The sequence below is a fragment of the Streptomyces sp. NBC_00090 genome (assembly GCF_045160815.1).
GTDB lineage: Bacteria > Actinomycetota > Actinomycetes > Streptomycetales > Streptomycetaceae > Streptomyces.
On record NZ_CP108224.1, the window covers coordinates 2341768 to 2399438 of the forward strand.

At 73.3% G+C, this 57671-nt stretch carries 47 protein-coding genes and 1 pseudogene (2 of these 48 only partly in view); 22 read left to right on the forward strand and 26 right to left on the reverse strand.

Translation table 11 applies throughout. The annotated features are described in order from the left end of the window. A protein-coding gene (gene pyk, locus OG361_RS10335; RefSeq protein WP_405853050.1) for a pyruvate kinase crosses the window boundary here: on the reverse strand, positions 1-783 show its 5' portion. The gene continues 645 nt to the left of window position 1, outside the view; the window shows 783 of its 1428 coding nt (coding positions 1-783); the start codon lies at positions 781-783; its stop codon lies off the left edge, out of view. Between the two features lie 146 nt (positions 784-929). After that, a complete protein-coding gene (locus OG361_RS10340; protein WP_405853051.1) occupies positions 930-1616 on the reverse strand; it encodes an SIMPL domain-containing protein in 687 nt (228 codons plus the stop codon). Positions 1617-1810: 194 nt separating this feature from the next. Between OG361_RS10340 and OG361_RS10345 the strand changes: the two genes are divergently transcribed. Next, a complete protein-coding gene (locus OG361_RS10345) occupies positions 1811-3607 on the forward strand; it encodes a bifunctional metallophosphatase/5'-nucleotidase (protein WP_405853052.1) in 1797 nt (598 codons plus the stop codon). A gap of 13 nt (positions 3608-3620) precedes the next feature. Here the strand turns inward: OG361_RS10345 and OG361_RS10350 are convergent, their stop codons facing one another. From OG361_RS10350 to OG361_RS10375, 6 genes are all read right to left on the reverse strand, one after another. After that, positions 3621-5054, reverse strand: coding sequence for a lysine N(6)-hydroxylase/L-ornithine N(5)-oxygenase family protein (locus OG361_RS10350; RefSeq protein WP_405853053.1), 1434 nt, complete (start codon positions 5052-5054; stop codon positions 3621-3623). Continuing rightward, a complete protein-coding gene (locus tag OG361_RS10355) occupies positions 5051-6427 on the reverse strand; it encodes a pyridoxal phosphate-dependent decarboxylase family protein (RefSeq protein WP_405853054.1) in 1377 nt (458 codons plus the stop codon). The genes OG361_RS10350 and OG361_RS10355 overlap by 4 nt, the downstream gene beginning before the upstream one ends. A gap of 114 nt (positions 6428-6541) precedes the next feature. Next, positions 6542-9028, reverse strand: coding sequence for an aminopeptidase N (gene pepN, locus OG361_RS10360; protein WP_405853055.1), 2487 nt, complete (start codon positions 9026-9028; stop codon positions 6542-6544). 61 nt (positions 9029-9089) lie between these two features. Beyond that, entirely contained in the window at positions 9090-10076 is a 987-nt protein-coding gene (locus OG361_RS10365; RefSeq protein ID WP_405853056.1) for an asparaginase, read from the reverse strand. Further along, complete coding sequence (locus tag OG361_RS10370; protein WP_405853057.1) at positions 10076-10399, reverse strand: chorismate mutase; 324 nt, start codon at positions 10397-10399, stop codon at positions 10076-10078. The genes OG361_RS10365 and OG361_RS10370 overlap by 1 nt, the downstream gene beginning before the upstream one ends. 182 nt (positions 10400-10581) lie before the next feature. Then, the gene (locus OG361_RS10375; protein WP_405853058.1) at positions 10582-11469 is read right to left on the reverse strand and encodes a helix-turn-helix domain-containing protein; all 888 of its coding nucleotides are present in this window, start codon (positions 11467-11469) and stop codon (positions 10582-10584) included. A 161-nt stretch (positions 11470-11630) separates the two neighbouring features. Between OG361_RS10375 and OG361_RS10380 the strand changes: the two genes are divergently transcribed. Continuing rightward, entirely contained in the window at positions 11631-13391 is a 1761-nt protein-coding gene (locus tag OG361_RS10380) for a glycoside hydrolase family 35 protein (RefSeq protein ID WP_405853059.1), read from the forward strand. Between the two features lie 109 nt (positions 13392-13500). On the opposite strand, the gene OG361_RS10385 is transcribed toward OG361_RS10380, so the two are convergent. Beyond that, entirely contained in the window at positions 13501-14301 is an 801-nt protein-coding gene (locus OG361_RS10385; RefSeq protein WP_405853060.1) for a S1 family peptidase, read from the reverse strand. 142 nt (positions 14302-14443) lie between these two features. On the opposite strand from OG361_RS10385, the gene OG361_RS10390 reads away from it, so the two are divergent. Then, complete coding sequence (locus OG361_RS10390; protein ID WP_405853061.1) at positions 14444-15328, forward strand: hypothetical protein; 885 nt, start codon at positions 14444-14446, stop codon at positions 15326-15328. A gap of 19 nt (positions 15329-15347) precedes the next feature. On the opposite strand, the gene OG361_RS10395 is transcribed toward OG361_RS10390, so the two are convergent. Next, entirely contained in the window at positions 15348-15566 is a 219-nt protein-coding gene (locus OG361_RS10395; protein ID WP_384565663.1) for a hypothetical protein, read from the reverse strand. Positions 15567-15812: 246 nt separating this feature from the next. Between OG361_RS10395 and OG361_RS10400 the strand changes: the two genes are divergently transcribed. Beyond that, positions 15813-19481 carry an NACHT domain-containing protein gene (locus tag OG361_RS10400; protein ID WP_405853062.1) on the forward strand — a complete coding sequence of 1223 codons (3669 nt, stop codon included), beginning with the start codon at positions 15813-15815 and terminating at the stop codon, positions 19479-19481. A 76-nt stretch (positions 19482-19557) separates the two neighbouring features. After that, positions 19558-21027, forward strand: a complete 1470-nt coding sequence (locus OG361_RS10405; protein WP_405853063.1) for an ankyrin repeat domain-containing protein — start codon at positions 19558-19560, stop codon at positions 21025-21027. Positions 21028-21043: 16 nt separating this feature from the next. Here OG361_RS10405 and OG361_RS10410 read toward each other — a convergent pair whose 3' ends face one another. The 3 genes from OG361_RS10410 to OG361_RS10420 all read right to left on the reverse strand — a co-directional run bounded on the left by OG361_RS10410 (position 21044) and on the right by OG361_RS10420 (position 23376). Beyond that, complete coding sequence (locus OG361_RS10410) at positions 21044-21484, reverse strand: ribonuclease domain-containing protein (protein WP_405853064.1); 441 nt, start codon at positions 21482-21484, stop codon at positions 21044-21046. A 154-nt stretch (positions 21485-21638) separates the two neighbouring features. Next, positions 21639-22514 (reverse strand): SDR family oxidoreductase, encoded by an 876-nt coding sequence (locus OG361_RS10415; RefSeq protein WP_405853065.1) that lies wholly within the window; start codon positions 22512-22514, stop codon positions 21639-21641. Continuing rightward, positions 22501-23376, reverse strand: a complete 876-nt coding sequence (locus tag OG361_RS10420; RefSeq protein WP_405853066.1) for an SDR family oxidoreductase — start codon at positions 23374-23376, stop codon at positions 22501-22503. The genes OG361_RS10415 and OG361_RS10420 overlap by 14 nt, the downstream gene beginning before the upstream one ends. A gap of 67 nt (positions 23377-23443) precedes the next feature. Here OG361_RS10420 and OG361_RS10425 point away from each other — a divergent pair, with 67 nt between their 5' ends. The 5 genes from OG361_RS10425 to OG361_RS10445 all read left to right on the forward strand — a co-directional run bounded on the left by OG361_RS10425 (position 23444) and on the right by OG361_RS10445 (position 27903). Then, positions 23444-24193: an enoyl-CoA hydratase family protein gene (locus tag OG361_RS10425; RefSeq protein ID WP_405853067.1), complete on the forward strand. Its 750-nt coding sequence runs from the start codon at positions 23444-23446 to the stop codon at positions 24191-24193. A 65-nt stretch (positions 24194-24258) separates the two neighbouring features. Further along, positions 24259-25101 (forward strand): CoA transferase subunit A, encoded by an 843-nt coding sequence (locus OG361_RS10430; protein ID WP_405862180.1) that lies wholly within the window; start codon positions 24259-24261, stop codon positions 25099-25101. Then, on the forward strand, positions 25098-25835 hold the full coding sequence (locus OG361_RS10435) for a CoA-transferase subunit beta (protein ID WP_405853068.1): 738 nt from the start codon (positions 25098-25100) through the stop codon (positions 25833-25835). The genes OG361_RS10430 and OG361_RS10435 overlap by 4 nt, the downstream gene beginning before the upstream one ends. Then, on the forward strand, positions 25832-26893 hold the full coding sequence (locus OG361_RS10440; RefSeq protein WP_405853069.1) for an NAD(P)H-dependent flavin oxidoreductase: 1062 nt from the start codon (positions 25832-25834) through the stop codon (positions 26891-26893). Before OG361_RS10435 ends, OG361_RS10440 begins: the two co-directional genes overlap by 4 nt. 80 nt (positions 26894-26973) lie before the next feature. Beyond that, complete coding sequence (locus OG361_RS10445) at positions 26974-27903, forward strand: tyrosine-protein phosphatase (protein WP_405853070.1); 930 nt, start codon at positions 26974-26976, stop codon at positions 27901-27903. Here OG361_RS10445 and OG361_RS10450 read toward each other — a convergent pair. The 5 genes from OG361_RS10450 to OG361_RS10470 all read right to left on the reverse strand — a co-directional run bounded on the left by OG361_RS10450 (position 27828) and on the right by OG361_RS10470 (position 33747). Next, positions 27828-29585: a DEAD/DEAH box helicase gene (locus OG361_RS10450; protein ID WP_405853071.1), complete on the reverse strand. Its 1758-nt coding sequence runs from the start codon at positions 29583-29585 to the stop codon at positions 27828-27830. The genes OG361_RS10445 and OG361_RS10450 overlap by 76 nt on opposite strands. A 330-nt stretch (positions 29586-29915) precedes the next feature. Beyond that, positions 29916-31073 carry an acetyl-CoA C-acetyltransferase gene (locus OG361_RS10455; RefSeq protein WP_405853072.1) on the reverse strand — a complete coding sequence of 386 codons (1158 nt, stop codon included), beginning with the start codon at positions 31071-31073 and terminating at the stop codon, positions 29916-29918. Positions 31074-31112: 39 nt separating this feature from the next. Next, entirely contained in the window at positions 31113-31751 is a 639-nt protein-coding gene (locus OG361_RS10460; RefSeq protein WP_405853073.1) for a TetR/AcrR family transcriptional regulator, read from the reverse strand. Between the two features lie 26 nt (positions 31752-31777). Beyond that, a complete protein-coding gene (locus OG361_RS10465) occupies positions 31778-32614 on the reverse strand; it encodes an SDR family oxidoreductase (protein WP_405853074.1) in 837 nt (278 codons plus the stop codon). Continuing rightward, positions 32611-33747 (reverse strand): acyl-CoA dehydrogenase family protein, encoded by a 1137-nt coding sequence (locus OG361_RS10470; RefSeq protein ID WP_405853075.1) that lies wholly within the window; start codon positions 33745-33747, stop codon positions 32611-32613. Before OG361_RS10470 ends, OG361_RS10465 begins: the two co-directional genes overlap by 4 nt. A gap of 57 nt (positions 33748-33804) precedes the next feature. Between OG361_RS10470 and OG361_RS10475 the strand changes: the two genes are divergently transcribed. Both OG361_RS10475 and OG361_RS10480 read left to right on the forward strand, forming a co-directional pair. Continuing rightward, positions 33805-35034 (forward strand): acyl-CoA dehydrogenase family protein, encoded by a 1230-nt coding sequence (locus OG361_RS10475; protein ID WP_405853076.1) that lies wholly within the window; start codon positions 33805-33807, stop codon positions 35032-35034. After that, positions 35034-36053: an acyl-CoA dehydrogenase family protein gene (locus OG361_RS10480; protein WP_405853077.1), complete on the forward strand. Its 1020-nt coding sequence runs from the start codon at positions 35034-35036 to the stop codon at positions 36051-36053. The genes OG361_RS10475 and OG361_RS10480 overlap by 1 nt, the downstream gene beginning before the upstream one ends. Positions 36054-36072: 19 nt before the next feature. Here the strand turns inward: OG361_RS10480 and OG361_RS10485 are convergent, their stop codons facing one another. From OG361_RS10485 to OG361_RS10505, 5 genes and pseudogenes are all read right to left on the reverse strand, one after another. Beyond that, positions 36073-36837 carry a hypothetical protein gene (locus OG361_RS10485; RefSeq protein ID WP_405853078.1) on the reverse strand — a complete coding sequence of 255 codons (765 nt, stop codon included), beginning with the start codon at positions 36835-36837 and terminating at the stop codon, positions 36073-36075. An 86-nt stretch (positions 36838-36923) separates the two neighbouring features. Continuing rightward, positions 36924-37433: a pyridoxamine 5'-phosphate oxidase family protein gene (locus OG361_RS10490; RefSeq protein WP_405853079.1), complete on the reverse strand. Its 510-nt coding sequence runs from the start codon at positions 37431-37433 to the stop codon at positions 36924-36926. A gap of 76 nt (positions 37434-37509) precedes the next feature. Further along, positions 37510-37881: pseudogene (locus OG361_RS10495) on the reverse strand (VOC family protein); the annotation flags it as partial. Between the two features lie 116 nt (positions 37882-37997). After that, positions 37998-38717 (reverse strand): vWA domain-containing protein, encoded by a 720-nt coding sequence (locus OG361_RS10500; protein WP_405853080.1) that lies wholly within the window; start codon positions 38715-38717, stop codon positions 37998-38000. Beyond that, the gene (locus OG361_RS10505) at positions 38708-39307 is read right to left on the reverse strand and encodes a helix-turn-helix transcriptional regulator (RefSeq protein ID WP_405853081.1); all 600 of its coding nucleotides are present in this window, start codon (positions 39305-39307) and stop codon (positions 38708-38710) included. Before OG361_RS10505 ends, OG361_RS10500 begins: the two co-directional genes overlap by 10 nt. Before the next feature lie 100 nt (positions 39308-39407). On the opposite strand from OG361_RS10505, the gene OG361_RS10510 reads away from it, so the two are divergent. The 3 genes from OG361_RS10510 to OG361_RS10520 all read left to right on the forward strand — a co-directional run bounded on the left by OG361_RS10510 (position 39408) and on the right by OG361_RS10520 (position 42005). Further along, a complete protein-coding gene (locus OG361_RS10510; protein ID WP_405853082.1) occupies positions 39408-40535 on the forward strand; it encodes an LLM class flavin-dependent oxidoreductase in 1128 nt (375 codons plus the stop codon). Continuing rightward, the gene (locus tag OG361_RS10515) at positions 40532-41674 is read left to right on the forward strand and encodes an SDR family NAD(P)-dependent oxidoreductase (protein WP_405853083.1); all 1143 of its coding nucleotides are present in this window, start codon (positions 40532-40534) and stop codon (positions 41672-41674) included. The genes OG361_RS10510 and OG361_RS10515 overlap by 4 nt, the downstream gene beginning before the upstream one ends. A 139-nt stretch (positions 41675-41813) precedes the next feature. After that, the gene (locus OG361_RS10520) at positions 41814-42005 is read left to right on the forward strand and encodes a hypothetical protein (protein ID WP_405853084.1); all 192 of its coding nucleotides are present in this window, start codon (positions 41814-41816) and stop codon (positions 42003-42005) included. Between the two features lie 224 nt (positions 42006-42229). Here the strand turns inward: OG361_RS10520 and OG361_RS10525 are convergent, their stop codons facing one another. From OG361_RS10525 to OG361_RS10535, 3 genes are all read right to left on the reverse strand, one after another. After that, on the reverse strand, positions 42230-43690 hold the full coding sequence (locus OG361_RS10525) for a glutamate synthase subunit beta (protein WP_384565730.1): 1461 nt from the start codon (positions 43688-43690) through the stop codon (positions 42230-42232). Next, positions 43683-48245: a glutamate synthase large subunit gene (gltB, locus tag OG361_RS10530; RefSeq protein WP_405853085.1), complete on the reverse strand. Its 4563-nt coding sequence runs from the start codon at positions 48243-48245 to the stop codon at positions 43683-43685. The genes OG361_RS10525 and gltB overlap by 8 nt, the downstream gene beginning before the upstream one ends. A gap of 498 nt (positions 48246-48743) precedes the next feature. Beyond that, positions 48744-49472, reverse strand: a complete 729-nt coding sequence (locus OG361_RS10535) for a VIT1/CCC1 transporter family protein (protein WP_405853086.1) — start codon at positions 49470-49472, stop codon at positions 48744-48746. 255 nt (positions 49473-49727) lie between these two features. Here OG361_RS10535 and OG361_RS10540 point away from each other — a divergent pair, with 255 nt between their 5' ends. From OG361_RS10540 to OG361_RS10570, 7 genes are all read left to right on the forward strand, one after another. Beyond that, complete coding sequence (locus OG361_RS10540; protein ID WP_405853087.1) at positions 49728-50723, forward strand: ADP-ribosylglycohydrolase family protein; 996 nt, start codon at positions 49728-49730, stop codon at positions 50721-50723. Between the two features lie 578 nt (positions 50724-51301). Further along, complete coding sequence (locus OG361_RS10545; protein ID WP_405862182.1) at positions 51302-52582, forward strand: ADP-ribosylglycohydrolase family protein; 1281 nt, start codon at positions 51302-51304, stop codon at positions 52580-52582. Next, positions 52548-53714 carry an ADP-ribosylglycohydrolase family protein gene (locus OG361_RS10550; protein ID WP_405853088.1) on the forward strand — a complete coding sequence of 389 codons (1167 nt, stop codon included), beginning with the start codon at positions 52548-52550 and terminating at the stop codon, positions 53712-53714. Before OG361_RS10545 ends, OG361_RS10550 begins: the two co-directional genes overlap by 35 nt. After that, the gene (locus OG361_RS10555; RefSeq protein ID WP_405853089.1) at positions 53711-55096 is read left to right on the forward strand and encodes an ADP-ribosylglycohydrolase family protein; all 1386 of its coding nucleotides are present in this window, start codon (positions 53711-53713) and stop codon (positions 55094-55096) included. Before OG361_RS10550 ends, OG361_RS10555 begins: the two co-directional genes overlap by 4 nt. Beyond that, positions 55093-56013, forward strand: coding sequence for a ribokinase (rbsK, locus tag OG361_RS10560; protein WP_405853090.1), 921 nt, complete (start codon positions 55093-55095; stop codon positions 56011-56013). Before OG361_RS10555 ends, rbsK begins: the two co-directional genes overlap by 4 nt. Positions 56014-56194: 181 nt before the next feature. Further along, a complete protein-coding gene (locus OG361_RS10565; protein WP_405853091.1) occupies positions 56195-57310 on the forward strand; it encodes a CaiB/BaiF CoA transferase family protein in 1116 nt (371 codons plus the stop codon). Continuing rightward, a protein-coding gene (locus tag OG361_RS10570) for an HpcH/HpaI aldolase/citrate lyase family protein (RefSeq protein WP_405853092.1) crosses the window boundary here: on the forward strand, positions 57307-57671 show its beginning. It continues 451 nt past the right edge of the window; 365 of the gene's 816 nt are visible here — the first part of the coding sequence; it begins with the start codon at positions 57307-57309; its stop codon lies off the right edge, out of view. Before OG361_RS10565 ends, OG361_RS10570 begins: the two co-directional genes overlap by 4 nt.

Below are 57671 nucleotides of genomic sequence, written 5' to 3' on the forward strand. Positions count from 1 at the left end.
GACCGCTCGCTTCTGGACGATCGGCACCTGCTCCAGGGGCATCTCGACGCCCAGGTCGCCACGGGCGACCATGATGCCGTCGAAGGCCGCGACGATCTCCTCGATGTTCTCGACGGCCTGCGGCTTCTCGATCTTGGCGATGACGGGCAGCCGACGCCCCTCCTCGTCCATGATCCGGTGGACGTCCACGATGTCCCGGGCGCTGCGGACGAAGGAGAGGGCGATGACGTCGGCGCCGATGCGCAGGGCCCAGCGCAGGTCCTCGATGTCCTTCTCGGACAGGGCGGGCACGGAGACGGCGACGCCGGGCAGGTTGAGGCCCTTGTTGTCGGAGACCATGCCGCCCTCGACGACCCGGGTGTGGACGCGGGGGCCGTCGACGGAGGTGACCTCGAGGGTGACGCGGCCGTCGTCGACGAGGATGCGCTCGCCGGAGGTCACGTCGTCGGCGAGTCCGGAGTAGGTCGTCCCGCAGCTGTGGCGGTCGCCCTCCACCGGCTCGACGGTGATGGTGAAGTCGTCGCCGCGTTCAAGGAGTACCGGACCTTCACGGAAGCGGCCGAGGCGGATCTTCGGGCCTTGAAGGTCGGCGAGCACACCGATGCTGCGACCGGTCTCGTCGGAGGCTTTGCGGACGCGCTGGTAGCGCTCCTCGTGCTCGGTGTACGAGCCGTGGCTGAGATTGAAGCGGGCCACGTCCATTCCGGCCTCGATCAACGCCTTGATCTGGTCGTATGTTTCGGTGGCGGGCCCAAGGGTACAAACGATTTTCGCTCGGCGCATGGGTCGAGCCTAGGCCTTACCCATCAGTAGGAAATTGGCGCGGCATGACTACTCAACAACCTTTCCATGAAAGGTTGTTGACAAGTCTTGAATATGTGCACCGGGGTGCTCCGATGAGCGATTTTCGCGCCCCCGCGCCTCCTGTCTCAGAGTGCGGGCGGCGCCATCGTGAAGCGCGCCACGACCTCGGCCGTGACCGTCTGCCGCTGCGGTTCGAGGTCCAGCGGAGGCGCCTCACCGGCCTGCTCCGCGACGTAGGCCACCCGCCGGGCACCGGCGAAGACCGGAGGCATCGACATCTCGGACCCCCCGAGACCGGCGTCCGCGAGTTCGAGGAGTGAGGCGAGCGAGGTGCCGAGGGCCGACGCGTACGCGCGCGCCCGCTGCACCGCCTCCGTCACCGCGAGCCGCCGGGCCTCCGCGTACGCCGGGGAGTCCGGCCGCAGCTCCCACCACGGGCCGTCGACGCTCGTCAGCTCCAGATCGGCGAGCCGGGTCACCAGCTCCCCCAGCACGGTGAAGTCGGTCAGCTCGGCCGTCATCCGCACCCGGCCCACGAAGGCGTGCACCCGCTCGCCGCGACCGCGCCTGCCGAGCTCCGGGGAGATGGAGAACCGGCCGGTCTCCAGCTTCTCGACCGTCTCCCCCTGCGCCTTGACGAGGTCGATCACCCGCGCGTTCCGCCGGGTCAGGTCCGCGAGCGTCGCCGAGCGGTCCGTGCCGCGCGCGGAGACCGTCACCCAGATCCGGGCGAGCTCGGGATCGACCTCCAGCCGGCCCTCACCACGCACCGTCACCTGCGGGGCCCCGGGGGTCGCGTGTTCCTGCGTCACGGCCTGACTCCTCCATGTTCGGTAGCGATCGTCCACCGAACACTTTCCCACTCCGTAACCCGAAAGGGCTGTTGCCGACGTGCCGCCTGAGCCAGAATCTACGCGCGTTGTGTGTCCGATCCTGTGACCGATCCCGTGTCCGGTCGTGTCTGGTCGTGCGCCTGAACCAACGCCACCGAACCAAGGAGAAGCACATGCCGTTGAACCGCCGGACGTTCCTGGAGAGCTCCGTGGCCGTCGGGGCCGGAGCCGCCCTCACCGCGGGGGTCGCCGCCCCCGCCGAGGCCCATGGGCACCGCCCCACGCCGGCGAAGCGGTACTCGTTCACGGTGATGGGGACGACCGACCTGCACGGCTCCGTCTTCAACTGGGACTACTTCACGGACAAGGAGTTCGACGACAAGGCCCACAACGACATCGGCCTCGCCAAGATCTCCACCCTCGTCGACCAGGTCCGCGCGGCCAAGGGCCGCCGCAACACCCTTCTCATCGACGCCGGCGACACCATCCAGGGCACCCAGCTGTCGTACTACTACGCCAAGGTCGACCCGATCACCGCGCGCCGCGGCCCGGTCCACCCGATGGCCCAGGCCATGAACGCCATCGGCTACGACGCCGCCGCGCTCGGCAACCACGAGTTCAACTACGGCATCCCGGTGCTGCGGAAGTTCGAGGAGCAGTGCGACTTCCCGCTGCTCGGCGCCAACGCGCTCGACGCGAAGACGCTGCGCCCGGCCTTCCCCCCGTACAGCATGCACCGGATGCGCACCCCGCACGGCCGGGACGTGAAGGTCGCGATACTCGGCCTGACCAACCCGGGCATCGCGATCTGGGACAAGGCGAACGTCCAGGGCAAGATGGTCTTCCCCGGCCTTGAGGAGCAGGCCGCGAAGTGGGTGCCGAAGCTGCGCTCGATGGGCGCGGACGTGGTCGTCGTCTCGGCGCACTCCGGCTCCAGCGGCACGTCCTCGTACGGTGACCAGCTCCCCCACATCGAGAACGCGGCCGGGCTCGTCGCCGAGCAGGTGCCCGGCATCGACGCGATCCTCGTCGGCCACGCGCACACCGAGATCGCCGAGTACCGGGTGAAGAACAAGGAGACCGGCAAGGACGTCGTCCTGTCCGAGCCGCTCAAGTGGGGCCAGCGCCTCACCCTCTTCGACTTCGACCTGGTGTGGGAGAAGGGCCGCTGGGTCGTCGAGAAGGTCGCCGCGCAGGTCCTCAACTCGAACACGGTGGCGGAGGACCCGAAGATCACCGGGCTCCTCGCGGACGAGCACGAGAAGGTCGTCGCGTACGTCAACCAGGTCATCGGCACCTCCACCGCGGTCATGACCACGGCCGACGCGCCGTGGAAGGACGAGCCGATCATCGACCTGATCAACGTGGTCCAGGCGGAGACGGTGAAGGCGGCCCTCGCGGGCGGCGCGTACGCGGCCCTGCCGGTGCTCTCGCAGGCCTCCTGCTTCTCGCGCACGGCCCGGATCCCGGCCGGTCAGGTGACCATCAAGGACGCCGCCGGCCTGTACCCCTTCGAGAACACCCTGGAGGCCCGGCTCATGACGGGCGCCCAGCTGAAGGAGTACCTGGAGTACTCGGCGAAGTACTACGTCCAGACCGCGGCGGGGGCGCCGGTGGACACCGCGCTGCTGACCAACGCGGGCGGGACGCCGGACTACAACTACGACGCCGTGTCGGGCCTGACGTACGAGATCGACATCGCGAAGCCGGCCGGTTCGCGGATCGTGAACCTGTCCTTCGAGGGCAAGCCGCTCGACCCGGCCGCGAAGTTCGTCCTCGCGGTCAACAACTACCGGGCGAGCGGCGGCGGCGCGTTCCCGCACGTCGCCGCCGCCCAGCAGCTGTGGGCCAACTCGGACGAGATCCGGAACACGATCATCCAGTGGGTGAAGGCGAAGGGGACGGTCGACCCGGGTCTGTTCGCCTCGGTGGACTGGAAGCTGACCCGGGACGGCGTGCCGGTCTTCTAGTTCCTCCGCTCCTTCAGTGCTGTACGAGAGGCGTCAGCTTCTGGCCCTGGGCCGGGATGCTCGGCGCCTCTCGCGTCTCCAGGCCGAAGCTGGTGAAGGCCGTGCGGCGCGGCAGCGGGTAGGGCTCCTTGCCGGTGACCGCGTTGAGGATGGTCGCGCTCCGCCAGGCGGCGAGACCGAGGTCCGGGGCGCCGACGCCGTGGGTGTGCTTCTCGGCGTTCTGGACGTAGACGGAGCCGGTGATCGAGGGGTCGAGGACCAGCCGGTACCGCTCGTCGATCCGGGCGCGGCCCGCCGAGTCGTGGCGCAGGTACGGGTCGAGCCCGGCGAGCATCCGGTCCACGGGGCGCTCGCGGTAGCCGGTCGCGAGGACGACGGCGTCGGTGGTGAGCCGGGAGCGGGTGCCCTGCTGGACGTGTTCCAGGTGCAGTTCGACCTGGGTGGTGGCGACGCGGCCGGCGGTGCGGACCCGGACGCCGGGGGTGAGGACGGCGTCGGGCCAGCCGCCGTGCAGGGTGCGGCGGTAGAGCTCGTCGTGGACGGCGGCGATGGTGTCGGCGTCGATGCCCTTGTGCAGCTGCCATTGGCGGGGGGCGAGTTCGTCGCGTACGGGCTCGGGCAGGGCGTGGAAGTAGCGGGTGTAGTCGGGGGTGAAGTGCTCCAGGCCGAGCTTGGAGTACTCCATGGGGGCGAAGGCCTCGGTACGGGCCAGCCAGTGGATCCGCTCCGCGCCGGCGGGGCGGGCCCGGAGGAGGTCGAGGAAGATCTCGGCGCCGGACTGGCCGGAGCCGATGACGGTGACGTGTCCCGCGGCGAGGAGCGTGTCGCGGTGGGCGAGGTAGTCGGCGGAGTGGATCACGGGGACGCCGGGGGCGTCGGCGAGCGGGCGGAGGGGCTCGGGGACGTACGGCTCGGTGCCGACGCCGAGGACGACGTTGCGGGTGTAGGCGCGGCCGAGGGCCTCGGCCTCGCCCTCCGGGTCGACCTGGGTGAAGTCGACCTCGAAGAGGCGGCGCTCGGGGTTCCAGCGGACCGAGTCGACCTGGTGGCCGAAGTGGAGGCCGGGGAGCCGCTCGCTGACCCAGCGGCAGTAGGCGTCGTACTCGGCGCGCTGGATGTGGAACTTCTCGGCGAAGTAGAAGGGGAAGAGGCGCTCGCGGCTCTTCAGGTAGTTGAGGAAGGTCCAGGGGCTGGCGGGGTCCGCGAGGGTCACCAGGTCGGCGAGGAAGGGGACCTGGAGGGTGGCGCCCTCGATGAGGAGGCCGGGGTGCCAGTGGAAGGCGGGCCGCTGCTCGAAGAAGGCGGCGGCCAGGCCGCCGGGGACGCCGTGCGCGAGGGCGGCGAGCGAGAGGTTGAAGGGGCCGATGCCGACGCCCACCAGATCGTGGGGGCGGTCGGGGTCGTCGTCCTTGGGGGTGGTTCTTGTGCTGCTGGTACTGCCGGTCATCGGTGCGCGCTGCCTTCCACGAGGGTGATGAGCTGTGCCAGGTCGCCTGGGGTGGCGTGGGGGTTGAGCAGGGTGGCCTTGAGCCAGAGGCGGCCGTCCGCGTCGGCGCGGCCGAGGACCGCGCGGCCTTCGGCGAGGAGGGTGCGGCGGATCGCGGCGATGGTGTCGTCGGTGGCCCCGGCGGGCCGGAAGAGGACCGTGGTGAGGGTGGGCCGGGCCCGCAGGTCGAGGTCGGGGGACTTCTCCACGAGGTCGGCGAGGTCCTGGGCGAGCGCCATGCACGCGTCGACGAGGGCGCCGAGGCCGGAGCGGCCGAGGGCGCGGAGGGTGACGGCGGTCTTGAGGACGTCGGGACGTCGTGTGGTGCGCAGGGAGCGGCCGAGGAGGTCGGGGAGGCCGGCCTCGGTGTCGTCGTCGGCGTTGAGGTAGTCGGCGGTGTGGCCGAGGACGGTGAGGTCGGCGGCGTCGCGTACGGCGAGGAGTCCGGCGGCGGCCGGCTGCCAGCCGAGCTTGTGCAGGTCGACGGTGACGGTACGGGCCCGGTCGAGGCCGTCGAGGAGCCGGCGGTGGGTGGGGCTGAGGAGGACGGGGCCTCCGTAGGCGGCGTCGACGTGGAGTTCGGCGCCGTGGGCCGCGCACAGGTCGGCGATCGCCGGGAGCGGGTCGATCAGGCCCTCGTCGGTGGTCCCGGCGGTGGCGACGACGAGGGCGGGGCCGCGCTCTTCCGTCAGGACCTCGGCCAGGGCGGCCGGTTCGAGGGTGCCGCGCGGGGTGGGGACGGTGACCGGGGCGGGCAGGCCGAGGAGCCAGGCGGCGCGGTGGAAGGAGTGGTGGGCGTTGGCGCCGACGACGGTCCGTACGGAGCCGTGGCGCTCCCTCGCGAGGAGTAGGGCGAGCTGGTTGGACTCGGTGCCGCCGGTGGTGACGAGGGCGTCGGGGCGGGGGGCCCGGGGGTAGACCTCGGCGGCGAGGGCGGCGGTGACCAGGGCTTCGAGGGCGGAGGCGGCGGGTGCCTGGTCCCAGGAGTCCATGGACGGGTTGAGTGCGGAGGCGGCCAGGTCGGCGGCGGCGGCGAGCGCGAGCGGCGGGGTGTGGAGGTGGGCGGCGCACAGCGGGTGCGCGGGGTCGGCGGCGCCGGCGGCGAGGGCGTGGACGAGGGCGCGGAGGGCCTCCTCGGGTCCGGTGCCGGTCTCGGGGAGTACGGCCCCGAGGGCTCCGACCCGGGCCGCGACGGCCACCGGCCCCCCGGCGGGCAGCGGCCCGCACCTCTCGTCCGCCCCGGTCCTGAGCGCGTCGAGGACGGTGTCCAGGAGGGGACGGAGGGCATCGGCGCCGGGGGCGCCTCCGGCGAGGGGTGGGGGTGCGGCACGCATGGACGACAGGGTGCCGGGGGTTGTCGGGGTCTGTCCGAGGAGTCGGTTCTTGTGACCCGAACGGGGGACAGCGCCCTGGTTTCAGGGCGCTGTCCAGGAGATGGGGGCCGGCTGTCAGACGGAGCGCACCGCCAGGGCGCGGCGGAGGTCGTCGAGTTGGTCGACGAGCTTGCGGCGGAGCGCCGGGATCATGGTGGCGGTGGCGAGGTGGGACTCGCCGAGGGCGAGGGAGTCGGCGTCGACCGCGTAGCCGGGGAAGGCGTAGCGGCCTGCGGCCTCGGCCATCGCGGCCCCGCGCCGGTCGCCGAGGGCGGTGGCGGCGGGGTAGAAGCGCGGCACGTACTCCCGTACGAGCTCGGCCTGTTCGGGCTGCCAGAAGCCGCGGGCGGTGGCGGTGAAGAGGTAGTTGGACAGCTCGTCCGTGTCGAAGAGGGCCGCCCAGGCGGCCTCCTTCGCCGCCGTCTCCGGGAGGGCGGCCCGGCAGAGGGCCGCGCCCTCCTGGCCGGTGGCGCTCGGATCGAACTCCAGCTGGGCGGCGATCGCCGTCTCGTCGGTGGCGCCCAGGACGGCGAGGCGGGCGAGGATCCGCCAGCGCAGCTCGGGGTCGAGCTCGGGGCCGCCGTGGACGGTGCCCTCCTCCAGCCAGGAGGAGATCTGGTCGGGGGTGGTGGCGCTGTCGATGAGGGCGCGCACGGCGGTGAGCCGCAGACCGGGCGCCTCGCCGTCTTCGGTGCGGCGCAGCAGGGCGCGGGCGATCTCCCGGATGGTGGCGAGGGCGGCGGGGCGCTCGTCCCCGGTCACGTACCGGTCGGCGATCTGGGTGCGGGCGAAGCCGAGGACGCCCTGGACGAGCGAGAGTTCGGTCTCCGCGGTGAGGTGCGCGAGGGCGAACTCCAGGTAGTCGGCGGGGGCGAGGTCGCCGTCCCTGACCATGTCCCGCATCGCGTTCCAGACGACGGCGCGGGTCAGCGGGTCGGGGATGCGGGAGAGGCCGCGCAGGGCGGACTCCTCGGAGACCTCGTCGAAGCGGAGCTTGGCGTAGGTGAGGTCCTCGTCGTTGAGGACGACGAGGGCGGGGCGCGGGCCGGTCAGCTCGGCGGGCGCTTCCTGCGGGACGTCGACCGCGCGCCGCTCGCGCAGGACGAGCTCTCCGGTGGCGTCCCGGTCGTACACGCCGACGTCGATGCGGTGCGGGCGGCTGCCCTCGCGGTCGACGGTGAGCCGCCAGCGGCCGCCCTCGCCGTCGAGCCGCGGGGTGAGCTTGTCGACGCCGGTGGTGCGCAGCCACCGCTCGGCCCAGCCGTGGACGTCGCGGTCGGTGGCGGCGGCGAGGTTGTCGATGAAGTCGGCGAGGGTCGCGTTGCCGAATCTGTGGCGCTTGAAGTGGATGTTGATGCCGGCGAGGAAGTCCTTCTCGCCGAGCCAGGCGACGAGCTGGCGGAGGGCGGAGGCGCCCTTGGCGTAGGAGATGCCGTCGAAGTTGAGGAGCGCGGAGGCGGTGTCGGGGACGGTCTCCGGGTCGGGGGCGACGGGGTGGGTGGAGGGCCGCTGGTCGGCCTCGTACCCCCAGGCCTTGCGGGTGACGCCGAAGTCGACCCAGGCGTCGGGGAAGAGGTCGGCGCAGGCCTCGTTGACGGTCTGGTAGCCCATGTACTCGGCGAAGGACTCGTTCAGCCAGATGTCGTCCCACCAGCGCAGGGTGACGAGGTCGCCGAACCACATGTGGGCCATCTCGTGGGCGATGACCATGGCGCGGGTCTGCCGCTCGGTGACGGTGACGGCGGAGCGGAAGACGAACTCGTCGCGGAAGGTGACGAGTCCGGGGTTCTCCATCGCGCCCGAGTTGAACTCGGGGACGAAGGCCTGGTCGTACGAGTCGAAGGGGTACGGCTCGTCGAACTTCTCGTGGTACCGGTCGTAGCAGGCCCTGGTGACGGCGAGGATCTCGTCGGCGTCGGCGTCGAGGTGGGGGGCGAGGGAGCGGCGGCAGTGGATGCCGAAGGGGAGCCCGGCGTGCTCGGTGCGGATCGAGTGCCAGGGGCCCGCGGCGACGCAGACGAAGTAGGTGGAGAGCAGCGGGGTGGGGGCGGCCTTCCATCTCCCGTCGGACTGCCGCTCGGTGATGCCGTTGGCGAGGACGGTCCAGCCCTCGGGGGCGGTGACGGTCAGCTCGAAGACGGCCTTCAGGTCGGGCTGGTCGAAGGCGGCGAAGACGCGCTGGACGTCCTCCATGAAGAGCTGTGTGTAGACGTACGACTCGCCGTCGGTGGGGTCCGTGAAGCGGTGCATGCCCTCGCCCGTGCGCGAGTAGCGCATGGTCGTGGTGACGCTCAGCTCGTGCTCGCCCTCGGTGAGGCTCAGCGGGAGCCGGTTGCCGGTGAGCGCGGCGACGTCGAGGGCCTCTCCGTCGAGGGTGGCGGAGTGGAGGGTCTCGGGCTTGAGCTCGACGAAGGTGTCCCCGGCGGCGCGGGCGGTGAATCGGACGGTGCTGGTGGACTCGAAGGTCTCGGCGCCGGTGGTGAGGTCGAGGTCCACGAGGTAGTGGTGGACGTCGAGGAGCTGGGCACGGGTCTGCGCTTCGTCGCGCGTCAGTACGGACATGGGCCCTATGCTGCCCGATGCCTGCGGGCCGCAGGAGGGGTGGTGGGGCCGGTACCCCCGCTCACGCGAGGCCGGATCCGTCCAGGTGGGCGAAGGCGGCCGTGATGCGGGGGCGGTCGTAGCCGGCGGGGCCGGCCGCGCCGCTGGAGAGCAGGGCCTGGAGGAGGATCCGGGCCTTGGCGGGGTCGAGGGGCCCGGCCGGGACGAGTCCGTGGTGCAGCAGGTCGTACTCGGAGCCGGGGCCGCGGTAGGTGTGCGAGAGGGTCGCTCCGCCGCCCGTACGGGAGGCCAGGACGACCGGGATGCGGCGGGCGAGCTCGGCGAGCGGCTCGACGAACCAGGCGGGGACGTGGCCGGCGCCGAAGGCGGCGACGACGAGGCCCTGGAAGCGGTGGTCGACGGCTTCGAGGAGTTCGCCGCGGTCGCCCTGGGAGAGGGTGAGGAGCGCCACCCTGACCTCGGGGTCGAACCTCAGCGGGCAGAGCGCGGCGGGCACGGCGGGGCGGAGCAGGATCCGGGGCTCGCCCTCGACGACGGTGCCGATCGGTCCCGCGCCGGGCGAGGCGAAGGTGGCGACGGAGGTCGTGTGGGTCTTGCGGGCGAGGCGGGCGGCGTGGATCTGGTCGGCGAGGACGACGAGGACGCCGAGGTTCCGGCAGGCCGGGTCGGCGGCGACGGCGAGCGCGGCGGCGAGGTTGGCGGGGCCGTCGGCGCCGGGCAGGTCGGGGCGGCGCATGGCGCCGGTGACGGCGATCGGCCGCTCGGTGGTGCAGAGCAGGTCGAGGAGGAAGGCGGTCTCCTCCAGGGTGTCGGTGCCCTGGACGACGACCACGCCGGAGCCGTCGGCGACGGTGGCCCGGACCTCGGCGGCGAGGGCGGCGAGGTCCTCGTGGGTGAGGGAGGAGCTGGGGACGCGGCGGAAGTCGCGGAGGACGACGTCCTCGGGCGCGCCGAGCCCGGCGAGGACCTCCTGGCCGGTCATGCGGGCCGCGTCACCGCCTCGCGCGGAGATGGTTCCACCGAGGGTGAAGACCGTGACGCGGGCCATCAGCGTGCTCCGTCCGCAATCGTCTCGTGGTGGCGGATGACCTCGGCGATGATGAAGTTCAGCAGCTTCTCCGCGAAGGCCGGGTCCAGTTTCGCGCTCTCGGCCAGTTCCCGCAGCCGGGCGATCTGGCGGGCCTCGCGGGCGGGGTCGGCGGGCGGCAGCTTGTGCTCGGCCTTGAGGACGCCGACCTGCTGGGTGCATTTGAAGCGCTCGGCGAGCATGTACACGACCGCGGCGTCGATGTTGTCGATGCTCTCGCGGAGCCGGTTCAGATCGGCCCGTACGGAGTCGTCGACGGGGCGGGGCGGGGTGGAGTCGCTCATGATCTGCGAGCTTAGACCAACCGGCAAATGGGGGGCGGCGTCGCGGGGCTGGGCACGCACTTCTGCGGCGTTGCCGTCAATCACGATGGCTCCGCCATGCCTCAACCCTCCGCCTTGCAGCTGCACGCACCCAGCCCCGCTCCTTCCTCCACCCCCCATTCACCCCCATTTCCCGGTCGGTCTCAGACGGATCTCGGGAGGATCGTGGGCGGGTGTTCGGGATCCGGAACGCGGTTGCTCCAGCCGCCGTGCACGCTGCGCCCCTGCTGCTCGCGGAAGCGGATGGGCGCGGTGCCGACCCGGCGGGTGAAGAGCCGGGAGAAGTAGGCGGGGTCGTCGTAGCCGACGCGGCGGGCGACGGCCGCCACCGGGAGCTCGGTGGCGGCGAGGAGTTCCTTGGCGCGGCCGAGGCGGACGGTGAGCAGGTAGTCCTTGGGGCTGCAGCCCGCGGCGCGGCGGACGGCGGTGCGCAGCTCGGCCGCGGTCATGCCGTGCCGGGCCGCGTGTTCGGCGACGGAGAGCGGCTGGAAGGCGTCGCGGGCGAGCGCGGCGAGGACGGGGTCGCCGTCGGCGTTGGTGTCGGCGCGGGCCCGGCGCAGGGCGACGAGCAGCTCGTGGACGGCGGCGCCGGTCTCGACCTCCAGGAGGGGGTTGCCGGGGCGGGCGGCGCGGGCGATCCGGCCGATGGCGGTGCGGGCGGGGGCCGCGTCGGAGAGGGGGACGACGGGCCGGTCCGGCTCGATGTAGCCGAGCTCGGTGTAGGTGGCGGTGGCGGGCCCGGTGAAGTCGACGAAGGCCTCGTCCCAGCCGGTGCCGAGGTCGGCGCTGTAGTGGTGGGGGGTGCCGGGGGTGAGCCAGATGAGGGCCGGGGCGGTGACCGTGGAGCGGCGGCCGTCGGCGCCCCGGTACCAGCCGCTGCCGGCGGAGACGACGACGGCGACGTGGTGGTCGAGGGTGCGGGGGCCGACGGTGGGCAGGGTGCCGTGCTGGAGCCCGACGCCGAGGCAGACGAGGCCGAGGCGGTGGTGGACGGGGCTGGGCGTGAAGTAGCGCATCCAGGTGTGGTACATGCGGCGGCTCCTCCCTCCGGCCCGATCCGTCGATCGGCCCTGGGCGTGTGTCGAAAGGGGCGCCGCCGGGCAGGCGGGACTTTCGACACACGCCCTAACGTCCAAACTGCGACGATCTTTGTCCATGGACCGGTCCAACGCCAGGGGGCGAGGGTGAGGCCATGAGCACGTTCGCTGTGGGTGACGAGGACTTTCTGCTCGACGGGCGGCCGGTGCGCCTCCTCTCGGGGGCGCTGCATTACTTCCGGGTGCACGAGGGGCAGTGGGAGCACCGGCTCGGGATGCTGCGCGCGATGGGCCTCAACTGTGTCGAGACGTACGTCCCCTGGAACCTGTACGCGCCGGAGCCCGGCCGGTACGGGGACGTGGAGGCGCTCGGCCGGTTCCTGGACGCGGTGGCGCGGGCCGGGATGCTCGCGATCGTGCGCCCGGGTCCGTACATCTGCGCCGAGTGGGAGAACGGCGGCCTTCCGCACTGGCTGACGGGTCCGCTCGGGCGGCGCGTGCGGACGCTCGACGCGGAGTTCCTGGCGCCGGTGGAGGCCTGGTTCCGGCGGCTGCTCCCGCAGGTGGTGGAGCGGCAGATCGACCGGGGCGGGCCGGTGGTCCTGGTGCAGGTCGAGAACGAGTACGGGAGTTACGGCAGCGACCGGGACTATCTGGAGTGGCTGAAGGAGCTGCTGCGCGGGTGCGGGGTGAGCGTTCCGCTGTTCACCTCGGACGGGCCGGAGGACCACATGCTGACGGGTGGTTCGGTGCCGGGGGTGCTCGCGACGGCGAACTTCGGTTCGGGGGCGCGGGAGGGCTTCGCGACGCTGCGGCGCCATCAGCCCTCGGGGCCGCTGATGTGCATGGAGTTCTGGTGCGGCTGGTTCGACCACTGGGGCACGGAGCACGCGGTGCGGGACGCGGCGGACGCGGCGGAGGCGCTGCGGGAGGTCCTGGAGTGCGGGGCGTCGGTCAACGTGTACATGGCGCACGGCGGGACGAACTTCGGCGGCTGGGCGGGGGCGAACCGGACCGGTGGGCTGCACGACGGGGAGTTGCGGCCGACGGTGACCTCGTACGACTACGACGCTCCGGTGGACGAGGCGGGGCGGCCGACGGAGAAGTACCGGCGCTTCCGCGAGGTGCTCGCGGAGTACGCGGAGGGGCCGCTGCCCGAGGTGCCCGGGCCCCCGGCGCGGCTGGCGGCCCCGGTGCGGGGCGGCCTCGGCGAGTGGGCCCCGCTCGGTGAGGTCCTGGAGGCGCTCGGCGACGAGGAGTCGCGGGCGCCGATGCCGCCGACCTTCGAGGAGCTGGGCGTGGACCGGGGCCTGGTCCGCTACCGGGTGGCGGTGCCGGGGCCCCGGCAGCCGTACCCGCTGGGGGTGACGGGGCTGCGGGACCGGGCGGTGGTGTACGTGGACGGGGTCCTCGCGGGGGTTCTGGACACCGCGGACGGCGAGGACGTGACGCTCGCCGGGCCGGTGGCGGGGCCGGCCGTGGTGGACCTGTGGGTGGAGTCGCTCGGCCGGGTCAACTACGGGCCGCGGCTTGCGGAGCCGAAGGGGATCACGGGCGGCGTACGGCACGAGCGGCAGTATCTGCACGGGTTCCGGGCCCGGGGGCTGCGTCTGGACGCCTTCGAGGCGGCGGCCGTGGACAAGGTGCGGTTCGAATCCGTGGCGGACCGGAGCGGACCGGGCCTCCACCGGGGGACGGTGGAGGTGACCGGAGCCGGGGACGCGGTGCTGCGGCTGCCGGGTGCGACCCGGGGCTTCGTGTGGGTGAACGGCTTCTGCCTGGGCCGGTACTGGGCGGCCGGCCCGCAGGACGCGCTGTTCGTGCCGGGCCCGGTGCTCCGGGAGGGCACGAACGAGGTGTGGGTCCTCGAAGTGGAGGGGGACGGGGTGCCGGGCGTCGAGCTCGGCGTCCTCTGAGTTTGCCCGCCGAATGGCGTCCTCTGAGCTTGCACGATAAATAACGTGATCAGGCAGGACGGTGCCCCGGAGCCGAGGCCGCTCCGGGGCACCGGTTCACGGGGTACCGCTACAGCGTGGCCGCGGCGGACTTGATCGTGGCGGCGAAGGTCGAGACCTCCGTGTAGACGCCGGGGTAGCCGGCCCGCGCGCAGCCCTCGCCCCAGCTCACGATGCCGACCTGGATCCAGGCTCCGGCGTTGTCCTTGCGGAACATCGGGCCGCCGGAGTCACCCTGGCAGGTGTCGACCCCGCCCTGGCTGTACCCGGCGCAGATCTCCTCGCTCGGGACGAGGTCGCTGCCGTACGAGGCCTGGCAGGAGGCGTCGGAGACGAACGGGACGTTCGCCTTGAGCAGGTAGCGCTGCTGCGATCCGCCCTCGCGGGCGGCGCCCCAGCCGGCCACGGTGAAGGTGCCGCTGTTGTAGGCGGTGGTCTCGGCGATCTTCAGGGTGGGCAGCGAGTTGATCGGGCTGGCGAGCTTGATCAGCGCCCAGTCCTTGCCCTTGCCGTTGTAGCCCGGGGCCTGGAGGACCTTGGTGGACTTGACCTTGATGGCGCTGCTGGACTGGAGGTCCACGACTCCGGCGGTGGCGGTGATGCTGGTGTTGTTGCCGGAGCCGCTCACACAGTGGGCCGCGGTGAGCACGACCTGCGGGGTGATGAGCGAACCGCCGCAGCCCATGGAGAGCCTGACCATCCAGGGGAACTCGCCCTGGGCGGCGCGGGTGCCGCCGACGACGGGGGCGGGGGCCGCGGAGGCGGTGGTGGGCTGGAGGCTGACGGCGGCGAGGACGACGGCGCCGGCCGCGGCGAGTTTCTGGAGAGCGCTGACCAGTCGGTTCTTCTTCACGCGTGCTCCTTTTTTCATGGGGGGTTGAGCCCGACGGGCATGACATGCGCCCGTCAAGCCATGTCCGGATTATGGGCAGCGCTCAACTGCCGCCACAAGAAAGCCTTTTCGGCCAGACCCGGTGAGCGGACCGTACAGTGGAGGGAAGGGGGGATCCGGCATGCCGAACCGTCACGAGGCCGACCGTGTCGTCCACGGCTTCCCGCACCGCGCCGCGGTCCGGGCCTCGCTCACCGCGCTCTACCGGCGCCTCTCCCCGGACGGCGTACACCGCTACCCGGTGAGCGTGCCGGCCACCGACATGGCCATCCGGGACGACGAGGACCTCCATCTGGGCACCCAGCGGGTGGCCGGAACCCTCGTCCGCCACCTCCGGCTGCCCGAGGCCCGCATGGTGGCGAGTTTCCGCCCGATGGAGCACGCGGCGACCGTCGAGCTCGCCGCCGGACCCGAGTACTTCGTGGAACTCAACGACCGCTTCCGGACCCGCCGCCGGGACATCGGCGCGGCCCTCGCCCACGAGATCACCCACGTCCTGCTGCACCGGCTCGGCCTCGGCCTCCCCGGCACCGCCGAGAACGAGATCCTCACCGACGTCGTGACCACCTACCTGGGCGCGGGCTGGCTGCTGCTCGACGCGTACCGCCGGGACGGGGTGGAGAGCCAGAAGCTGGGCTACCTGACCCCGGAGGAGTTCGGCTACGTCCTCGCCAAACGCGCCGAGGTCTTCGACGAGGACCCCTCCCCGTGGTTCACCAGCCCGGTGGCGTACGAGGCATGGGTACGGGGCCGGGCCGAGGCGGACCGGGAGCGCCGGCTCGCGCCGCTCGCCGGGGCGGGCTGGGCGGAGCGCCGGCGGTACGGCAGGGAGCGGCGCCAGGGCCGGGCGGCGCCGGGAGCCCCGTACGCCTTCGACGGCGGGGCCCCGGCGACCGGCGTCTCCTTCCCCTGCCCGGTCTGCCACCAGCGCCTGCGGGTCCCGGCGGGCCGGACCCTGCGGGCGCGGTGCGGGGTGTGCGGGACGGTCCTGGAGTGCGCGGCGTGACGGGGCGCCTCGGCAGGATTCAGAACGGGTAGAGCCGGCGCAGGGCCCGCAGCAGGGTGTTCAGGGTGGAGCGGGCCGCGGACCGACGATAGGCGTGGCGCGACCAGATCGTCGGCAGCACCACCCCCGCGAACACCAGCAGGGCAGCCACGAGGACCAGCAGGCCGACGGGGCCGAGGAGTTCGAGGGCCTCGTGCAGAAGGGCCACGGTCGGCTCCGGTCGGGATTCGTTCGACATCACCACGTACTCCGTTCGTTCGTGCGTCCCGGCGGATGCGGGGACGGCGGCTACGGGGAGCACCCTGGACGGCCCGGGAGAGCGGCGGTGCGAGCCGGGCGGAAGTGGTGGACCTCGCACATCGGCGCAGGCCACGGCATACCCTGGGGCCGGAATCCGGGGCGACCCGGGGCGTTCCGGGGCGGCCGGGCCAGGACCCGCGCCCGGACGGCCCGTTCGTCGCGCCGCACGGGGAGGAGAGCGTCATTGGGACGGGGAGACGAGGCACGGCGGCGGTTCGCGGAGTGGCTGCGTGAGGTCCACAGAGCCGCGGGAACCCCCAGCGGCGACGAACTGGCGAAGGACAGCGCCCGCGCGGCGGCCGGTGGAGGCCGGACCCTCAGCAGCTCCACGGTGCAACGTCTGCTGGCCGCCGATTTCGTCAGACCGCCCGACTGGGACGTCGTGACGGCCTTCCTCGACGGGTGCGTCCGGTGCGCCCCGCTCTCCAAGCCGGTGCCCGGGGCTCTGGTGGACAGGGAGTTGTGGAAGGACCGGCACCAACAGCTCGTCAGTCTCTACGAAGCGGCCAAGGACCACGGCAGGAACCGGAGCGGTGAGAAGGAGGGGGAAGAGGACGAGCCCGCCGCCGTCCGTGCCCTGGAGACCTACGCGCGGCGGGTCCGCGAGTCGTACGGGCGGCTCGACCTGGAGGTCCTGACCCCGGACAACGACCAGAGCGTCCAGCCGAACGTCGAGCTGCGCGAGGTCTTCGTCGTCCCGACGGTACGGGCCGACCCGCCCCCGGTGGAGCTCTCCCGCGAGCTGATGGCGAAGCTCCTCGAAGGCGAGGAACTCGCGCCGGACGGCGAACTGCCGCCCGGCCTGGACCTGGAGCTCCTCGACGCCGTCGCCGAGGAGTACCGGCAGCGGCCGGAGGAGAACGTCCTGGAGGTGCTCGCGCGGGCGGAGAACCGCCGCGTCGTGCTGCTGGGCGATCCGGGAGCGGGCAAGTCGACGCTCGCGCACTACCTCGCGCTGTATCTGACGGGCAGCGCCGGGGCCGAAGGCCACGACATCAACGAACACGACCCCGGCGGGCACGATCCCGGCGGGCATCTGGCGGCCCTTGCGGGCAGCGTGCCCCTCGTCGTCGAGCTGAGGCACTACGCCCAGCCCGCCTGGCGGCAGAAGACCTTCGAGGACTTCCTGGAACACCTCTGGGCCACCGAGGGGATGTCGCTGCCGGGTCCCGTCCTGCGGCGCTTCCTCGGGGAGGGCCGCGTCATCCTGGTCTTCGACGGACTCGACGAGATCTTCGACCCCGAGTTCAGGGCGGAGACGGCCCGACGCATCGCGGGGTTCGCCGCCCGCCACGAGCGCTGCCGTGTCGTCGTCACGTCCCGCGTCGTCGGGTACCAGCGGCAGGCGCTGGACGGGGCGGAGTTCGCCCACTACATGATCCAGGACCTGGACACGCCCCGTATCCACGCCTTCGCCCGGCGGTGGTTCACGAACGCCTGCCCCGGGCAGCCGGCGCTCACGGAGCAGCTCCTCACCCGGTTCACGGACGCCGTCGCCCACTCCTCGTCCGTACGCGAACTGGCCGGCAACCCGCTCCTGCTGACCATCCTCGCCATCCTCGGCCGCCGCCAGACCCTCCCCCGGGACCGGCACGGCGTGTACCAGCACGCCGTCACGGTGCTCGTCGCCCGCTGGGACCGGGACGCCAAGCACCTGACGACCCATCTGTCGGGCCCGGTCGCGGACGCCCTCGACGTCCTCGGCCAGGAGGAACGCCTGGAGATGCTCCGGCTGCTCGCCCGCAGGATGCAGGAGGGGGCCGGCGGCATCTCGGGCAACTACATCCCCGAACGCGACATCGAGGACGTCTTCCGCCAGTACCTGCAGCTCTGCGACATCCCCCCGGACGTCGCCCGCCGCGCGGCCCGCGCCATGGTCCAGCAGCTGCGGGAACGCAACTTCATCCTGGCCCGCTACGGCGGGGGCGCCTGGGGATTCGTCCACCGGACGTTCCTGGAGTACCTCGCGGCGGCGGACATCGTCCACCGCTACGAGCACGAACGCGAGTGGACCCCGCAGGCGCTCGTCACCGAGGTCCTCGTCCCCCGGGCGGCGGACACGACCTGGCACGAGGTGATCCTCCTGCTGGCCGGTCAGCTGCGCGAGCGGGACACCGGGACGCTGGTGGACAGCCTCGTCGCCTCCGCGCCCTCCATCGACCGGCCGGGCAGGCTGGCGCTGGCGCTCCGTGCCCTCGCCGAGGTCAGGAAGATCGGAGTGCTTGCCGCGCAGAGCACGGCGGTGGTCGACGAGATCACCCACCTCCTCCATGAGGAGTCCGACCACTTCGTGGTGGACTACGCCTACTCGCACTCGGTCTTCCCCACGAAGGCCGTCACGCCGGCGCTGGCCTCGTTCAGCGAGTACTGGGTGGGGCGCGAGCACTACCTGGCCTGGTTCCACGTGTGGGGCCAGTCCCTGAGCGGCCACGCCCCGACCCAGCTCGCCTGTGCCCTGCACCGGGACATGCCCGCCGTCATCGCCTACGCCCGCTTCGCCTGGTCGCCCGGCAGCCGCATCGCTGCTCTCACCGTCCTGGAAGAGCGGTGGTCCGACAGCTCCACCGCCACCGAGGTGATCAAGACCTGCGCGGTCCACGACGAGAACGCCGCCGTACGGATCGCCGCGCTGGACACCCTGTGCTCCGCGCCCGCCGGTCGTGGACAGGCGGAAGGCCTGAGGTCGTTCCTGGAGACCCGGGCCGTGCGGGATCCCGCCCCCGGCGCGCGCAAGGAAGCCCTGACCCACCTGCTGCACAGGCACCCCGACGACCGGAGCCGCCGCTTCTTCGAGGATCGCGCGCTGCGCGACCGGTTCGACGCCGTGCGCGCCCAGGCGGAGGTGCTCGTGGACCGGCTTGCGGGGCTCGAACCCGGGGAGGAGGAGTGGCCCCTGCGCGCACCCGGCCTGTTCTCCCCCTCCCGCTGGACCGTCTCCCGCGCGGACACCCTCGGCCTCGATGCCGAGGAAAGCCCCGAACGCAAGGTGGAGCGGGCCCTCACGGACTGGCGGTCCGAGCGGTACGAGACCCTCGTCGGCCTGATCGACTCGTTCGACTCGTTCGACTCGCCGGACTTCGAGCAGGCGCTGTCCTCCTGGCTGCAGAGCCATCCGGACGACCTGCGCATGCTGATGCGCGACGCCAAACCCTTCGCCGGCGGTCCACGCCGGCTTCACCCGGACCTAGCGGAACGGCGGCTGACCCACACCCTCGCCTGGGCAACCGCCCTGCGCGCAGTCAGCCTCGTCCCCAGTGACGAAGCGCGCGACTTCCTCATCGGCTGTGCCAAGGACTCCGACGCGACGAACCTGCGGTCAACGGCGGCGTTCCACCTCAGCAAGACGTGGGCGGACGATTCTTCGGTGAGGGTCCTCCTACTGGACATCGCGCACCACGATGCCGTGCCCGCCCTCCGCCTGACGTTCCTCCAACAACTCGCCCACGACCGCCCGCACGATCCCGCCGTCCGCGAGGCCGTGTACCGCTCCGCCGTCGGCGACCCCGACGCCAAAGTCCGGACCTTCGCCCTGCGCTGGGTGGCCCAGCGGTGGCCGGACCACCCCGCGTACAGGGAGCTCTTCGGCTCGGACGTCCCGGACGGCGCGCTGTCCGCGCCCGGAGAACGGCTCGCCAAGCTCCAGGCCCTCGCCCACCGCGGGCACACAGCCGAGTGGGACCGGCAGCTCGCGCGGGAGCCCGACACCTCCGTACGGGAGGGGGCGCACCGCGTCCGTCTCCTTCAGGAGTCTCCCGAGCGGCTGGCCCCCGCCGTGTTCCATCAGCGTCTGTTGAGCGGGTTCCGGTACGTGCTCAAGGACCGGGCGCGAGGGCGGTCCCGGCTGGAGAGCTGAACCGCCGCCGGGGAGAATCGGGCGGCGCGCGGCAATGGATTTGCGCCAAGTGCCGACGGCGGGTCAGGGTCGACGCATGAGCACGTTGTTCGGCGCCATCCTGGACGGGGACGAGGACGGGGCCGTACGCGCCCTGCGGAGCGGGGCGGACCCCGAGGGCCGGGAGGACGGGGAGACCGCGCTGTACCGGGCGGCCGTCGGCAACGCGGCCGGGATCGTGCGGGTGCTGCTCGCCGCCGGCGCCGATCCGGGACGCGGCAGCGGCGAGGACGGCGGCGACCTGCCGCTGTGCGGGGCGGCCTGCGGCGGACACGCCGAGGTCGTACGGGCGCTGCTGGCGGGCGGCGCGCGCCCCGATCAGGAGGAGGCGTACGGCTTCACCGCCCTCGCCTGGGCGGTCCGGCTCGGGCACGCCGACACCGCCAGGGTGCTCCTGGAGCACGGGGCCGCCCCTGACCGGCCCGGGCCCGACGGGCTCCTCCCCCTCGTCGCCGCCGCCCGCCGCGGCTCCACCGCCTGTGTACGGGCGCTGCTCGACCACGGGGCAGGGGGCAGGGAGGCCGCGCTGCGGGAGGCCCGGCGGTGGATCGGCGTCGACATCGCGGCCGAGCTGCGCCGCGGACTCGTCGCGGGGAACGACGGCGGGCAGACGTACGAGGCGGTCGTCCGCCGGGTCCGGGAGGACGGCGGGGTGACCGTCGTCGTGGAGCTCCTGCGGGAGGACGGCGCGCCCACGCGCGGCGACGAGCGGCAGACCGGCCACGCGGCGATCTCCACGCTCCTGGAGGCGGCGCTCGGGCTTCTCACCCCGCACGAGGAGCTCGCCGCGCGGGCGCTGCGCTGCGGGGACCCCGAGCTGGACGCCTGGACGACGGCGGTGGCCGAACTGGGCGGCCGGGCCGACGAGGAGACCTTCGTGGCGGCGGCCGGCTGGTGCGCCTACCGCGACCCGCTGCGCCGGGCGCTGGGCGCGCGGGTGCTCGGCGCGCTGCCCGGCTTCGCGCAGAGCGCCGTCCCGGTGCTGCGGCGGCTCGTGGCGGAGGCCGTGCCCCCGGCGCGGGAGCCCCTGCTGTCGTCGGTCCTCGCGCTCGGGGAGTGCGGTGAGCCGGAGGCCGTACCGGAGCTGCTCGCGGCGGCCGGGCATCCCGACGCCGCGGTACGGCGGGCGGTCGCGGGGGCGCTGGCCGGGATCGTGCCGGCGGGGCACACCGAGGCCCTCGGGGTGCTGCTCGCGCTGGGCCGGGACGGCGACGCCCGGGTGCGGGACTGGGCGACGCTCGCCCTCGCCGAGCTGCCCGACGACACCCCGCTCGTACGGGAGGGGCTCGTGGAGCGGCTCGGCGACGACGATCCGGAGACGGCGGCGGAGGCCGCGCGCGGACTGGCGATCCGTCAGGATCCGCGCGCCGTGGACGCGCTGGCGTCGATCCTCGCGGACGGCGATCCGGACGGCGCGGCGCGCGAGACGGCGCTCGCCGCCCTCGAACACGTCCGGGACGCCCGGGTCAGGGCCCGTCTGGAGTGGACGACCCCGCGCTGCCGCTGACCGGGTGGACGGTCCGTCAGCAGCCGTGGTCGATCAGGTCGAACGAGGCGTAGTGGTCGGCTGTGTAGTAGTCCTCCTGCGCGGAGTTCCCGGTCACGATCCGGCGGGCACCGCGGGTGGGGACGCCCGGGGTCTTGACCGTGTACTCGTGGTAGTAGCCCAGCGAGTGGGAGGGGAGGATCCCTTCCCGGTTCTGGAAGACGGCGCCGTCCTGGCTGTACGGGAAGGGACCGCCCGCGTCGATGAGACGGAGGGTGTCGTGGGCCTGGGAGGGCAGGTCGGAGTAGCAGATGTCCCCGACGGCCGCGGTCGCCGCGAGCGAGGACGCGACGGTGGCGGACACGGGGGCGGGGGCGGCGGGGGCCTGTGCGGCGGTGGCCGGGGCGCCGAGGAGGAGGGAGGAGAGGAGGGCGGCCGTGACGCCGCCGGCGAGGGTGAATCGAGGGGGGATTCGCATGGCTGAGATGATGACGCGCGTAGAACGGGCCCCGGAAGGCCAACCCTCTTCAATTCTCCGGAAGTTCACCGCTTGCCGACGCTCGTGCGGATGTCGTGCAGAGGTGGGCGGGACCGGGCGGGACCCCGCCACAGGGGACCGGGCCCCGACCCCCTCAGGCCCCGTACACCGGCCTCGGCGGCTCCGCCTCCGCGAGGAGCTTCCGGGCCGTCTCCCCCGCCTCCGCCGGGGTCCGGCGCGCGCCGCTGTCCTCCGTCGGGCCCGGGCGCCAGCCCTCCATGACGGTGAGGCGGCCCCCCTCCGCCTCGAAGACCCGGCCGGTCACGCCCGCCGAGTCGGCCGAGCCGAGCCACACCACCAGCGGCGAGACGTCCTCGGGCAGGGCGTCGAGCCCGTCGAAGACCTGCTCGGTCATCCGGGTCCTGGCGGCCGGCGCGATCGCGTTGACCTGTACCCCGTACCGGGCCAGCTCCGCCGCCGCGACGAGGGTGAGGCCGACGATGCCGGCCTTGGCCGCCGCGTAGTTACCTTGTCCGACGCTGCCGAGGAGCCCCGCCCCCGAGGTGGTGTGGACGACCCGTGCCTCCGGCGGGCGCCCCGCCTTCGCCTCGGCCCGCCAGTGCGCGGCCGCGTGCCGCAGCGGCAGGAAGTGGCCCTTCACATGGACGCGCATGACGGCGTCCCAGTCCTCCTCGTCGAGGTTGACGAGCATCCGGTCGCGCAGGAAGCCCGCGTTGCTGACGAGCGTGTCCAGTCGTCCGTACGTGTCGAGGGCGGCCGCGACGAGGGAGGCGGCGCCCTCGGTCGTGGCGATGTCGCCGCCGTGGGCGAGCGCCTCGCCGCCCGCGGCCGTGATCTCCTCGACGACCCGCGCCGCCGGGCTGTCGGGTCCGGGGCGGCCGTCGAGTCCGACCCCGAGGTCGTTGACGACGACCCGGGCGCCCTCGGCCGCGAAGGCCAGCGCGTGCGCGCGGCCGAGCCCTCGGCCGCCTCCGGTCACGATCACGACCCTGCCGTCACACAGTCCCATCTCGGCTCTCCTTGTCGGGGGTGGGGTTCGCGGGTTCCGTCGGGTTGTTGCTGTTGCTCTTGCTGTGGCCGTTGCTCATGCCGTTGCCGTTGCTGCCGCTGTCGCTGTGGTTGGCGGTCGCGGCGTCCAGGAACGCGGGGCGCTCCCCGCCGCCGTGCACGAGGAGCGAGGCTCCGGAGACGTAGGCCGCCCGGTCGGAGGCGAGGAAGACGGCCGCCTCCCCGATCTCGTCCGGCGCGGCGAGCCGGCCGAGCGGTACGGTCCGGCCGACGGCGGCGAGCCCGGCCTCGTCCCCGTAGTGCAGGTGGGAGAGTTCGGTCCTGACCATGCCGAGGACGAGGGTGTTGACCCGCACCTCGGGGGCCCATTCGACGGCCATCGAGCGGGCGAGGTTCTCCAGACCGGCCTTGGCCGCGCCGTAGGCGGCCGTGCCCGGCGAGGGCCGGGTCCCGCTGACACTGCCGATCATGACGACCGCGCCGCGCGAGGCCCGTAGGAGCGGGTGGGCGGCGAGGCTGACGGCGAGCGGGGCGGTGAGGTTCAACTCGACGACCCGCGCGTGCCGTTCGGCCTCCCCTTCACCGAGGAGGCGGTACGGCGTGCCGCCCGCGTTGTTGACGAGGGCGTCGAGCCGCCCGTACCGCTCGGCGAAGGCGGTGAAGAACTCCCGTACGGCGGCCGGTTCCCGCAGGTCGAGGGGGTGGAACTCGGCGGTGCGGCCCGCCGCTTCGACCGGTGTGTCGGGTGGTCTGCGGGCGCAGACGGCGACATGGGCGCCGGCCCGCAGAAAGGCGCGCGCGATGCCCGCTCCGACGCCGCGCGTTCCGCCGGTGACGAGCACGACCCTCCCGTCCAGCTCCATCGGCTGCTACCTTCCTCCTCATGAGGTCACCTAACAAACGTTTGGTGGAAAGGTAGCTGATCCGCTCATGGGTGTCTCCACCTCCCGCCCCACCACGGGCGTGGCCCTGGTCACCGTCGACTTCCCTCCCGTCAACGCCCTTCCCGTCAAGGGCTGGTACGCGCTCGCCGACGCCGTCCGTACTGCGGGCCGCGACCCGGAGGTCCGCTGCGTCCTCCTCACCGCCGAGGGCCGCGGCTTCAACGCGGGCGTCGACATCAAGGAGCTCCAGCGCGACCCCGGACACACCGCCCTGATCGGCGCCAACAGCGGCTGCGCCGAGGCCTTCGCCGCCGTGTACGAGTGCGAGGTGCCGGTGGTCGCCGCCGTCGCCGGCCACTGCCTGGGCGGCGGCATCGGCCTCGTCGGCAACGCGGACGCGATCGTCGCCGCCGAGGACGCCGTCTTCGGGCTGCCCGAGCTGGACCGGGGCGCGCTCGGTGCCGCCACACATCTCGCCCGGCTCGTGCCGCAACACCTGATGCGGGCCCTCTACTACACCTCGCGGACCGCCACCGCCGCCGAACTGCACGCCCACGGATCGGTCTGGAAGGTGGTCTCCCGCACCGAACTCCTCGTCTCTGCGATGGAGTTGGCCGAGGAGATCGCCGCGAAGGACGGATCTCTCCTCCGCCTCGCCAAGGCCGCCCTCAACGGCATCGACCCCGTGGACGTCCGGCGCAGCTACCGCTTCGAGCAGGGCTTCACCTTCGAGGCCAATCTCAGCGGGGTCGCCGACCGGGTCCGCGACACCTTCGGAAAGGCGGCGGAACGGTGACCGACGGAACGACGACCGACGGAACCACGACCGACCGAACGGACAGGACGACCGCCGACAAGCGGATGACCCCCGAGGAGGTCGTCGGCCGGCTGCGCAGCGGCATGACCCTCGGCATCGGCGGCTGGGGATCGCGCCGCAAGCCGATGGCCCTGGTCAGGGCCATCCTCCGCAGCGAGCTCACCGATCTCACCGTGGTGTCCTACGGCGGCCCCGACGTCGGACTGCTCGCCGCCGCGGGCCGGATCCGGCGGCTCGTCGCCCCCTTCGCCACCCTCGACTCCATCCCCCTCGAACCGCACTTCCGGGCCGCCCGCGAGAACGGCACCCTCGCGATGACCGAGCTCGACGAGGCCATGTTCATGTGGGGGCTGCGGGCCGCCGTGCACCGGATGCCCTTCCTGCCCGTCCGCGCCGGTCTCGGCTCGGACGTCATGCGGGTCAACCCCGAACTGCGGACGGTGACGTCGCCGTACGAGGACGGGGAGGAGTTCGTGGCCGTGCCGGCCCTGCGCCTCGACGCGGCGCTCGTCCACGTCAACCGCGCCGACCGGTTCGGCAACGGCCAGTACCTGGGCCCCGACCCGTACTTCGACGACCTGTTCTGCGAGGCGGCCGACACCGCGTACGTCTCGTGCGAGCGGCTCGTCGACGAGGACGCCGGCTTTGGCCCGGAGACGGTCCCGCAGTCCCTCCTCATCAGCAGGCACAGCGTCACGGGCGTCGTGGAGACCCCGAACGGGGCGCACTTCACCTCCTGCGTCCCCGATCACGATCGCGACGAGCCCTTCCAGAAGCTGTACGCGACCACCCCCTGGCCCGAGTTCTCCGCCCGCTTCCTCGCCGGGGCGAGCGAGGAGGACTACCAGCACGCCGTCCAGGCCTGGCACAAGGAGCAGCAGTCGTGACCGATTCCTCCCCGGCCCCGGTCAGCCGCGCCGAGTACTGCGCCGTGGCCTGCGCCGAGGCCTGGCGCGGAGCGGGCGAGGTGCTCGCCAGCCCGATGGGCCTGATCCCCTCCGTCGGCGCCCGTCTCGCCAAGCGCACCTTCTCCCCCGACCTGCTCCTCACCGACGGCGAGGCGATGCTCGTCGGCCTCGACGGGCGGCCCGAGGGCTGGCTGCCGTACCGCCGCCACCTCGCGATGGTCACCGGCGGGCGGCGCCACGTGATGATGGGCGCGAGTCAGATCGACGCGTACGGCAACCAGAACATCTCCTGCGTCGGCGACTGGGAGCGACCCTCCCGCCAGCTCCTCGGGGTACGTGGAGCGCCGGTCAACACCCTGAACAACCCGGTGAGTTACTGGGTTCCCCGGCACTCGAAGCGGGTCTTCGTCGAGCGGGTCGACATGGTCTGCGGGGTCGGCTACGACCGCGCGGGCGACGCCCCCTTCCACCGGCTCGTGCGGGTCGTCAGCGATCTCGGGGTCTTCGACTTCGCGACCCCGGACCACCGGATGCGGCTCGTGTCGGTGCATCCGGGCGTGACCGTGGACGAGGTACGGGCCGCTACCGGCTTCGCCCTCGTCACCGGCCCCGAGGTGCCCTCCACCCGTGAGCCCACCCCCGAGGAGCTGCGGCTCGTCCGCGAGGTCCTCGATCCCCGGGGGCTGCGGGACCGTGAGGTCGCGCCCCGATGAGGACCGCCCTCACCGAGCTGACCGGCGTCCGCCACCCGGTCGTGCAGACCGGTATGGGCTGGGTCGCCGGTCCCCGGCTCGTCTCCGCCACCGCGAACGCGGGCGCGCTCGGCATCCTCGCCTCCGCGACCATGACCGTGGACGAGCTGCGCGCAGCCGTCCGGGAGGTGCGGTCCCGCACCGACCGGCCCTTCGGGGTGAACCTGCGCGCCGACGCGGGCGACGCCCGCGATCGGGTCCGGATCATCGTCGACGAGGGCGTACGGGTCGCTTCCTTCGCCCTCGCCCCCTCCCGGGACCTGATCGCCGAGCTCAAGGACGCCGGGGTCGTCGTCGTCCCCTCGGTCGGCGCCCGGCGGCACGCGGAGAAGGTCGCGGGCTGGGGCGCCGACGCGGTGCTCGTCCAGGGCGGAGAGGGCGGCGGGCACACCGGCGAGGTCGCGACGAGCGTCCTGCTGCCGCAGGTCGTGGACGCCGTGGACATCCCGGTGATCGCGGCCGGCGGCTTCCGCGACGGGCGCGGCCTGGTCGCCGCCCTCGCCCAGGGCGCGGCCGGCATCGCGATGGGCACCCGCTTCCTGCTCACCTCCGACTCGACCGTGCCGGACGCCGTGAAGGCCCGCTATCTGGCCGCCACGGTCAAGGACGTCACCGTCACCACCGCCGTCGACGGGCTGCCGCACCGGATGCTCCGCACCGAGCTCGTCGCCTCCCTGGAGGACGCGGGCCGGGTACGGGCACTGGCGGCAGCCCTGCGCCGCGCCGCGGGCTTCCGGAGGCTCTCCGGGCTCTCCTGGGCCGCGATGGTCCGCGAGGGGCTCGCCATGCGCCACGGCAAGGACCTGTCCTGGAGCCAGGTCCTGCTCGCCGCGAACACCCCGATGCTGCTGAGGGCCGCCATGGTCGAGGGCCGCACCGACCTCGGCGTGATGGCCTCCGGGCAGATCGCGGGGGTGATCGAGGACCTTCCCAGCTGCGAGGAGCTCGTCGCCCGGATCATGGCCGAGGCCGCGCACGTGCTCCGCACGCTTCCCCGTCCCGAGTCCGCGGCCCCGTAGCCCGCCAGCCCCGCCAGCCCGGCCATCCCTGTCCGCCCCGTCCGCCCCGTCAGCCCGTATGTCCGTGAGGGAGTCCGACCATGCCCCTGTCCCGACGCGCGCTGCTCACCACCACCGGCGCCACCGCCCTGCTCGCGGCCCTGCCGACGAACGCGAACGCGAACGCTTCCGCGAACGCGAACACGAACGCGCATCCGAGGACCGCCACGAACACCATCCGCCGGATCCCGCTCCAGGGCGCCGTCAACGTCCGCGACCTCGGCGGATACCGCACGTACGACGGAGGCCGGGTCCGCCACGGCCTCGCCTACCGGGGCGACCACCTCGGCAAGCTCACCGACGCCGACGTCGCCACGCTCGCCGGGCTCGGCCTCGGCACCGTCGTCGACCTGCGGATCCCGCTGGAGGTCGGGTACGACGGTGCCGACCGGCTGCCGGCCGGCAGCCTCCCGGTCGCCCGGCCCGTCACCGACAACGGCCTCTTCGGGCAGCTGCTCGCCGCGATCGGCTCCCGCGACCCGGTGCGGCAGGAGGAGATGCTCGGCGGCGGGCGGGCCGCCGCCTTCATGAGCGAGGTGTACCGGAGCTTCGTGACCGAGGCCGCGAACCGGGCCGCCTTCGCCGCCACCCTGCGGGACCTGGCCGACCGCGACCGGGGGCCGCTGCTCCTGCACTGCACCTCGGGCAAGGACCGCACCGGCTGGACCGCCTGGCTCCTGCTCACCCTGCTGGGCGTGCCGTCGGCGGCGGCCCGCGCCGACTACCTGGCCTCCAACACCTTCCGCGCCGCCTACGACGCCCGGGTGCGCGAGGGACTCCGGCAGGGCGGGTTCATGCAGAACCCGGACCTGATCGTGCCGCTGCAGGAGGTACGTCCCGAGTACCTCGACAGCGCCCGCGACCAGATCCGGGTCTCGTACGGAAGCCTCTTCCGTTACGTGTCGGTCGGCCTCGGCCTGGAGCTCCGCGACGGGCTCGCGCTGCGGGACCGGCTCGTGCTCGACGCCTGACGTCCGCCACGCGCGGCGCCGGAGGCGGCACCACGACCGGCGCCCGCCCCGGAGCCGGCACCCCGGCCCGCGCCGGAGCCGCGCCCCGACCCGGCCGCGGCACGACCCGTGCCGCCCGCGGAGCGCCCGGAGCCGCCCGCGGAACCGGATCCCCGGCCCGTCCCCGTGCCCGCGGACGCGCCGGAGCCGGAGGAGCGCCCCGACCCCATCGACGTGGTCGTGGCCGTACCGCCGCCTCCGCCGGAGGCCGCCGGACGGCGACGGCGGCCGCGACCGCCACCACTGCCGCTGCCACCGGCGCCGGCTCCCGTCGCCCTGCGCGGCGCGGTCGGCTGCGGCGTCTCGATGACGATCGGGACGCCCGAAGGCTCCTTGGCGCCGGTCAGGTCGGTCAGGTGCTGGTCGCTGGACTTGATCTGCGCCGTACGGGGGCTGATGCCCGCGTTCGACATCAGCCGGCCCATGTCCCGCTTCTGCTCGGGCAGGACCAGCGTGAAGACGCTGCCGGACTCGCCGGCCCGGGCGGTCCGGCCGCCGCGGTGCAGGTAGTCCTTGTGGTCCATCGGCGGGTCGACGTTCACGACCATGTCGAGGTCGTCGACGTGGATGCCGCGGGCCGCCACGTTCGTCGCGACGAGCGTGGTGACCTGGCCGTTCTTGAACTGGTCCAGGGTCCGGTTGCGCTGCGGCTGCGAGCGCCCGCCGTGCAGGCCGGAGGCGCGCACGCCGTTGGCGAGGAGCCGCTTGACCAGCCGGTCCACGGACCGCTTGGTGTCGAGGAAGAGGATCGTCCGGCCGTCGCGGGCCGCGATCTTCAGCGTGACGGCCTTCTTGTCGGTCTCGTCCATCACGTACAGGACGTGGTGCTCCATGGTGGTCACCGCGCCGGCCGAGGGGTCGACCGAGTGCACGACCGGGTCGTCCAGGAACATCTTGACCAGCTTGTCGATGTTCCGGTCCAGCGTGGCCGAGAACAGCAGCCGCTGGCCGCCCGGCTCGACCTGCTTGAGCAGCTTGGTGACCTGCGGCAGGAAGCCCATGTCGGCCATCTGGTCGGCCTCGTCGAGGACGGTGACGGCGACCTGGTCGAGACGGCAGTCGCCGCGCTCGATGAGGTCCATGAGCCGGCCAGGGGTGGCGATGAGCACCTCGGCGCCGCGCCGCAGCGCGGAGGACTGCCGGGAGATCGACATGCCGCCGACGACCGTGGTGATCCGCAGGCGCAGGGCGCTCGCGTACGGGGTGAGGGCGTCGGTGACCTGCTGCGCGAGCTCGCGGGTGGGCACCAGGACCAGCGCGAGGGGCGCGGTGGGCTCGGCGCGGCGGCCGGCGGTGCGGGCGAGGAGCGCGAGGCCGAAGGCGAGGGTCTTGCCGGAGCCGGTGCGGCCCCGGCCGAGGACGTCGCGCCCGGCGAGGGAGTTCGGCAGGGTCGCGGCCTGGATCGGGAACGGCTCCGTGACGCCCTGCTCGCCCAGGATCCGCAGGAGGCCCTCGGGCATGTCCAGGTCGGCGAAGGAGGCCACCGCGGGGAGCGCGGGCGTCACCGTCTCCGGCGGCGTGAACTCGCTGGGCGGCGGGGGCGCGGTGGGACGACGGCCACCGCGGGAGGCCTTCGGCTGTGACGTGGACTTCGCCTGGGCGGTGCGGGGGCCGCGCTTGGTGGGGCGTTCGGAGCGGGTCATGCGTGCCTTCCTGGCCGGTGCTCGCGGCACAGCCGGGGCCCGCACCTGCGCGATGCGGGCCCCGGCTGTTCTACCCGGAACACGCGAACGGGCCCCGGCTGTGTCTCCCGGAGCACCTGAACGGACCCCGGCTGCTTCTCCCGGAACACGCGATACGCACTCCGGATGTCTCTACCGGAACAATAGTGCGCCTCAGGACCTTCCCGCCCCGCCCGACCGATGCCCGGACGGATCGGCCCAGGCCCGGACGCCCCGACGTGGGCGACCTCACAGCCTTTCGATGATCGTCACGTCGGCCCGGCACCCCGCCGTGCCCCGCCGCGGTCCGCGTCACAGCCTTTCGATGATCGTCACGTTCGCCTGGCCCCCGCCCTCGCACATCGTCTGGAGGCCGTAGCGGCCTCCGGTGCGTTCCAGTTCGTGGAGGAGGGTGGTCATCAGTTTCGCCCCGGTCGCGCCCAGCGGGTGGCCGAGGGCGATCGCGCCGCCGTTGACGTTGACCCGGGCCGGGTCCGCGCCGGTCTCCTTGAGCCAGGCGAGGACGACGGGGGCGAAGGCCTCGTTGATCTCGACGAGGTCGATGTCGTCGATGGTCAGGCCGGTCTTCTTCAGGGCGTGGGCGGTCGCCGGTATCGGCGCGGAGAGCATCCGGATCGGGTCCTCGCCGCGTACGGAGAGGTGGTGGACGCGGGCCCGGGGGGTGAGCCCGTGCTCCCGGACGGCCCGCTCGCTCGCCATCAGCAGGACCGCCGCGCCGTCGGAGACCTGGGAGGAGCAGGCCGCGGTGATGGTGCCGCCCTCGACGACCGGGCTGAGGGCGGCCATCTTCTCGGGGCTCGTGTCGCGGCGCGGGCCCTCGTCGACGGCGACCTCCCGGTACGCCACGGTCTCCCGTGCGAAACGGCCCTCGTCGATCGCGCGCAGCGCCCGTTCGTGCGAGCGGAGGGCGAACTCCTCCTGGTCGCGGCGGCTGATCCCCCACTTCGTGGCGATCAGCTCGGCGCCGTGGAACTGGTTGACGGGCCGGTCGCCGTAGCGGGCCCGCCAGCCCTCGCTGCCGTGGAAGGGCCCGCCGGTGAGGCCGAGGGGCTCGGCGGCCTGCCGGGAGGCGAAGGCGATCGGGATCATCGACATGTTCTGCACGCCGCCGGCGACGACCAGGTCCTGGGTGCCGGACATGACGGCCTGGGCGGCGAAGTGCACGGCCTGCTGGGAGGAGCCGCACTGGCGGTCGACGGTCACCCCGGGGACCTCCTCGGGGAGCCCGGCCGCCAGCCATGCCGTACGGGCGATGTCGCCGGCCTGGGGCCCGACGGTGTCGAGGCAGCCGAGGACGACGTCGTCGACGGCGGCCGGGTCGATCCCGGAGCGGGCGACGAGCTCGGTGAGGACGTGCGCGCCGAGGTCCGCGGGGTGGACGGCCGAGAGGCCGCCCCTCCGGCGGCCCACCGGGGTGCGGACCGCTTCGACGATGTAGGCCTCGGGCATGACGTCTCCTCCTGCTGTTGAGGCTGCTGTTGAGGGCCGCTAAGGGCGTACGGCCGTCTCGGGGCGTACGGCGATGCCGTCCAGGACCATCGAGAGGTACTGGCGGGCGATCTCCTCCGGGCTGTGCAGGCCGCCGGGCCGGTACCAGGACGCGGCGACCCAGACGGTGTCGCGGACGAACCGGTAGGTGAGCCGGACGTCGAGGTCGGCGCGGAAGACCCCGTCCTCGACCCCGCGCTCCAGCGTGCCGAGCCAGGCCTTCTCGAACTTGGTCTGCGAGTCCGTGAGGTAGTGGAAGCGGGGCTGGTCGGTGAGGTGCCGGGACTCCTTCTGGTAGATGGCGACGGCGGCGCGGTGCCGGTCGATCTCGCGGAAGGACTCGGTGACGAGGGCCTCGATGGTCTCGCGGGGGCCGAGCGCGGCGGCGAGGACGGCGTCGTACCCCTCCCAGAGCTCGTTCAGGAAGGTGGAGAGGATCTCGTCGAGCATCGACTCCTTGGAGTCGAAGTGGTAGTAGAGGCTGCCGGCGAGCATGCCGGCGGCGTCCGCGATCTTGCGGACGGTGGTGGCGTTGTAGCCCTGGGCGGCGAACACCTCGGCCGCCGTGTCGAGGAGCTCGCGGCGGCGCTCGGGCGCGGCGCTCACCTGGGTCTTCTTCTTGCTGGCAGTGTTCGGCACCCGTCCATTCTGGTTCCTGTCCGGCCCTACGGGTGCTGACTGCTGACGGAGACCGTCTCGCCGGTCATGTACGAGGAGTACTCGCCGGCGAGGAAGACGATGACGTTGGCGACCTCCCAGGGCTCTGCGTAGCGGCCGAGGGCCTCGCGGGCGGTCAGCTCGTCGAGGAGTTCGGCGGTGGTGACCTTGGCCAGGTGGGGGTGCATGGCGAGGGACGGGGAGACGGCGTTGACGCGGACCCCGTAGGCGGCGGCCTCGATCGCCGCGCTGCGCGTGAGGGCCATGACCCCGGCCTTGGCCGCGGCGTAGTGGGCCTGTCCGGCCTGGGCGCGCCAGCCGACGACGGAGGCGTTGTTGACGACGACCCCGCCGGTTCCGGAGTCCCGGAAGCGGCGCAGGGCGGCGCGGGTGCAGCGGAAGGTGCCGCCGAGGGTGACGTCGAGGACGCGGTTCCACTGCTCGTCGGTCATGTCGGCGAGTTCGGCGGTGCCGCCGAGGCCGGCGTTGTTGACGAGGATGTCGAGGCGTCCGTGGAGCCGTTCGGCGGTGTCGTACAGGGCCTGGACCTGGGTGTCGTCGGTGACGTCGCAGGGCTGGGAGGCGACGGCCCCGGCGCCGAACTCGGCGGCGAGGGCGGCTTCGGTCTCCTTGAGCCGGCGGGTGTGGGCGTCGCTGACGAGGACGCGGGCGCCCTCCTCCAGGAAGCGGCGGGCGGTGGCCCCGCCGATGCCGGCGCCGGCGGCGGCGGTGACGACGGCGGTGCGGCCGGCGAGCAGCCCGTGCCCGGGGACGTACGCCGGGGGCGGTGTGCGGGAGGGCCCGGTCGGCTCGGTCCTCCGGTCGGGCCCGGTCGGCTGGGTCACGGTCGCGGCTCCTTCGGGAGGCCGAGCACCCGCTCGGCGATGATGTTCCGCTGGATCTCGCTGGATCCCGCGTAGACGGTGTCGGCGCGGGAGAAGAGGAAGAGCCGCTGCCGGTCGTCGAGGTCGTACGGCGGTCCGGCGGCGAGCGTGGCGGCGGGGCCGCCGATCTCCAGGGCGAGTTCGCCGAGGTCGCGGTGCCAGTGGGACCAGTACAGCTTCGCGGCGGAGGGGTCGGTGCCGCACAGGGCGCCGGCGCGCATGGCGGCGAGTCCGGTCCAGGCGCGGGTGAGGCGGTCGCGGATGTCGGGGTCGGCGGCGGAGCCGTTGCGGCGGGCGAGGTCGACGAGGGCTTCGAGTTCGCGGCGGAAGCCGACCTGCTGGCCGAGGGTGGAGACGCCGCGCTCGTAGCCGAGGGTGGCCATGGCGATCCGCCAGCCGTCGCCGGGGGCGCCGACGACGTTCGCCCCGTCCGTCTCCGCCCCGTCGAAGAAGACCTCGTTGAACTCGCTGGTGCCGGTGAGCTGGACGATCGGCCGGATCTCGACGCCCGGTTGTTCGAGGGGGACGAGGAGGTACGAGAGTCCGGCGTGGCGCCGGGAGCCGGGGGTGGTGCGGGCGAGGACGAAGCACCACTGGGACTCGTGGGCGAGGGAGGTCCAGATCTTCTGTCCGTGGACGGTCCAGCGGCCGCCCTCCAGGGTGGCGCGGGTGCGGACGGCCGCGAGGTCGGAGCCGGCGCCCGGCTCGCTGTAGCCCTGGCACCAGAGTTCCTCGACGGCGCGGACGGGCGGCAGGAATCGGGCCTTCTGCTCCTCGGTGCCGTGGTCGATGAGGGTGGGGCCGAGGAGCTGTTCGCCGATGTGGTTGACGCGGGCGGGGGCGTCGGCGAGGGCGTACTCCTCGTGGAAGGCGATCTGCTGCGCGATGCTCGCGCCGCGGCCTCCGTACTCCTCGGGCCAGCCGACGCAGGTCCAGCCGTGGGCGGCCATGTGCCGTTCCCAGGCGAGGCGTTCGGCGAAGGCCTCGTGCTCGCGGCCGGGTCCGCCGCGGCCTCTGAGGGAGGCGAACTCGCCGGCGAGGTGGGTCTTCAGCCAGCCCCGTATCTCCGCCCGGAACTCCTCGACGCTGCTCATGGCCGTACGTTAACCTACCAAACACTTGTTAGGGAACGGGTGAGGGCGGGGTGACCGATGGATCTCTCGTACACACGGGCCGAGGAGGCCTTCCGGGCGGAGGCACGGGAGTGGCTGCGCGCCCACGTACCCGCCGCCCCGCTGCCCTCCCTGGAGACGGCCGGGGGCTTCGCCGCCCACCGCGCCTGGGAGGCCGAACTGGCCGCCGCCCGCTGGTCGGTGGTCTCCTGGCCCGAGCGGTACGGGGGCCGGGGCGTCGACCTCGCCCGGTGGCTGATCTTCGAGGAGGAGTACTGGGCGGCGGGAGCGCCCGGCCGGGTCTCGCAGAACGGCATCCAGCTCCTCGCCCCCACCCTCTTCGACCACGGCACGGAGGAGCAGCGGGCCCGGGTCCTGCCGTCGATGGCGAGCGGCGCGACGATCTGGGCGCAGGCCTGGTCCGAGCCCGAGGCCGGCTCCGACCTGGCCTCCCTCACCTCGCGGGCGGTGCGGACGGACGGCGGCTGGCTGCTGTCCGGGCAGAAGACCTGGTCCTCCCGGGCCGCCTTCGCCGACCGGGCCTTCGGCATCTTCCGCAGCGACCCGGAGGCGGACCGGCCGCACCGGGGGCTCACCTACCTCATGTTCGACCTGCGCGCGCCCGGCGTGACCGTCCGGCCCATCGGCCGGCTCGACGGGAAACCGGCCTTCGCCGAGCTCTTCCTCGACGAGGTCTTCGTCCCGGACGAGGACGTGATCGGGGAGCCGGGCCAGGGTTGGCGGATCGCGATGTCCACGACCGGGAACGAGCGCGGCCTCATGCTCCGCTCCCCCGGCCGCTTCCTGGCCGCCGCCGACCGGCTCGTACGGCTCTGGCGGGAGGTGGGCGACCCGGCGGACACGGCGCTGCGGGACCGGGTGGCGGACGCGGTCGTCGGGGCGCGGGCGTACCGGCTCTTCACGGCGGGGGCCGCGGCCCGGCTCGCGGAGGGCGGCCCGTCCAGGGCATCCGGGGCATCCGGCCTGTCCGGACCGTCCGGGGTGTCCGGGGCATCCGGGGTGTCCGGGGCATCCGGGGCGTCCTCGGGCGCCGAGTCCAGCCTCAACAAGGTCTTCTGGTCGGAGTACGACCTGGCGCTCCACGAGACGGCGCTCGATCTGCTCGGCGCGGACGGCGAGCTGGCGGACACCGCCTGGGCCGAGGGGTACGTCTTCGCGCTCGCGGGCCCCCTCTACGCGGGCACCAACGAGATCCAGCGCGACATCATCGCCGAGCGGCTGCTCGGCCTCCCGAAGGGGCGCCGCTGATGAGCTTCCTGCCCACCGACGAGCAGCGGGCCTTCGCCCGCTCCCTGGACGCGATGCTCGGCTCCGCGGACACGCCGGCGGCGGTACGGGCCTGGGCCGCGGGCGACCCCGGCCCGGGGCGAACGCTGTGGCGGCGGCTCGCGGAGGCGGGCGTGTTCGCACTCGCGGTGCCGGAGGAGTACGAGGGCGTCGGGCCGCTCCCGGTCGAACTCGCCCACGCCTTCGTGGAGCTGGGGCGCCACGCGGTGCCAGGACCGGTGGTGGAGACGGTCGCGGCGGCGGTGCTCCTCGGGGAACTGGCCCGCCTGGGCGACCCGGGCCCGGCGAAACGCCTCCTGCCGGGCCTGGCGGCGGGCGAGCGGACGGCGACGCTGGCGATCGCCGGGACGGGTGCCGTACGGCACGTCGTCCCGTACGCCCTGGACGCCGACCGGGCGGACACGGTGCTCGTCGTACGCGGGGAGGAACTGTGGCGGGCGCCCGGTCACGGGCCGGTCCGGATCTCCGCCGACCCCGCGCGGCGGCTCGCCCGCCCGGCACCCGGCGGGGGGCTGCTCGCCTCGGGCCCCGCCGTGGCCGCCGCGGCCCGGAACGCCCGGCGCTGGGCGATGCTGGCGACGGCCGCGCAGTCACTGGGCGTGGGCCTGGCCCTGCTCGACAGGACGGTGGTGTACGCCCGTCAGCGCACCCAGTTCGGCACACCCGTCGGCGCGTTCCAGGCGGTCAAGCACCGGCTCGCGGACACGCTGCTCGGCCTGGAGTTCGCGCGGCCGCTCCTCTTCGGGGCGGCGGTGGGACTGGCGGACGGGCACGCGCCGGACGGCGACCTGGCCGCGGCGAAGGTGACCACGGGCGAGGCCGGGTACGCGGCGGCCCGCACCGCCCTCCAGATCCACGGCGCGGTCGGCTACACGGAGGAACTGGCCCTGTCCCTGTGGCTCCGAAAGGCCCGCCCCCTGAGGGACGCCTGGGGCGACCCGGCCACCTGCCGGGCGGCGGTCCTCGGCGCGTCCTCCTGACCGGGGTCGGGTACGCGGCTCAGTAACGGTAGTCGGGCCAGTGCGGGTCCTCCCAGCGAGCCGGACCGCTGAGGCCGATCAGCCGTATCCGGTGGAGCAGCTCCTCGGGGGCGTCCTGGTCTCGCAGCCGGGGACGGGCGTGGTGGACCAGCCAGGCCGCCAGCTCGGTGCGCAGCCGGTCCTCGTCGTGCCAGGTGCGCCAGGGAAGTTCGTCCGCCAGCAGGTCGTAGTCCCAGCGGTCAGCCGCCTCGGCCAGGTGCCGGTGGGCCACCGGATGATCCAGCGTCTCCCACACGGTGAGCCAGGGGGCGAGCGTGCCGGAGGCCTCCGTGCACAGCACGAGCAACTCGTGCACGGGCATCGCGGGATCCGTCTCGACGAGGCTGTACGCCCACCAGGCGTGCAGAAACTCCGCCACCGCCGCGCTCTGCGGCGCGGGCCACCGGTGCCACTCGCCCCAGGCGAACACCAGCCCGACGTCCTCCACGCCGAACAGCGGCTCCACGCGGCCGCGGACGAGGTCCCTGGAGAACTGGGGCAGGATGCGGCGCAGCACGGCGCCCTTGTCGCGCCAGTCCGGAGCCGTCCATGTGCGGTACAGGAGGTCGGGGTCCAGCTCCGCGTCCGGGGACTTCAACTGCGCCAGCTCTTCCGCACTGCCCCAGTGACAGTCGCATTGGACCTCGTCCGCGGCCGCGATCATGCCGCGGAAGGTGACGGCCACGTCCGCGAGCGCGGCGTCGAGTCGGAGTCGCGCGGGAGTGTCGTCGGGATGCATGGTCATGGCACTGCCTTCAGGACTCCGGACGGCTTCCGCCGTCCGAAGATCCGTACGCTACCCGGCCGGACCGACGTTGTCGTTCCGAATACTCACGACACCCGGCGCGGCGGGCTGTCGTCGTTGCCGCGCCGGATCGTCCGCGCCGGACGCCCGGGCGCCCAGGTGCGCAGCACCAGCTCGTCGCCGTCCACCCAGGTCCGTACGACCTCGGTCGGCTCCACCCGGAAGAGGTGGAAGGGCTGGGGCTCGCCCGCCTCGGCCACGTACCGGGCCACGGTCTCGGGGTCGGTGATCTCGACCGCCCGCCCGGAGACGCGGACGTCCCCGCCGCCCATGTCGGTGCCGGAGCCCGGGTTGGCGAGGAGCGCGAGCCGGGGATCGCGACGCAGGTCGAGGGCCTTGCGGGAGTTCGGCATCATGCCGAGCCAGAGCTCGCCGAAGCGGAAGCCCGCCTCGATGCCGCTGAGCCGGGGCGAGCCGTCCTTCCGCACGGTGGCGAGGGCGTGGTGGGTGTGCTGCCCGAAGCGCTCGCGCACGGTCGCGGCGAACTCGGGTTCGGCGGCCTCGAAGGCCGACCAGGTGGTTCCGGTGTCTCCCATGACTTCAGGAAACACCGGATACCCGACAACATCTGTCCGGATTGCTCCGGACTCGCCAGCGGATCGCTCAAGCGGTGGCGGCGCGCTCCTGCACGCTGCGCTCGACGCAGAACTCGTTGCCCTCCGGGTCCGCGAGGGTCGCCCAGCCGGTGCCGTCCGCGTTCCGACGGTCGTCGAGCAGGGTGGCGCCGAGGGCGAGCACCCGCTCGATCTCCTCGTCGCGGGTGCGGTCCTGCGGCTGGAGGTCGAGGTGGACGCGGTTCTTCACCGCCTTCGGCTCGGGCACCTGGATGAAGAGGAGGTTCGCACCGGGCGACTCCACGGTCGCCTCGGGGTCCCCGGGCTCGTCGTCGGCGGCGAGCTTCGCGTCCAGGACCACGGCCCAGAAGCTCGCCAGGGCGTAGGCGTCGGCGCAGTCGATGGTCACGTGTCGTACGAGAGAAGTCATGGCGTCATGATCCCCCGGACGTCCGGGAGTCGGCCACCGCTATATCCACCACCCGCTCGGCGGTGGCGAGTTGCCGACTCTCCGTGGCCGCCACGGCGATCCGGCGACGGCGACGGTCAGGTGCGGACGATGCCCTGGGCCCGGGCCGCGGCGAGCCACGCGGGGAACTCGGAGACGAGCCGGTCGTACAGCTCCGCGTCCGGGACCCGGCTCGGGTCCTGGCCGGCGTGGAAGAAGCCCGCGTTGTCGACGGGCCGCTTCGCCGGCACGTCCAGCTCGTCGAGCCTGCGAAGGAACTCGAACTGCCGGCTGGAGGGGTCGCCGAAGCCGATGAACTGCCAGAAGATGGGCAGCCGGGCCGCCTTGCACACGTACCGCTCGGCGGCCTGCTTGTTGATCGGCCCCCCGTCGGTCTGGAAGACGACGAGCGCGGGTGCGGTGGAGCCGCTGTCGAGGTAGTGGTCGATGACGGCGTCCATGGCCAGGTGGTAGCTGGTCTTGCCCATGTGGCCGAGCCCGGCGACGATCCGGTCGATGCTGCCGGCGTGGTCGTCGAGCCGGATGTCGGTCTCGGCGTCGATGTCCGTGGAGAAGAAGACGACCGGGACCCGGCCGTCTTCGTCGAAGTGCGCGGAGAGCCCCAGCACCCGGTCGGCGAGGGCCTGGACGGTGCCGTTCGCGTAGTACGGCTTCATCGACCCCGAGTAGTCGACGACCAGGTAGACGGCGACCCGCTGCCCGGCCATGCCGTGCCGCTGGAGCGAGTCCCCCGCCGACTTGTAGAGGCTGACCAGCGCGGGCGCGGCCTCCTCGACCTTCCGCAGGCTCAGGGGCATGGGCGCTCCTTCTCCAGTTCCTCGATGTCCACGAGCATGGCGTCGGCGAGATCGCGCTCGGCGGCGTAGTACCGCTCGGCCCAGGTGAGGGTGAGCCGGGGGTACGCCCACGCCTCGTCCGCCCCGGAGTCCACCACGTCCGCCTCGGCGCGCAGCCGCATGCTCTCGGCGTACTCCCGGTGTCCGGTCAGGATCTCGCGCATCCGGTCGGGCGCGAGGAGATGGCCGAGCCAGAGGCGGAGCATCGGCCCGTGTTTGAGGACCGGCGGATCGAGGGGGGCCGTGTGGGCCCAGGCGGTGACGGCGGCGAGGCCCTCGTCGGTGATCCGGTAGACGCGCTTGTCGCGCGTGCCGGCCTCCGGGGCGACGAGGCGCGAGGTGGCGTAGCCGGTCTTCTCCAGCCGCTTGAGTTCGGCGTAGATCTGACTGAACGACGGGCTCCAGTAGAAGAGGCCGAGGGACCGGTCCGACCACTTCTTCAGGTCGTAGCCGGACAACTCCCGTCCGAAGGAGAGCAGTCCGAGCACCGCCCAGCCGGTCGCCGGAAGCCCGGGCAGTGCCTCCGGAGCCCCCTCCGTCGTCTCGTCCACGGACGGAAGTGTACGACGCTTCCCTCCTCCACCTATGCCTGCTAGAAGTATTTCGATTAGGCATACCTGTCGCAGCCGCACAGGTTCGGGAGGAGCTCACGTGAAGTTCTCCATGATCTTCGAAGCACAGCTCGTCGACCCCACCCCCGCACGCGAACGCGCGGTCATCCACGACTGCGTCGAACAGGCCGTCCTCGCCGAGGAGATGGGATTCGACCGGATCTGGGCGGTCGAGCACCACTCCCTCACCCAGTACGCCCACATGAGCGCGTCCGAGATCTTCCTGACCTGGGTCGCCGCCCGCACCAGGACCATCCGCGTCGGGCACGGTGTGGTCACCATGCCCTTCGGCTACCAGCACCCCGTCCGGGTCGCCGAGCGCGCCGCGATGCTCGACGTGCTCTCCGGCGGCCGGGTCGACGTCGGCGCCGGCCGGGGCGCGACCCGCCAGGAGATGCGGATGTTCGGGGTGCGCCCGGACGACACCCGGCCGCAGACGGAGGAGGCCCTGCGGATCTTCGCCGCCGCCTGGCGCGAGCCGGAGTTCGAGTGGCACGGCTCCCTCGACATCGGCCCCGGCGCGGTCCTGCCGCGCCCCGTCCAGCACCCGCACCCGCCCCTCTTCATGGCCTGCTCGCAGCACGACTCCCTCCGGCAGGCGGCCGAACTCGGCATCGGGGCGCTGGTGATGGGCTTCGCGGGCGCCGAGGACGTCCGCGCGATGCGGACGGTGTACGACGAGGCCATCGCCGCGCGGGACGGATCGCGGCTGGTCTCCACCGAGGTCAACGACCACTTCTCCGCCCTCTGCCCGACGATCGTCCTGGACGACGCCGACCGCGCCCTGCGGCTCGGCACCCGGGGGCAGCGCTTCTTCGCCGAGTCGATCGCCCACTGGTACGGGGGCGCCCCCGCGCCCACCGGGTACGCGGAGGACGAGGACCACGCGGGCGCCCTCGAAGAGGAACGGCGGAAGCTGGTCGCCCGGCTGCACGAGGCGAACATCCCGGCCCGGCCGGTCGACACCGGCACGTACAACACCGACCACGCGTACGGGGACTCCGCCACCGCGATCGCCTACGTGGAACGGCTGCGGGAGATCGGCGTCGACGAGGTGATGTGCCTGATCCAGATGGGAACCGTGCCGCAGGAGGCCTGCCTGGAGACGATCCGCCAGTGGGGCACGAAGGTCATCCCGCACTTCCGCGCCCCGGAGGCGTCCTCGTGACGGGGCGTCCGGGGAAATCGGTGATCGTCACCGGCGCGGGGCGCGGTCAGGGAGCGGCCGAGGCCCGGCTGCTCGTGGCCGCCGGGGCTCGGGTCGTCCTCACCGACGTACGGGAGGAGGAGGGCCGGGCGGTCGCGGCGGAGCTGGGCGACGCGGCGGTCTTCGTCCGCCACGACGTGACGTCGGCCGAGGACTGGCGGGCGGTGACGGAGGCCGCGCTCGCCGCGTACGGCCGGCTCGACGGCCTGGTCAACAACGCGGCGGTGTGGCGGACCGACCCCCTGACCCCTGCGGCGCGCACGCTCTGCGACGCCATGTCGGCGGCCTTCCCCCGGCCGGAGGCGGGCGTGGCGGCGCTGCGCGCGGCGGCCCGGGCGGGCGTCCGCGAGGTCCCGCCCGGGCCGGCCGTCTCCGCGAACGGCGTCCCCGTCCGGCTCCACGAGGGCACGGGCGACCTCGTCGTCGTCTTCGCCCACGGCGGCGGCTGGGTCCTGTGCGACCTGGACACCCACGACCGCCTGTGCCGCGCGCTCGCCGCCCGTACCGGCGCCACCGTCGTCTCCGTCGACTACCGCCGCGCGCCCGAGCACCGCTTCCCTGCGGCCGAGGACGACGTGTACGCGGTCCTGCGATGGGCGGCCGGGACCCGCCCGGGGCGCCCGCTCGTCCTGGCGGGCGACTCCAGCGGCGGGAACCTGGCCGCCGCGGTGGCCCTGCGCGCCCGCGACCGGGGCGGTCCGCCGGTCACGGGCCAGCTCCTCGTCTACCCGGTCCTGGACCACCGCCTCGACGGGGACTCGGCCCGCGCCTTCGCGGAGGGCTACTTCCACACCACGGCCCACATGCGCTGGTACTGGCAGCAGTACCTGGGCCCGGACGGCGACCCGGTCGCGGCCTCCCCCGGCCTGGCGGACGACGTCTCCGGACTCCCCCCGGCCCTCCTCGTCCTCGCGGACTGCGACCCGCTCCGCGACGAAGGCCTGGCCTACGCCCGCCGCCTCTCCGCGGCGGGCGTCCCGGCCCAGGTCCACCTCCACACGGGCGTGTTCCACGGGTTCCTCGGCGGAGCGGGGCTGCTGCCTGAGGCGGACGCGGCGCTGGACGGGGCGGCGGCGTGGCTGAACGCCCTCACCGGATGAGCGCGGTGCAGTGGCTTGACCCGGATGTGCCGGCGACGCCTACGACGACACCTTCAGCAAGCTGCCGGGCGGGGCCCGGTGGACGGTCGTCGGGCTGCTGACCGGCGCGTTCCTGCTCCTGATCGTCGCCTCCTGGCTGATGGTCTCCGCCGTCCACGGCCGCCCCACCGACCGCCAGACCCTCGGGGCGGTCCAGATCCTCCGGTACGAACGCGACCGGGCGCGCACGGTGCTCCGTATGACGAACTGGGCCCGCTGGACGGGCCTCCTGGGCGTCCTCGCGGTGACGTCGGCGGTCCTGATCACGTGGATCGCCCCTCCGGCGCCGTAACCGGAACACAGAAACACTCCTGAGCCCCCACCGGCCCGCACTCCACGAGCGTGCGGCAACCCCACGCGCCCCGCTCGGGCACCGCCTGCGCCGAAACGGACAATCGCACACCCGCACCACGCGCACCGGCGCCCACCCAGTCGTCCGGTCGGGGACATTCGGGGGGCGCCGCGCTCAGTTCCGCACGTCGTTGTACGGGACGTTCAGGGGGTGATCCGGCGGGATCAGACCGTCAGCGAACGGTCCGTCGGGCGGATCGGGGCCGGCAGGGAGCTGGCTCCGGTCAGGTAGCGGTCCACGCCACGAGCCGCGGAGCGGCCCTCGGCGATGGCCCACACGATGAGGGACTGGCCGCGACCCGCGTCACCGGCGACGTACACGCCATCGACGTTGGTGGCGAAGTCCGCGTCACGGGCGATGTTACCCCGCTCATCGAGGGCCAGACCAAACTGCGCGACCAGGCCGTTCTCCACGTCCGTGCCGGTGAAGCCCATCGCGAGCGTGACCAGCTGGGCGGGGATCTTGCGCTCCGTGCCCGGCTTCTGGGTCAGCTTGCCCTCGACGAACTCGACCTCGACGAGGTGGAGGAACTGGACGTTGCCGTCCTCGTCGCCCTCGAAGTGGGTGGTGGAGACGGAGTAGACCCGCTCGCCGCCCTCCTCGTGCGCCGAGGTGACCTTGTACAGCATGGGGAAGGTCGGCCAGGGCTGGCCGGCGTTCCGCTCCTCGCCCGGCTGCGGCATGATCTCCAGCTGCGTGACCGAGGCCGCGCCCTGGCGGTGCGCCGTACCGACGCAGTCCGCGCCGGTGTCGCCGCCGCCGATGACGACGACGTGCTTGCCCTCGGCGGTGATCGGCGGGGCCACGAAGTCGCCCTCGACGACCTTGTTGGCCAGCGGCAGGTACTCCATGGCCTGGTGGATGCCGGAGAGCTCGCGGCCCGGGACGGGCAGGTCACGCGCGGTGGTGGCACCGGCGGCGATGACGACCGCGTCGTACCGGTTGCGCAGCGCCGTCGCCGGCATGTCGCGGCCGATCTCGACGCCCGTGCGGAACTTGGTGCCCTCCGCGCGCATCTGCTCGATGCGGCGGTTGATGTGCCGCTTCTCCATCTTGAACTCGGGGATGCCGTACCGGAGGAGACCACCGATGCGGTCGGCCCGCTCGTAGACGGCGACCGTGTGGCCGGCCCGGGTCAGCTGCTGGGCGGCGGCGAGGCCCGCCGGGCCCGAGCCGATGACGGCGACGGTCTTGCCGGAGAGGCGCTCGGGCGCCTGCGGCTTGACGTCACCCCCGTCCCAGGCCTTGTCGATGATGGAGACCTCGACGTTCTTGATGGTGACGGCCGGCTGGTTGATGCCGAGCACGCACGCCGACTCGCAGGGAGCCGGGCACAGGCGGCCGGTGAACTCCGGGAAGTTGTTGGTGGCGTGCAGGCGCTCCTGCGCCGCCGACCAGTCCTCGCGGTAGGCGTAGTCGTTCCACTCGGGGATCAGGTTCCCGAGGGGACAGCCGTTGTGGCAGAACGGGATGCCGCAGTCCATGCAGCGTCCGGCCTGCTTGCTGATGATCGGCAGCAGGGAACCGGGAACGTAGACCTCGTTCCAGTCCCTGACTCGCTCGCCCACCGGCCGGGTCTTGGCGATCTCGCGCCCGGTGGTCAGGAAGCCCTTGGGGTCAGCCATTGGTCGCCGCCTCCATCATCTTCTCGGTGGTCTCGGCCTCGGAGAGACCGGCGAGCTCAGCGGCGTCCTTGGCGGCGAGCACTGCCTTGTACGTGGTGGGGATGATCTTGCTGAACCGGTCCGCGTTCGCGTCCCAGTCGGCGAGGAGCTTCTCGGCGACCGTCGAGCCGGTCTCCTCCTGGTGGCGGCGCACGACATCGTGCAGCCACGCCTTGTCGGAGTCCGAGAGGGTCTCGACCGCCCCCAGGTTGCCGGAGTTGACGTTGTCCCGGTCGAGGTCGACGACGTAGGCGACACCGCCCGACATGCCGGCCGCGAAGTTGCGTCCGGTCTCGCCGAGGACGACCGCCGTACCGCCGGTCATGTACTCGCAGCCGTGGTCGCCCACGCCTTCCGAGACGACCAGGGCGCCGGAGTTGCGGACGCAGAAGCGCTCGCCGGTGCGGCCGCGCAGGAACAGCTCGCCGCCGGTGGCGCCGTAGCCGATGGTGTTGCCCGCGATGGTCGAGTACTCGGCCAGGTGGTCGGCGCCCCGGTCCGGGCGGACGACGACGCGGCCGCCGGAGAGGCCCTTGCCGACGTAGTCGTTGGCGTCGCCCTCCAGGCGGAGGGTGACACCGCTCGGCAGGAAGGCGCCGAAGGACTGGCCGGCGGAGCCGGTGAAGGTGATGTCGATGGTGTCGGCGGGCAGGCCCGCGCCACCGAACTTCTTGGTCACCTGGTGGCCGAGCATGGTGCCGACCGTGCGGTTGATGTTGCGGATGGCGACCTGGGCGCGGACCGGCTGCGCCTCCTCGGCGGAGGCGGCGTTCAGGGCCTCGGCGGCGAGCTGGATCAGCTCGTTGTCGAGGGCCTTCTCCAGACCGTGGTCCTGCTCGATCAGGGCGTGGCGGACCGCGCCCTCGGGCAGCTCGGGCACGTAGAAGAGCGGCTCCAGGTCGAGACCCTGCGCCTTCCAGTGCGTGACGGCGCGGCTGGTGTCGAGCAGCTCGGCGTGGCCGACGGCCTCTTCGATGGTGCGGAAGCCCAGCTCGGCGAGGATCTCGCGGACCTCCTCGGCGATGAACTCGAAGAAGTTGACGACGTACTCGGCCTTGCCGGAGAAGCGGTCGCGCAGGACCGGGTTCTGGGTGGCGATGCCGACCGGGCAGGTGTCCAGGTGGCAGACGCGCATCATGACGCAGCCGGAGACGACGAGCGGCGCGGTCGCGAAACCGAACTCCTCGGCGCCGAGCAGCGCGGCGATGACGACGTCGCGGCCGGTCTTGAGCTGGCCGTCGGTCTGGACGACGATCCGGTCGCGCAGGCCGTTGAGCAGCAGGGTCTGCTGGGTCTCGGCGAGGCCGAGCTCCCAGGGTCCGCCCGCGTGCTTCAGCGAGGTCAGCGGGGAGGCGCCCGTTCCGCCGTCGTGGCCGGAGATGAGGACGACGTCCGCGTGGGCCTTGGAGACACCGGCGGCGACGGTGCCGACGCCGACCTCGGAGACCAGCTTCACGTGGATGCGGGCGACCGGGTTGGCGTTCTTGAGGTCGTGGATCAGCTGAGCCAGGTCCTCGATGGAGTAGATGTCGTGGTGCGGCGGCGGGGAGATCAGGCCGACGCCGGGCGTCGAGTGACGCGTCTTGGCGACCCACGGGTAGACCTTGTGGCCGGGCAGCTGGCCGCCCTCGCCGGGCTTGGCGCCCTGGGCCATCTTGATCTGGATGTCGTCCGCGTTGACCAGGTACTCGCTGGTGACGCCGAAGCGGCCGGAGGCGACCTGCTTGATGGAGGAGCGGCGCGCCGGGTCGTACAGGCGGTCCGGGTCCTCGCCGCCCTCACCGGTGTTGGACTTGGCGCCCAGCTGGTTCATGGCGATGGCGAGGGTCTCGTGCGCCTCACGGGAGATGGAGCCGTACGACATGGCGCCCGTCGAGAACCGCTTGACGATCTCGCTGGCCGGCTCGACCTCGTCGAGGGAGATCGACGGGCGGTCGGAGGTGAAGCCGAAGAGGCCGCGCAGCGTCATGAGGCGCTCGGACTGCTCGTTCACCCGCTCCGTGTACTTCTTGAAGATGTCGTACCGCTTGTTGCGCGTGGCGTGCTGCAGGCGGAAGACGGTCTCCGGGTCGAAGAGGTGCGGCTCGCCCTCGCGGCGCCACTGGTACTCGCCGCCGATCTCCAGGGCGCGGTGCGCCGAGGGGACGCCGGAGACGGGGTACGCCTTGACGTGGCGGGCGGCGACCTCCTTGGCGACGACGTCGAGACCGGCGCCGCCGATCTTGGTGGCCGTGCCGTTGAAGTACGTGGCGACGAAGCCGGCGTCGAGGCCGACGGCCTCGAAGACCTGGGCGCCGCGGTAGGAGGCGACCGTCGAGATGCCCATCTTGGACATGACCTTGAGGACGCCCTTGCCGAGGGCGTAGATCAGGTTCCGGATGGCCTGCTCGGGCTCCATGTCCTCTATGAAGGTGCCGGCGCGGACCAGGTCCTCGACGGACTCCATGGCGAGGTACGGGTTGACCGCCGCGGCGCCGTAGCCGATGAGCAGGGCGACGTGGTGGACCTCGCGGACGTCACCGGCCTCGACGAGCAGACCCACCTTGGTGCGCTGCTTGGTGCGGATGAGGTGGTGGTGGACGGCCGAGGTGAGCAGCAGCGACGGGATCGGCGCGTGCTCGGCGTCGGAGTGCCGGTCGGAGAGCACGATCAGGCGGGCGCCGCCCTCGATCGCGGTGTCGGCCTCGGCGCAGATCGCCTCGATGCGGGCGGCGAGGGCCTCGCCGCCGGCGGAGACCCGGTAGAGGCCGGAGAGGGTCACGGCCTTCATGCCGGGCATGTCGCCGTCGGCGTTGATGTGGATGAGCTTGGCCAGCTCGTCGTTGTCGATCACCGGGAAGGGCAGGGTGACGCTGCGACACGACACGGAGGTCGGTTCGAGCAGGTTGCCCTGGGGGCCCAGCGAGGAGCGGAGGCTCGTCACGAGCTCTTCACGGATGGCGTCCAGCGGCGGGTTGGTGACCTGCGCGAAGAGCTGGGTGAAGTAGTCGAAGAGCAGCCGCGGGCGGGCGGACAGGGCCGCGATCGGGGAGTCCGTGCCCATGGAGCCGAGCGGCTCGCCGCCGGTGCGGGCCATCGGGGCGAGGATGACGCGGAGCTCTTCCTCGGTGTAGCCGAAGGTCTGCTGGCGGCGGGTGACCGAGGCGTGGGTGTGCACGATGTGCTCGCGCTCGGGGAGGTCCTCGAGCTCGATCTCGCCGGTCTCGAGCCACTCGGCGTACGGGTTCTCGGCGGCGAGGCCGGCCTTGATCTCGTCGTCCTCGATGATCCGGTGCTCGGCGGTGTCGACGAGGAACATCTTGCCGGGCTGGAGGCGGCCCTTGCGGACGACCTTGGCGGGGTCGATGTCGAGGACGCCGACCTCGGAGGAGAGGACGACGAGGCCCTCGTCGGTGACCCAGTAGCGGCCGGGGCGCAGACCGTTGCGGTCGAGGACCGCGCCGACCTGGACGCCGTCGGTGAACGTGACGCAGGCCGGGCCGTCCCAGGGCTCCATCATCGTGGAGTGGTACTGGTAGAAGGCGCGGCGGGCCGGGTCCATGGAGTCGTGGTTCTCCCACGCCTCGGGGACCATCATCAGGACCGCGTGCGGCAGGGAGCGGCCGCCGAGGTGGAGCAGCTCCAGGACCTCGTCGAAGGAGGCCGAGTCGGAGGCGTCCGGGGTGCAGACCGGGAAGATCCGGGAGAGGTCCTTGCCCTCGCCGAAGACCTTGGATTCGAGCTGGGCCTCGCGGGCCGTCATCCAGTTCCGGTTGCCCTTGACGGTGTTGATCTCACCGTTGTGGGCGACGAAGCGGTACGGGTGGGCCAGCGGCCAGCTCGGGAAGGTGTTGGTGGAGAACCGGGAGTGGACCAGGGCCACGGCGGAGGCGCAGCGGCGGTCCGACAGGTCCGGGAAGAAGGGCTCCAGCTGGCCGGTGGTCAGCATGCCCTTGTAGACGATGGTGCGGGCGGAGAGCGACGGGAAGTAGGTCCCGGCCTCGCGCTCGGCACGCTTGCGCAGTACGAAGGCCTTGCGGTCCAGCGCGATGCCCGTGTTCTCTCCGTCGGCCACGAAGACCTGGCGGAAGACCGGCATGGTGGAGCGGGCGGAGGCGCCGAGCAGCTCGGGGGCGACGGGGACCTCGCGCCAGCCGAGGACGGTGAGGCCCTCTTCGGCGGCGATGGTCTCGATCTTCGAGACGGTCTCGTCCGTGCCGTCCTCGGGGAGGAAGGCGATGCCGACGGCGTAGGCGCCGGCTTCGGGGAGCTCGAATCCCGCGACCTCGCGGAGGAAGGCGTCCGGGACCTGGAAAAGGATGCCGGCGCCGTCTCCGGAGTCGGGCTCGGAGCCGGTGGCGCCGCGGTGCTCGAGGTTGCGCAGTACGGTCAGCGCCTGCTCGACCAGCGCGTGGCTGGCTACACCGGTGAGGGTGGCCACGAACCCGACACCACAGGCGTCGTGTTCGTTACGGGGGTCGTACATCCCCTGCGGAGCGGGGCGACCGTCCATGGGCGACCAGGCGTCGGAACGCATCGGCTCTCCCGTCGTCGTCGTGGCATATGCAACTGCCGAGGGACGACGTTGGCCCTCCGCGAAATTTCGTGCAGGTTACATGATGGCTGGCTTCTCGCGAAGCGGATAGCGCGTTCCAGCATGCGGACACCACCAACACGGAGCGGTGGTGTGTTCTTACCCGTCGGGATGCGGGGACAAGGACTGTCCCGCAGGGGACGGATCGGGGGAGTCGAAGGATCTCCGGGTCTCCGGCGGTCCGTCACTGTGTGGGCTTCGTTGCCCAATGACGCTCAGGCCTCATTCCCGTTGGTCACGGGTTCGAAACCGCCGAGTAACCGGCTACTTATGTGGCGTCCTGCATAGTGTCTCATCGACGCGGCGGTTCGGACCAGGGATATACGTCACAGCCGTTCCACCCCTTTTGCCCCGCAAAGGTACCCCGAAACGCCCGAAAGGCCCCCTGAGGGGGCCTCTCGGTCTTCTGCGCGGGTACGGAATCCGTTCCGGTATCCGGAGCTACAGCGCCGCTCCGAAGAGCATCCCGAGCCCGTACGTGACGGCGGCGGCCGCGCCTCCGAGGGCGAGCTGGCGCAGCCCGCTGAAGAGCCAGCCCCGGGCGGTCACCCGGGCCACGAGCGCGCCGCAGGCGAAGAGCCCGAGAAGCGCGAGCAGCACGGCGGGCCACAGCGCGGTCGCCCCGAGCAGGTACGGCAGTACGGGGAGCAGCGCGCCGAGCGCGAAGGAGCCGAAGGACGACACGGCGGCGACCGTCGGCGACGGCAGGTCGTCCGGGTCGATGCCGAGCTCCTCGCGGGCGTGGATCTCCAGGGCCTGCTCGGGGTCCCGGGAGAGCTGCATGGCGACCTCGCGGGCGAGCGCGGGCTCGACGCCCCGGGAGACGTACAGCGCGGCGAGCTCCTCCATCTCGTCGATGGGGTGCTTGCGCAACTGGCGCCGCTCGACGTCCAGTTCGGCCTGTACGAGCTCCCGCTGCGAGGCCACGGAGATGTACTCGCCCGCGGCCATGGAGAAGGCGCCGGCGGCGAGCCCCGCGAGGCCGGTGATGACCACGGTCTGCGAGGAGACCGCGCCACCGGCGACACCGGTCATCAGGGCGAGGTTGGAGACGAGACCGTCCATCGCGCCGAACACCGCGGGCCGCAGCCAACCGCCGTTCACGTCGCGGTGCGTGTGGTTGTCCCGGTGCGCCTCGTGCAGTGGCGCCTGAGCTTCGATGATGGACATGGCTCTCCCCTCGTTCCGGCGGGCCGGGTTGCACCCGCCGCCCCCAACACCTCGAAAATACGCGCGACGTAAGGGGCGCGCCAGCAAGGCAGGCCGTACTTACTAAGGTCCGCCTCACCGGGTGAACCAGATTCTGGCGAGGTGTCAGCCGGGTGACAGAGACGTTTCTTCGGCGAGTTACCGGCCCCCGGTGGCACAGATCCAGGCATCGGGGACGCCGAACCGCGCGCCCCCACCGAGGAAGGGGCCGCGAGAATGACGACCACGGCATGCGACACCCGCGAACGGGCGAGAGGGGCGCTCCTCGGCCTCGCCGTCGGCGATGCCCTCGGAGCCCCCGCGGAGAACATGCGCCCCTCGGAGATCCGCCGCCGCTGGGGTCGCATCGAGGGCTTCGTGACGGACCGCCCGGCGGGCACCGACGACACCGAGTACGCGATCTTCTCGGCCCTGCTGCTCGCCCGGCACGGCTCGGCGCTCACCGTCCACCACGTCGAACGTGCCTGGCACCACTGGATCGCCGACCTCGACGAGGGGCCCTTCCGCGGTGCGGGCTTCTCGGAGCGCGGCACCCTGGAGAACCTCCGCCGGGGCCTCGCCGCACCCATCTCCGCCCAGCACCGCCACGCCTGGAGCGACGGTCTCGCGATGCGCGCCGCGCCGTTCGGGGTCTTCGCCGCCGGACGCCCGGCGGAGGCGGCGCGCCTCGTCGCGATCGACGGCAGCGTCAGTCACGAGGGCGAGGGCATCTACGGGGGCCAGGCGGTCGCGGCGGGCGTCGCGGCGGCGATGGCGGGGGCGGGGGTCACCTCCGTCATCGCGGCGGCCCTCTCCGTCGTCCCGATGGACTCCTGGACGGCCCGCTCCCTGCGCCGCGCGGTCGTCGCCGCCCAGCGCGTCCAGCCGGACCCGCTCACCCGCGAGCGCCAGGTCCGCTCGGCGGTCGTCATCGGCGGCTACCCCTGGACGGACCTGGCCCCGGAGGCGGTGGGCCTGGCCTTCGGCGCCTTCGCGGCGGCCCGCGGGGACTTCCGTACGGCGGTCCTGACCGCGGTCAACATGGGCCGCGACGCCGACACGACGGCAGCGGTCGCCGGCGCCCTCGCCGGAGCCATGTCGGGCGTCTCGGCGATCCCGGAGGAGTGGTCGACGGCCATCGCGCCGGTCACCGGCAGCTGCCTCCCCTCCATGCGCGGCTACCACGTCCTGGACGTCGCGGACCTTCTGACCCCTGAGGAGAACCCCACATGACGACGAACACCTCCCCGACCGCCACTACCACCGGCACCGGCACCGCAGGTCCCCCCACCGCGGCTGCGGCCACCGACACTCCCTCCACGACCGCAACCACCCCCACCGCAGGCGCAGGCGCAGGCACGGGCGCGAGCGCGGCCCTCACCGCCACCGCGGGCCCCATCGCCGCCACGGCCACCGGCACCGGCGCGGGCGCAGGCACGGGCAGCGCCGCCGGTGCGGGCGCAGGCACGGGCAGCGCCGCCGGTGCGGGCACGGGCAGCGCCGCAGGCGCAGGCACGGGCAGCGCCGCCGGTGCGGGCGCAGGCACGGGCAGCGCCGCCGGTGCGGGCGCAGGCACGGGCAGCGCCGCAGGCGCAGGCACGGGCAGCGCCGCCGGTGCAGGCACGGGCAGCGCCGCCGGCGCAGGCACGGGCAGCGCCGCCGGCGCAGGCACGGGCAGCGCCGCCGGTGCGGGCACGGGCAGCGCCGCCGGCACGGGCGCGGCCGCGGGCGCGGCCGCCCCCCACCCCGGCGCTTCCGCCACCGCTGTGGGCAGTCGTCCCGCTGGGCGGGACGGGTGGGCACAGCCCACGGTGCCGGGTTCCGGCCTCCTGTTCGGTGCCCACGAGGACCCGGCGGCAGCGCCGGCATCAGGCGCACACGACCGGCCCCCGGTGCCCGGCGCACAACCCCAGGAACCGCGGCACAAGCCCCCGGCCGGCCGCGACGCCGTGGAGGGCCTCCTCCTCGGGCTCGCCGCGGGCGACGCCGCAGGCTGGCCCGCCGCCCGCCACCGCGCCGCCCGCATGCCGGAGTGGACCCGCCGCCTCACCCGCGAACTCGACACCTTCGCCGAGCAGAACGCGACGACCACCCTCCCCGTCCCCATCGCCCTCAACCAGCCCCCCGAGCCCCTCCGTCTCGGCCCCTCCGACGACGCCGAATGGGCGGTCTTCACGGCCGAGGCGATCCTCACCGCCTCCGGTCCCGTCTTCGCCGGCCTCCCGCCGGAGCGCCGCCTCCGCGCCGCCGTCGACCTGGCCTGGAACGCCCTCGCCGGCCAGGTGGCCGCCGCCGCCGACCGCGCCCCCGAGGTCGAGTCGGCCGTCCTCCCCCTCCGCGCCCGGATCTCCGTACGCGCCGGGCTCGGCAATCTCGCCACCGGCCTGCGCCCACCCGCCACGGGCCACGACAATCCGCACTACTTCGACGACGCCGCCTGCGTACGGGCCTGCGTCCTCGCCCTCGTCCACCCCGGCGAACCGCGCGCCGCCGCCGAACTCGCCGAGTTCGACGCCCGGTACACCCAGGACGGGGACGGTGTCCACGGCGCCCGAGCGATGGCGGCGGCCGTCGCCGCGGCGCTCGGCGGGGGGACGGTCGACGAGGCCGTCGGGGCGGCACTCGCCGAACTCCCGCCCGTCACCGAGATCGGCCGCAACGCCCGGCACGCGGTGAAGCTGGCCCAGACGGCCGGTTCGGCCTTCGAGCTCGTCCCGCTCCTGGAGCACCAGATCGTGGACCACGTCTACAGCTACGGGATCGCCGCCGCCGAGACCGTCCCCGTCGCCCTCGCCCTCGCCACCGCCGCCCGGGGCGAGATGACGGCGGCGGTGCCGGCCGCTGTCTGTCTCTCCCGGGTCGCGGACTCGGCCCCCGCGCTCGCGGGCGCGCTCACCGGCGCGCTGGGCGGCGGCCGTTCGGTGCCGGCGACCTGGCGCGAGGCCTGCCGAACGCTCGCGGGGTGCGCGCTGCCCCGGCTCGCGGGGACGGATCTGGTCGAACTCGCCGGACTCCTGGGAGCCACGGAACCGGGCGCCCCAGGTGGACAATTCCGACATGACACCCACACTGGATGTGCCCAGCCTGGATGACCGGATCACCGGAAGCCTCCTGGGGGCCGCCGTCGGCGACGCCCTCGGCGGCCCCGTCGAGGGCTACACCCCCGAGCAGATCCTGGAGCGCCACGGCGGCCGGGTCACCGGGATCGTCGGCCCCTGGAACGGCGGCGACTGGCGCACCGCCCGCCCCATCGCGCCGTACCACAAGGGCGACGGGCACGTCACCGACGACACCTTGATGACCCACGCCCTGATCCGGGTGTACGAGAAGGTCCGCGGCCACCTCGACGCGTACGCGGTCGCGGAGCGTCTCGTCCCCGAACTCATGGGCTCCCCCGTCTGGATCCCGGAACTGGAGGCCGAGGCCCTTCCGCTCCAGCGGATCTTCCTCGCCGAGAAGTGGATCGTGGCCCGGCTCCACTACGGCCACGTGGACCCCCGCGAGGCCGGCAACGGCAACATCGTCAACTGCGGTGCCGCGATGTACATGGCACCGGTCGGGCTCGTCAACGCCGCCCACCCGGCGGCCGCCTACGCCGAGGCGCTCGACATCGCGGGCGCGCACCAGTCCTCGTACGGCCGGGAGGCGGCCGGCGTCTTCGCGGCGGCGGTCGCCGCGGCCTGCGCGCCCCACGCCACTCCCACCTCGGTCGTCGAGACGGCCCTCTCCCTCGCCAAGGACGGCACCCGGTCGGCGATCGAGGCGGTCGCCGAAGTGGCCTCCCGCCACACGGACTTCGAGTCCGCCCTCACGCCCCTCCGCAAGGCGGTGGCCCCCTTCGACACGGTCGGCCCCGACTACCGCTCCCCCTCCCTCGGCGCCCGCCGCCCCTCCCGGCTCCACGCGATCGAGGAGCTGCCGATCGCCCTGGGCATGCTGCTCGTCGGCGAGGGCGAGTTCCGGCGTACGGTCCTCGGCGCCGTCAACTACGGCCGCGACTGCGACTCGATCGCCACCATGGCGGGCGCGATCGTCGGCGCCCTGCACGGCGAGGCGGCGGTCCCCGCGGAGTGGGCGAAGCGGGTCGCGGAGGCGAGCCGGCTCGATCTGCACGCCCCGGCGACCACGCTGGCCCGGGTGGCCCGTGAGGTCTTCGCCCGGGACGCGGAGCTGCGCCGGGCCCACGAGTCGGCGTTCGCGACGCTGACGAGCGTGGACCGGTGAACCTCCGGCTGACCTGGGTGCAGCCGGAGGACCTGGTGGGCCACGAGCTCCGCCAGGCCGCGGAGGACGGCCGCGACGCGCGGGCGATCGCCGCCCGCTGGTACGCGGCGGGCGGCCCGCCGGCTCCGGAGACGGCCGGCGCTTCCGCGGTACCCCGCCCGGACCTCCGCCCCCTGGCGGAAGACCTGCTTGACTCCCTCGCGTCCCTCCCCACGCCCCTGCCGGCCCGAGAGCCGACAGGGCTCCCCGAGATCCAGGCCCTGACGACCACACCCGCCACCGCTGCGGGCCGTCGTCCCGCCGGGGGTCCCTCCGCCCTCCGCGACCGGCTGCACGCCGCCTGGCTCGGGCGGGCCGCCGGGTGTCTGCTCGGCAAGCCCGTCGAGAAGCTGCCCCTCCCCGCCATCCGCGCCCTCGCCCGCGCCTCCGGCAACTGGCCGCTCTCCACCTGGTTCACCGCCCGCGGCGTGCCCCCGGAGCTGCTCGCCGCCCACCCCTGGAACCGTCGCTCCGCCTCCACCTCCCTCGCCGAGAACATCGACGGCATGCCCGAGGACGACGACCTCAACTACCCCCTTCTCAACCTGCTGCTCCTCCAGCGGTACGGCCGCGACTTCACCACCGCCGACGTCGCCCGCCTCTGGCTCGACGAACTCCCCGCCGGCCGCACCTTCACGGCCGAGCGCGTCGCCTACCGCAATCTCCTCGACGGCGTCGAGCCCCCGCTCACCGCCGTCCACCGCAACCCCTTCCGCGAGTGGATCGGAGCCCAGATCCGGGCCGACGTCCACGGCTGGACCCACCCCGGCGACCCGGCCACCGCCGCCGCTCAGGCCCACCGGGACGCGGCCCTCACCCACACCGCCAACGGGATCTACGGCGCGATGTTCGTCGCCGCCACCCTCGCCACCGCGGCGAGCGGCACCGCCGACGTCCACCGGGCCCTCGCCTCCGGACTCGCGGTGGTCCCGCCGCGCTCCCGGCTCGCCGAGGCCGTCCGTCTGGGCATCGCGGCCGCCCGCGGGGAAGGCGACTTCGACACCGTCGTCGACCGGCTGCACACCGAGCTCGGCGGGTACCACTGGGTCCATGCCGTCCCCAACGCCGCCCTGCTCGCCGCCGCCCTCACCCACGGCGACGGAGACTTCTCCCGTTCCGTCTGCGCGGCGGTCTCGGGCGGCTGGGACACCGACTCCAACGGCGCCACCGCCGGCTCGGTCGCCGGCCTGCTCACCGGCCACCCCGACCGGCTGCCCGAGCGGTGGACCGCCCCTCTCAAGAACCGTCTGGCGACCTCGGTCCCGTCCTTCGACGGCATCGGCTTCGACACCCTGGCCGAGACGACCGCCGCCCTCACCCACCAGGAGGCCGCACGCCCATGACCAGCATCGTCGTACTCGGCAGCATGAACATGGATCTCGTCGCCTACGTGGCGAGGGCCCCGGCCCGCGGCGAGACGGTCACCGGCCGCGCGTTCCGGACGGTCCCCGGCGGCAAGGGCGCCAACCAGGCCGTCGCCGCCGCCCGCGCCGGAGCCGAGGTGGCGATGATCGGCGCGGTCGGCGCGGACGACTTCGGCGTACGCCTCCGGGCCAACCTGGAGCACTGCTCGGTCGACACCGATCTCCTCCGGACCGCCGAGGGCCCCTCCGGCACGGCCCACATCGTCGTCGACGACGAGGGCGGCAACGCGATCGTCGTCGTTCCCGGCGCCAACGCCACGGTCACCTCCCTCAGCCACGGCGACGAGGCCCTCATCGGCACCGCCGACGCCCTGCTCCTCCAACTCGAACTCCCCCTCTCCGTCGTCACCGAGGGCGCCGCGACCGCCCGCCGTCTCGGCGTCCGCACCGTCCTCACCCCCGCCCCCGCCCAGCCGCTTCCTCCCGAGCTCCTCGCCGCCACCGACCTGCTGGTGCCCAACGAGCACGAGGCCGCCGCGCTCACCGGGCTCACCGACCCGCACGCCGCCGCCCTGGCCCTGCTGCGGGACGTCCCCGAGGTGGTCATCACCCTGGGTGCGGCCGGCAGCCTGTACGCCGCCAGGGGCGGCGAACCTGTCACGGTGCCCGCCCCCCGCGTCAGGGCCGTGGACACCACCGCGGCCGGCGACACCTTCGTCGGCGCCCTCGCCGTCGCCCTCGGCGAGGGCCGCCCCGTCAGGGAGGCGCTCACCTGGGCGCAGACCGCCGCCGCGCTCTCCGTCCAGCGCGAGGGCGCGTCGACCTCGATGCCGTACCGGACCGAGATCGAGGCGGCCATCGGCTCCCTCGACGACCTGGAGGCCGACCCCGCATGACGACCACCCCGCGCACCACCACCGCCCCGTCCACGCCCCCCGCCGCTCCCCCTCCCCCGCCACTCCCCTGTCCCCCGTCTCTCTCCCGTCCCCCACCACTCCCCCACCTCCCGCGGCTCCCCTGCACGGGCTGCGCGTCCTGGACCTCGCGACCCTCTTCGCCGGCCCCCTCGCGGCCACGATGCTCGGCGACTTCGGTGCCGACGTCGTCAAGGTCGAGCACCCCCGCAAGCCCGACCCGTCCCGCGGCCACGGCCCCGCCAAGAACGGCGTCGGCCTGTGGTGGAAGGTCCTCGGCAGGAACAAGCGGACGATCACCCTCGATCTCTCCTGCCCGGGCGGCCGCGACACCCTCCTCGGACTCGCCGCCGAGGCCGACGTGATCGTGGAGAACTTCCGCCCCGGCACCCTGGAACGCTGGGGCCTGGGCTGGGAGGAGCTCTCCACCGTCAACCCGCGCCTGGTCCTCGCCCGGGTCACCGGCTTCGGCCAGTTCGGCCCGTACGCCCACCGGCCCGGCTTCGGCACCCTCGCCGAGGCGATGAGCGGCTTCGCCGCCATCACCGGCGAGCCCGAGGGCCCGCCCACCCTGCCCCCCTTCGGCCTCGCCGACTCGATCGCCGCCCTCGCCACCGCGTACGCGGTGATGACCGCGCTCACCGCGAGGACCACGACCGGCCGCGGCCAGGTCGTCGACATGGCCATCATCGAACCGATGCTCTCCGTCATCGGCCCCCACCCCCTCTGGTACGACCAGCTCGGTTACGTCCAGCCCCGGACCGGCAACCGCTCCCGCAACAACGCCCCGCGCAACACCTACCGGACCTCCGACGGCTCCTGGGTCGCCGTCTCCACCTCCGCCCAGTCGATCGCCGAGCGCGTGCTGCGGCTCGTCGGCCGCCCGGAGCTCATCGACGAGCCCTGGTTCGCCGACGGCACGGGCCGGGCCGAACACGCGGACATCCTGGACGAGGCGGTCGGCACCTGGATCGCCCGCCACACCCGCGACGAGGCGATGGACGCCTTCGAGAAGGCGGAGGCCGCCATCGCCCCCGTCTACGACGTCCGGGACGTCCTCGACGATCCGCAGTACCGGGCGCTCGGCACGGTCACCGAGGTGCAGGACCCGGAACTGGGACCGATCAAGATGCAGAACGTCCTCTTCCGGCTCTCCGAGACCCCCGGAGCGATCCGCTGGCCCGGCCGCCCGCACGGCGCCGACACCGCCGACGTCCTCTCCGAGCTCGGTCTCACCCCCGCCGAGATCGACGCCCTCCGCGCCCAGGGAGCGGTATGACCGGTCTGGAGCGCCTGCGCACGCCGCTCACCTGGCTGTACGCACCCGGCGACCGCCCCGGGGTCGTCCACAAGGCCCTGTACTCGGGCGCGGACGTCGTCATCGTCGACCTGGAGGACGCGGTCGCCCCGCACCGCAAGGCGTACGCCCTCGACGCCACGGTCGATCTGCTCGCCGACGCCCACCCCGTCCCGGTGCACGTCCGCGTCCACACCCCGCTCGTCATCCCCACCCTGGCCCCCCTCCCCGGCCTCTGCGGTCTCCGTGTACCCAAGGTGACACACGCCACTGACATCCACCGGATCGCCGGACTCGCCCCCGGCCTCCCCCTCTACCCGCTCCTGGAGAACGCCCTCGCCGT

Bases quoted from the DNA above. Each gene is read 5' to 3' on its own strand.
- OG361_RS10345 (WP_405853052.1), top strand. From the start codon at position 1,811: ATGCCGTTGAACCGCCGGACGTTCCTGGAGAGCTCCGTGGCCGTCGGG.
- OG361_RS10350 (WP_405853053.1), bottom strand. From the start codon at position 5,054: ATGACCGGCAGTACCAGCAGCACAAGAACCACCCCCAAGGACGACGAC.
- OG361_RS10355 (WP_405853054.1), bottom strand. From the start codon at position 6,427: ATGCGTGCCGCACCCCCACCCCTCGCCGGAGGCGCCCCCGGCGCCGAT.
- pepN (WP_405853055.1), bottom strand. From the start codon at position 9,028: ATGTCCGTACTGACGCGCGACGAAGCGCAGACCCGTGCCCAGCTCCTC.
- OG361_RS10365 (WP_405853056.1), bottom strand. From the start codon at position 10,076: ATGGCCCGCGTCACGGTCTTCACCCTCGGTGGAACCATCTCCGCGCGA.
- OG361_RS10370 (WP_405853057.1), bottom strand. From the start codon at position 10,399: ATGAGCGACTCCACCCCGCCCCGCCCCGTCGACGACTCCGTACGGGCC.
- OG361_RS10375 (WP_405853058.1), bottom strand. From the start codon at position 11,469: ATGTACCACACCTGGATGCGCTACTTCACGCCCAGCCCCGTCCACCAC.
- OG361_RS10380 (WP_405853059.1), top strand. From the start codon at position 11,631: ATGAGCACGTTCGCTGTGGGTGACGAGGACTTTCTGCTCGACGGGCGG.
- OG361_RS10385 (WP_405853060.1), bottom strand. From the start codon at position 14,301: ATGAAAAAAGGAGCACGCGTGAAGAAGAACCGACTGGTCAGCGCTCTC.
- OG361_RS10390 (WP_405853061.1), top strand. From the start codon at position 14,444: ATGCCGAACCGTCACGAGGCCGACCGTGTCGTCCACGGCTTCCCGCAC.
- OG361_RS10395 (WP_384565663.1), bottom strand. From the start codon at position 15,566: ATGTCGAACGAATCCCGACCGGAGCCGACCGTGGCCCTTCTGCACGAG.
- OG361_RS10405 (WP_405853063.1), top strand. From the start codon at position 19,558: ATGAGCACGTTGTTCGGCGCCATCCTGGACGGGGACGAGGACGGGGCC.
- OG361_RS10410 (WP_405853064.1), bottom strand. From the start codon at position 21,484: ATGCGAATCCCCCCTCGATTCACCCTCGCCGGCGGCGTCACGGCCGCC.
- OG361_RS10415 (WP_405853065.1), bottom strand. From the start codon at position 22,514: ATGGGACTGTGTGACGGCAGGGTCGTGATCGTGACCGGAGGCGGCCGA.
- OG361_RS10420 (WP_405853066.1), bottom strand. From the start codon at position 23,376: ATGGAGCTGGACGGGAGGGTCGTGCTCGTCACCGGCGGAACGCGCGGC.
- OG361_RS10425 (WP_405853067.1), top strand. From the start codon at position 23,444: ATGGGTGTCTCCACCTCCCGCCCCACCACGGGCGTGGCCCTGGTCACC.
- OG361_RS10430 (WP_405862180.1), top strand. From the start codon at position 24,259: ATGACCCCCGAGGAGGTCGTCGGCCGGCTGCGCAGCGGCATGACCCTC.
- OG361_RS10440 (WP_405853069.1), top strand. From the start codon at position 25,832: ATGAGGACCGCCCTCACCGAGCTGACCGGCGTCCGCCACCCGGTCGTG.
- OG361_RS10445 (WP_405853070.1), top strand. From the start codon at position 26,974: ATGCCCCTGTCCCGACGCGCGCTGCTCACCACCACCGGCGCCACCGCC.
- OG361_RS10450 (WP_405853071.1), bottom strand. From the start codon at position 29,585: ATGACCCGCTCCGAACGCCCCACCAAGCGCGGCCCCCGCACCGCCCAG.
- OG361_RS10455 (WP_405853072.1), bottom strand. From the start codon at position 31,073: ATGCCCGAGGCCTACATCGTCGAAGCGGTCCGCACCCCGGTGGGCCGC.
- OG361_RS10470 (WP_405853075.1), bottom strand. From the start codon at position 33,747: ATGAGCAGCGTCGAGGAGTTCCGGGCGGAGATACGGGGCTGGCTGAAG.
- OG361_RS10475 (WP_405853076.1), top strand. From the start codon at position 33,805: ATGGATCTCTCGTACACACGGGCCGAGGAGGCCTTCCGGGCGGAGGCA.
- OG361_RS10480 (WP_405853077.1), top strand. From the start codon at position 35,034: ATGAGCTTCCTGCCCACCGACGAGCAGCGGGCCTTCGCCCGCTCCCTG.
- OG361_RS10485 (WP_405853078.1), bottom strand. From the start codon at position 36,837: ATGACCATGCATCCCGACGACACTCCCGCGCGACTCCGACTCGACGCC.
- OG361_RS10490 (WP_405853079.1), bottom strand. From the start codon at position 37,433: ATGGGAGACACCGGAACCACCTGGTCGGCCTTCGAGGCCGCCGAACCC.
- OG361_RS10500 (WP_405853080.1), bottom strand. From the start codon at position 38,717: ATGCCCCTGAGCCTGCGGAAGGTCGAGGAGGCCGCGCCCGCGCTGGTC.
- OG361_RS10520 (WP_405853084.1), top strand. From the start codon at position 41,814: ATGGTCTCCGCCGTCCACGGCCGCCCCACCGACCGCCAGACCCTCGGG.
- OG361_RS10525 (WP_384565730.1), bottom strand. From the start codon at position 43,690: ATGGCTGACCCCAAGGGCTTCCTGACCACCGGGCGCGAGATCGCCAAG.
- gltB (WP_405853085.1), bottom strand. From the start codon at position 48,245: ATGCGTTCCGACGCCTGGTCGCCCATGGACGGTCGCCCCGCTCCGCAG.
- OG361_RS10535 (WP_405853086.1), bottom strand. From the start codon at position 49,472: ATGTCCATCATCGAAGCTCAGGCGCCACTGCACGAGGCGCACCGGGAC.
- OG361_RS10540 (WP_405853087.1), top strand. From the start codon at position 49,728: ATGACGACCACGGCATGCGACACCCGCGAACGGGCGAGAGGGGCGCTC.
- OG361_RS10550 (WP_405853088.1), top strand. From the start codon at position 52,548: ATGACACCCACACTGGATGTGCCCAGCCTGGATGACCGGATCACCGGA.
- rbsK (WP_405853090.1), top strand. From the start codon at position 55,093: ATGACCAGCATCGTCGTACTCGGCAGCATGAACATGGATCTCGTCGCC.
- OG361_RS10565 (WP_405853091.1), top strand. From the start codon at position 56,195: ATGCTCGGCGACTTCGGTGCCGACGTCGTCAAGGTCGAGCACCCCCGC.